General features: G+C 51.0%; 46 protein-coding genes and 16 pseudogenes (1 of these 62 running past the window's edge). 32 read left to right on the top strand and 30 right to left on the bottom strand.

The annotated features are described in order from the left end of the window. A pseudogene (locus ACMZI0_RS04515) lies at positions 1–651 on the top strand (lyase family protein); its annotated part reaches 107 nt to the left of the window's first position; the annotation flags it as partial. Between the two features lie 10 nt (positions 652–661). Here the strand turns inward: ACMZI0_RS04515 and tus are convergent. From tus to ACMZI0_RS04495, 4 genes and pseudogenes are all read right to left on the bottom strand, one after another. Next, on the bottom strand, positions 662–1,591 hold the full coding sequence (tus, locus tag ACMZI0_RS04510) for a DNA replication terminus site-binding protein (RefSeq protein WP_415672098.1): 930 nt from the start codon (positions 1,589–1,591) through the stop codon (positions 662–664). Positions 1,592–1,754: 163 nt separating this feature from the next. Further along, positions 1,755–2,508, bottom strand: a pseudogene (locus ACMZI0_RS04505) (MFS transporter); the annotation flags it as partial. 296 nt (positions 2,509–2,804) lie between these two features. Next, entirely contained in the window at positions 2,805–3,368 is a 564-nt protein-coding gene (locus ACMZI0_RS04500; protein WP_415672097.1) for a hypothetical protein, read from the bottom strand. Positions 3,369–3,402: 34 nt separating this feature from the next. Next, a complete protein-coding gene (locus ACMZI0_RS04495; RefSeq protein ID WP_415672096.1) occupies positions 3,403–3,825 on the bottom strand; it encodes a hypothetical protein in 423 nt (140 codons plus the stop codon). A 215-nt stretch (positions 3,826–4,040) separates the two neighbouring features. Here ACMZI0_RS04495 and ACMZI0_RS04490 point away from each other — a divergent pair, with 215 nt between their 5' ends. The 5 genes and pseudogenes from ACMZI0_RS04490 to ACMZI0_RS04470 form a co-directional block, all read left to right on the top strand. After that, complete coding sequence (locus ACMZI0_RS04490; RefSeq protein WP_415672095.1) at positions 4,041–4,316, top strand: DUF3811 domain-containing protein; 276 nt, start codon at positions 4,041–4,043, stop codon at positions 4,314–4,316. A 133-nt stretch (positions 4,317–4,449) separates the two neighbouring features. After that, positions 4,450–4,662: a hypothetical protein gene (locus ACMZI0_RS04485; RefSeq protein ID WP_415672094.1), complete on the top strand. Its 213-nt coding sequence runs from the start codon at positions 4,450–4,452 to the stop codon at positions 4,660–4,662. Positions 4,663–5,024: 362 nt separating this feature from the next. Continuing rightward, entirely contained in the window at positions 5,025–5,531 is a 507-nt protein-coding gene (locus tag ACMZI0_RS04480; protein WP_415672093.1) for an HAD hydrolase family protein, read from the top strand. Then, the gene (locus tag ACMZI0_RS04475) at positions 5,528–5,854 is read left to right on the top strand and encodes an HAD hydrolase family protein (protein WP_415672092.1); all 327 of its coding nucleotides are present in this window, start codon (positions 5,528–5,530) and stop codon (positions 5,852–5,854) included. The genes ACMZI0_RS04480 and ACMZI0_RS04475 overlap by 4 nt, the downstream gene beginning before the upstream one ends. Next, positions 5,847–6,437: pseudogene (locus tag ACMZI0_RS04470) on the top strand (glycosyl transferase); the annotation flags it as partial. The gene ACMZI0_RS04475 and the pseudogene ACMZI0_RS04470, both read left to right, overlap by 8 nt. Positions 6,438–6,457: 20 nt before the next feature. On the opposite strand, the pseudogene ACMZI0_RS04465 reads toward ACMZI0_RS04470, so the two are convergent. After that, positions 6,458–7,365, bottom strand: a pseudogene (locus ACMZI0_RS04465) (LysR family transcriptional regulator). A 253-nt stretch (positions 7,366–7,618) separates the two neighbouring features. Between ACMZI0_RS04465 and ACMZI0_RS04460 the strand changes: the two are divergent. From ACMZI0_RS04460 to ACMZI0_RS04450, 3 pseudogenes are all read left to right on the top strand, one after another. Then, positions 7,619–7,894, top strand: a pseudogene (locus tag ACMZI0_RS04460) (MFS transporter); the annotation flags it as partial. Positions 7,895–8,035: 141 nt separating this feature from the next. After that, positions 8,036–8,419 (top strand): annotated as a pseudogene (locus ACMZI0_RS04455) (oligogalacturonate-specific porin KdgM family protein). Positions 8,420–8,427: 8 nt separating this feature from the next. Next, positions 8,428–8,598, top strand: a pseudogene (locus tag ACMZI0_RS04450) (hypothetical protein); the annotation flags it as partial. Between the two features lie 93 nt (positions 8,599–8,691). On the opposite strand, the gene ACMZI0_RS04445 reads toward ACMZI0_RS04450, so the two are convergent. The 5 genes and pseudogenes from ACMZI0_RS04445 to ACMZI0_RS04425 form a co-directional block, all read right to left on the bottom strand. Next, positions 8,692–8,883 (bottom strand): hypothetical protein, encoded by a 192-nt coding sequence (locus tag ACMZI0_RS04445; RefSeq protein ID WP_415672371.1) that lies wholly within the window; start codon positions 8,881–8,883, stop codon positions 8,692–8,694. A gap of 101 nt (positions 8,884–8,984) precedes the next feature. After that, positions 8,985–9,254: a hypothetical protein gene (locus tag ACMZI0_RS04440; protein WP_415672091.1), complete on the bottom strand. Its 270-nt coding sequence runs from the start codon at positions 9,252–9,254 to the stop codon at positions 8,985–8,987. 136 nt (positions 9,255–9,390) lie between these two features. Next, a complete protein-coding gene (locus ACMZI0_RS04435; RefSeq protein WP_415672090.1) occupies positions 9,391–10,677 on the bottom strand; it encodes a glycoside hydrolase family 10 protein in 1,287 nt (428 codons plus the stop codon). 40 nt (positions 10,678–10,717) lie between these two features. Continuing rightward, positions 10,718–11,596, bottom strand: coding sequence for an N-acetylmuramoyl-L-alanine amidase (locus ACMZI0_RS04430; RefSeq protein ID WP_415672089.1), 879 nt, complete (start codon positions 11,594–11,596; stop codon positions 10,718–10,720). Positions 11,597–11,867: 271 nt separating this feature from the next. Continuing rightward, positions 11,868–13,007 (bottom strand): annotated as a pseudogene (locus ACMZI0_RS04425) (MFS transporter). Between the two features lie 357 nt (positions 13,008–13,364). On the opposite strand from ACMZI0_RS04425, the gene ACMZI0_RS04420 reads away from it, so the two are divergent. The 5 genes from ACMZI0_RS04420 to ACMZI0_RS04400 all read left to right on the top strand — a co-directional run bounded on the left by ACMZI0_RS04420 (position 13,365) and on the right by ACMZI0_RS04400 (position 21,270). Then, entirely contained in the window at positions 13,365–13,592 is a 228-nt protein-coding gene (locus tag ACMZI0_RS04420) for a hypothetical protein (RefSeq protein WP_415672088.1), read from the top strand. After that, on the top strand, positions 13,570–14,241 hold the full coding sequence (locus ACMZI0_RS04415) for an MBL fold metallo-hydrolase (RefSeq protein ID WP_415672087.1): 672 nt from the start codon (positions 13,570–13,572) through the stop codon (positions 14,239–14,241). Before ACMZI0_RS04420 ends, ACMZI0_RS04415 begins: the two co-directional genes overlap by 23 nt. A gap of 177 nt (positions 14,242–14,418) precedes the next feature. Next, positions 14,419–15,795, top strand: coding sequence for an SrfA family protein (locus ACMZI0_RS04410; RefSeq protein WP_415672086.1), 1,377 nt, complete (start codon positions 14,419–14,421; stop codon positions 15,793–15,795). Between the two features lie 4 nt (positions 15,796–15,799). Further along, positions 15,800–18,787: a virulence factor SrfB gene (locus ACMZI0_RS04405; protein ID WP_415672085.1), complete on the top strand. Its 2,988-nt coding sequence runs from the start codon at positions 15,800–15,802 to the stop codon at positions 18,785–18,787. Beyond that, the gene (locus ACMZI0_RS04400; RefSeq protein ID WP_415672084.1) at positions 18,784–21,270 is read left to right on the top strand and encodes a putative virulence factor; all 2,487 of its coding nucleotides are present in this window, start codon (positions 18,784–18,786) and stop codon (positions 21,268–21,270) included. The genes ACMZI0_RS04405 and ACMZI0_RS04400 overlap by 4 nt, the downstream gene beginning before the upstream one ends. A gap of 53 nt (positions 21,271–21,323) precedes the next feature. Here ACMZI0_RS04400 and ACMZI0_RS04395 read toward each other — a convergent pair whose 3' ends face one another. After that, positions 21,324–21,524: a hypothetical protein gene (locus tag ACMZI0_RS04395; protein ID WP_415672083.1), complete on the bottom strand. Its 201-nt coding sequence runs from the start codon at positions 21,522–21,524 to the stop codon at positions 21,324–21,326. 132 nt (positions 21,525–21,656) lie between these two features. Between ACMZI0_RS04395 and ACMZI0_RS04390 the strand changes: the two genes are divergently transcribed. The 7 genes and pseudogenes from ACMZI0_RS04390 (at position 21,657) to ACMZI0_RS04360 (ending at position 27,481) form a co-directional block, all read left to right on the top strand. Then, positions 21,657–22,736 carry a hypothetical protein gene (locus ACMZI0_RS04390; protein ID WP_415672082.1) on the top strand — a complete coding sequence of 360 codons (1,080 nt, stop codon included), beginning with the start codon at positions 21,657–21,659 and terminating at the stop codon, positions 22,734–22,736. A 376-nt stretch (positions 22,737–23,112) separates the two neighbouring features. Continuing rightward, positions 23,113–23,657, top strand: a pseudogene (gene ogt, locus ACMZI0_RS04385) (methylated-DNA--[protein]-cysteine S-methyltransferase). A gap of 170 nt (positions 23,658–23,827) precedes the next feature. Next, a pseudogene (locus ACMZI0_RS04380) lies at positions 23,828–24,450 on the top strand (helix-turn-helix domain-containing protein). Between the two features lie 120 nt (positions 24,451–24,570). Further along, positions 24,571–25,530, top strand: a complete 960-nt coding sequence (uspE, locus tag ACMZI0_RS04375; RefSeq protein WP_415672081.1) for a universal stress protein UspE — start codon at positions 24,571–24,573, stop codon at positions 25,528–25,530. A 196-nt stretch (positions 25,531–25,726) separates the two neighbouring features. Beyond that, positions 25,727–26,457 (top strand): annotated as a pseudogene (locus ACMZI0_RS04370) (glycoside hydrolase family 3 N-terminal domain-containing protein). Next, positions 26,450–27,004: a glycoside hydrolase family 3 N-terminal domain-containing protein gene (locus ACMZI0_RS04365; RefSeq protein ID WP_415672340.1), complete on the top strand. Its 555-nt coding sequence runs from the start codon at positions 26,450–26,452 to the stop codon at positions 27,002–27,004. The pseudogene ACMZI0_RS04370 and the gene ACMZI0_RS04365 overlap by 8 nt, the downstream one beginning before the upstream one ends. A gap of 156 nt (positions 27,005–27,160) precedes the next feature. Further along, positions 27,161–27,481, top strand: a complete 321-nt coding sequence (locus ACMZI0_RS04360; RefSeq protein WP_415672080.1) for a hypothetical protein — start codon at positions 27,161–27,163, stop codon at positions 27,479–27,481. Positions 27,482–27,563: 82 nt separating this feature from the next. Here ACMZI0_RS04360 and pntB read toward each other — a convergent pair whose 3' ends face one another. Then, positions 27,564–28,952: a Re/Si-specific NAD(P)(+) transhydrogenase subunit beta gene (pntB, locus tag ACMZI0_RS04355; RefSeq protein WP_415672079.1), complete on the bottom strand. Its 1,389-nt coding sequence runs from the start codon at positions 28,950–28,952 to the stop codon at positions 27,564–27,566. A gap of 10 nt (positions 28,953–28,962) precedes the next feature. Beyond that, positions 28,963–30,492 (bottom strand): Re/Si-specific NAD(P)(+) transhydrogenase subunit alpha, encoded by a 1,530-nt coding sequence (pntA, locus tag ACMZI0_RS04350; RefSeq protein ID WP_415672078.1) that lies wholly within the window; start codon positions 30,490–30,492, stop codon positions 28,963–28,965. A gap of 516 nt (positions 30,493–31,008) precedes the next feature. On the opposite strand from pntA, the pseudogene ydgH reads away from it, so the two are divergent. After that, a pseudogene (gene ydgH, locus ACMZI0_RS04345) lies at positions 31,009–31,948 on the top strand (DUF1471 family protein YdgH). A gap of 89 nt (positions 31,949–32,037) precedes the next feature. Here the strand turns inward: ydgH and kdsA are convergent. From kdsA to hemA, 6 genes are read right to left on the bottom strand one after another with little or no spacing between them, the layout of a single operon-like run. After that, on the bottom strand, positions 32,038–32,892 hold the full coding sequence (gene kdsA, locus ACMZI0_RS04340; RefSeq protein WP_415672077.1) for a 3-deoxy-8-phosphooctulonate synthase: 855 nt from the start codon (positions 32,890–32,892) through the stop codon (positions 32,038–32,040). Between the two features lie 40 nt (positions 32,893–32,932). Further along, complete coding sequence (sirB1, locus tag ACMZI0_RS04335; RefSeq protein WP_415672076.1) at positions 32,933–33,742, bottom strand: invasion regulator SirB1; 810 nt, start codon at positions 33,740–33,742, stop codon at positions 32,933–32,935. 2 nt (positions 33,743–33,744) lie between these two features. Further along, positions 33,745–34,131, bottom strand: a complete 387-nt coding sequence (locus ACMZI0_RS04330) for a SirB2 family protein (protein WP_415672075.1) — start codon at positions 34,129–34,131, stop codon at positions 33,745–33,747. After that, positions 34,131–34,982 (bottom strand): peptide chain release factor N(5)-glutamine methyltransferase, encoded by an 852-nt coding sequence (prmC, locus tag ACMZI0_RS04325; RefSeq protein WP_415672074.1) that lies wholly within the window; start codon positions 34,980–34,982, stop codon positions 34,131–34,133. Before prmC ends, ACMZI0_RS04330 begins: the two co-directional genes overlap by 1 nt. Continuing rightward, positions 34,982–36,064: a peptide chain release factor 1 gene (gene prfA / locus ACMZI0_RS04320; RefSeq protein ID WP_415672073.1), complete on the bottom strand. Its 1,083-nt coding sequence runs from the start codon at positions 36,062–36,064 to the stop codon at positions 34,982–34,984. Before prfA ends, prmC begins: the two co-directional genes overlap by 1 nt. Positions 36,065–36,103: 39 nt before the next feature. Then, the gene (gene hemA, locus ACMZI0_RS04315; RefSeq protein ID WP_415672072.1) at positions 36,104–37,366 is read right to left on the bottom strand and encodes a glutamyl-tRNA reductase; all 1,263 of its coding nucleotides are present in this window, start codon (positions 37,364–37,366) and stop codon (positions 36,104–36,106) included. Positions 37,367–37,625: 259 nt separating this feature from the next. Here hemA and lolB point away from each other — a divergent pair, with 259 nt between their 5' ends. From lolB to prs, 3 genes are all read left to right on the top strand, one after another. Beyond that, positions 37,626–38,249: a lipoprotein insertase outer membrane protein LolB gene (gene lolB, locus ACMZI0_RS04310; protein WP_415672071.1), complete on the top strand. Its 624-nt coding sequence runs from the start codon at positions 37,626–37,628 to the stop codon at positions 38,247–38,249. A 3-nt stretch (positions 38,250–38,252) separates the two neighbouring features. Beyond that, entirely contained in the window at positions 38,253–39,128 is an 876-nt protein-coding gene (gene ispE, locus ACMZI0_RS04305) for a 4-(cytidine 5'-diphospho)-2-C-methyl-D-erythritol kinase (protein ID WP_415672070.1), read from the top strand. 154 nt (positions 39,129–39,282) lie between these two features. Then, positions 39,283–40,230 (top strand): ribose-phosphate diphosphokinase, encoded by a 948-nt coding sequence (gene prs / locus ACMZI0_RS04300; protein ID WP_415672069.1) that lies wholly within the window; start codon positions 39,283–39,285, stop codon positions 40,228–40,230. A 300-nt stretch (positions 40,231–40,530) separates the two neighbouring features. On the opposite strand, the gene ACMZI0_RS04295 is transcribed toward prs, so the two are convergent. Next, complete coding sequence (locus tag ACMZI0_RS04295) at positions 40,531–40,770, bottom strand: DUF2583 family protein (RefSeq protein WP_415672068.1); 240 nt, start codon at positions 40,768–40,770, stop codon at positions 40,531–40,533. A 364-nt stretch (positions 40,771–41,134) separates the two neighbouring features. Here ACMZI0_RS04295 and pth point away from each other — a divergent pair, with 364 nt between their 5' ends. Both pth and ychF read left to right on the top strand, forming a co-directional pair. Further along, on the top strand, positions 41,135–41,722 hold the full coding sequence (pth, locus tag ACMZI0_RS04290) for an aminoacyl-tRNA hydrolase (RefSeq protein ID WP_415672067.1): 588 nt from the start codon (positions 41,135–41,137) through the stop codon (positions 41,720–41,722). A 128-nt stretch (positions 41,723–41,850) separates the two neighbouring features. Next, on the top strand, positions 41,851–42,942 hold the full coding sequence (gene ychF / locus ACMZI0_RS04285) for a redox-regulated ATPase YchF (RefSeq protein WP_415672066.1): 1,092 nt from the start codon (positions 41,851–41,853) through the stop codon (positions 42,940–42,942). Positions 42,943–43,318: 376 nt separating this feature from the next. Here the strand turns inward: ychF and ACMZI0_RS04280 are convergent, their stop codons facing one another. From ACMZI0_RS04280 to pgtC, 8 genes and pseudogenes are all read right to left on the bottom strand, one after another. After that, positions 43,319–43,489, bottom strand: a complete 171-nt coding sequence (locus ACMZI0_RS04280) for a hypothetical protein (protein ID WP_415672065.1) — start codon at positions 43,487–43,489, stop codon at positions 43,319–43,321. Between the two features lie 401 nt (positions 43,490–43,890). Continuing rightward, positions 43,891–44,496: pseudogene (locus ACMZI0_RS04275) on the bottom strand (glutathione S-transferase family protein). A gap of 43 nt (positions 44,497–44,539) precedes the next feature. Then, positions 44,540–44,767 carry a DUF2543 family protein gene (locus tag ACMZI0_RS04270; protein WP_415672064.1) on the bottom strand — a complete coding sequence of 76 codons (228 nt, stop codon included), beginning with the start codon at positions 44,765–44,767 and terminating at the stop codon, positions 44,540–44,542. 158 nt (positions 44,768–44,925) lie between these two features. Continuing rightward, a complete protein-coding gene (locus ACMZI0_RS04265) occupies positions 44,926–45,465 on the bottom strand; it encodes a DUF2058 domain-containing protein (protein WP_415672063.1) in 540 nt (179 codons plus the stop codon). Positions 45,466–45,530: 65 nt separating this feature from the next. Then, positions 45,531–46,013 (bottom strand): cold-shock protein, encoded by a 483-nt coding sequence (locus tag ACMZI0_RS04260; protein WP_415672062.1) that lies wholly within the window; start codon positions 46,011–46,013, stop codon positions 45,531–45,533. 176 nt (positions 46,014–46,189) lie between these two features. Beyond that, a pseudogene (gene pgtA / locus ACMZI0_RS04255) lies at positions 46,190–47,438 on the bottom strand (two-component system response regulator PgtA). Then, complete coding sequence (gene pgtB / locus ACMZI0_RS04250) at positions 47,428–49,422, bottom strand: two-component system sensor histidine kinase PgtB (protein ID WP_415672339.1); 1,995 nt, start codon at positions 49,420–49,422, stop codon at positions 47,428–47,430. Before pgtB ends, pgtA begins: the two are co-directional and overlap by 11 nt. Before the next feature lie 11 nt (positions 49,423–49,433). Next, positions 49,434–50,702: a phosphoglycerate transport regulator PgtC gene (gene pgtC / locus ACMZI0_RS04245; protein ID WP_415672061.1), complete on the bottom strand. Its 1,269-nt coding sequence runs from the start codon at positions 50,700–50,702 to the stop codon at positions 49,434–49,436. A gap of 354 nt (positions 50,703–51,056) precedes the next feature. Here pgtC and pgtP point away from each other — a divergent pair, with 354 nt between their 5' ends. From pgtP to ACMZI0_RS04225, 4 genes and pseudogenes are all read left to right on the top strand, one after another. Then, positions 51,057–52,409, top strand: coding sequence for a phosphoglycerate transporter PgtP (gene pgtP / locus ACMZI0_RS04240; RefSeq protein WP_415672060.1), 1,353 nt, complete (start codon positions 51,057–51,059; stop codon positions 52,407–52,409). A gap of 339 nt (positions 52,410–52,748) precedes the next feature. Continuing rightward, positions 52,749–52,970, top strand: a complete 222-nt coding sequence (locus ACMZI0_RS04235) for a hypothetical protein (protein ID WP_415672059.1) — start codon at positions 52,749–52,751, stop codon at positions 52,968–52,970. Positions 52,971–53,069: 99 nt separating this feature from the next. Further along, the gene (locus ACMZI0_RS04230; protein WP_415672058.1) at positions 53,070–54,008 is read left to right on the top strand and encodes a GlxA family transcriptional regulator; all 939 of its coding nucleotides are present in this window, start codon (positions 53,070–53,072) and stop codon (positions 54,006–54,008) included. A 29-nt stretch (positions 54,009–54,037) separates the two neighbouring features. Continuing rightward, a pseudogene (locus tag ACMZI0_RS04225) lies at positions 54,038–54,791 on the top strand (type I glyceraldehyde-3-phosphate dehydrogenase). A 60-nt stretch (positions 54,792–54,851) separates the two neighbouring features. On the opposite strand, the pseudogene ACMZI0_RS04220 reads toward ACMZI0_RS04225, so the two are convergent. Together ACMZI0_RS04220 and ACMZI0_RS04215 are read right to left on the bottom strand one after the other, a co-directional pair. Then, a pseudogene (locus ACMZI0_RS04220) lies at positions 54,852–54,956 on the bottom strand (hypothetical protein); the annotation flags it as partial. A gap of 25 nt (positions 54,957–54,981) precedes the next feature. Next, positions 54,982–56,619 carry a phosphoethanolamine transferase gene (locus ACMZI0_RS04215; protein WP_415672057.1) on the bottom strand — a complete coding sequence of 546 codons (1,638 nt, stop codon included), beginning with the start codon at positions 56,617–56,619 and terminating at the stop codon, positions 54,982–54,984. 228 nt (positions 56,620–56,847) lie between these two features. Here ACMZI0_RS04215 and ACMZI0_RS04210 point away from each other — a divergent pair, with 228 nt between their 5' ends. Next, positions 56,848–57,414, top strand: coding sequence for a response regulator transcription factor (locus ACMZI0_RS04210; protein WP_415672056.1), 567 nt, complete (start codon positions 56,848–56,850; stop codon positions 57,412–57,414). Positions 57,415–57,671: the final 257 nt, after the last annotated feature.

Below are 57,671 nucleotides of genomic sequence, written 5' to 3'. Positions count from 1 at the left end.
GCTGAACTGACCGGACAACCGTTTATTACCGCGCCCAATAAATTTGAAGCGCTGGCAACCTGTGATGCACTGGTGCACGGCCACGGTGCGTTAAAAGGGCTGGCGGCTTCGCTGATGAAAATCGCCAACGATGTGCGCTGGCTGGCATCCGGTCCGCGTTGCGGCATAGGCGAGCTGAGCATTCCGGAAAACGAACCGGGCAGTTCCATCATGCCGGGTAAGGTGAATCCTACCCAGTGTGAAGCGCTGACCATGCTGTGTTGCCAGGTGATGGGCAACGACGTGGCAGTGAACATGGGGGGCGCATCGGGTAACTTTGAGCTGAACGTTTATCGCCCGATGGTTATTCACAATTTCCTGCAATCGGTCCGTTTTCTGGCAGATGGTATGAAGAGCTTTGACGAACATTGTGCTATTGGCATTGAGCCTAACCGCGATCGTATCGAGCAACTGTTGAATGATTCACTGATGCTGGTTACCGCGTTGAATACCCATATCGGTTACGATAAAGCGGCTGAAATTGCCAAGAAGGCGCATAAAGAGGGATTAACACTCAAGGCGGCCGCGTTGAAACTCGGCTATTTGACTGAGGCACAATTTGACGAGTGGGTGCGCCCGAAGGATATGGTGGGTAGCCTGCATATCGGTTGATGTCTATGCCTTACGCGCTTTCATCAAGATAAAGGTTAAGGCGCGGAATTAACAGACGCAACGTTTTTGCTTTCGGGGTAAATTTGGGCTGTGTGCTGTCGACAAGGTAACTCCCTAGCTCACCAATAAGGGGGACGCGCGAGGGATCGCGGCACAGCACCAACAATGGGGACGGGCAGGGATGTTGTACCTGCTTCTGTGCCTCCCGATACCAAACGCGGGCGATCGGTTGCACTTTCACCGGCCGTTTTATTTTCAAGACGGCGTCTTGCGGCAATCTTTTTATATCAATCAGTTCCTGCGTGACTCGCGCTTGCCAGGTGGCTCGCTCCGTCGGTGATATGCCGCGCTCGGCCTGAAGGCTTTTCTCCAGTTTTTCTAATACCGCTTCCCGCGTCAGCGTATTCACCACGTGTTTGTTGGCCCAACCCAAACGCACTGTGTCCGGATCGATCAGCAGTGTGAGAGAACGATAGGCGCTTAGAGTAATCAATCCGGGCAGATGAGCGTGTACGAACTCAAACCGTTGCTCTGCGGGCAAACCGGATTCGCGCGTAATCAGCTGCTCAAGGTTTGCTTTGAGCGTATTAATGGTATCGATTAACTGTCGGGTATGTTCATAGTCAGCCTGAGTCACCTGAAAACAGAGCGCGCCTGGCAAACGGATGGCTGCTTTGCTGCTGACCGTTTCTGCATAATGATGGATAAATAAACGCTGAAAATGTGCCAGACCCGCATCACGGGCTGCTTCGCTCTGTAGCGCGGTGACGGCTATCTGGGTGATAGGGTCATGTTCTTTGCCCTTTTCCACGATAGGGAGGGGAAAAACACGCGCATTGAGCAGCGGCGTCTGCGTTAAACGCTGTCGTAATTCGGCGAGCCCCTGTTCCAGTAACGCAAAAGTATCGTGAAGGGCGGCAATCAACTGATAGTGGTCCATAGCACCTCATGAATTACGACTTATTTAGTTACAACATACTAATAATATAACAACAATATTCACGGTCAGCAACTGTGCCAAAAAACCCCGTTTTGCAGAAAATCGAAGAAACTAAACGGCGCCCAAGGAAGGCCGTTTAGTCTTTCTGTATATTTATCAGGAGTTACAGGCGTCGACGCAAATAGAGGCTGACATAGAGTGCAACCAGCAGCAACAGACCAATAAACAGCACCACACCGTGCCAACCATAGCGTGACCAGAATACGCCGCCTAGTGTGCCTGCCAGGCTAGTAGCAAAACAGGTACACTGACCGCGCACGACGTGCTCGCGCGCCAATCCAGCCGCTGGCAACCTCGTGTGCGGCAAAAAACCGGCGGTAAACAGCATCATGCCGATAAAAATAAGCCATAACGCGCCAAAGGCAGTCAGACCTAATCCAGCAAGCATCAGACCGACGGAGCCGGCCATCACAGCACCGCGACCATAACGCGCCGTCATCTCGCCGGCTCTTGGCGAACTTGATGCTGCCGGTGAGATAAACCACCGATAGCAGTCCAACAATGGCCTGATTCAATGTGTAGGGCGATTCGAGCAGGCGGTAGCCGATGTAATTGAACAGAGTAACAAAGGCTCCCATCAGCAGAAATCCCTGAAGGAACAACCACGGCAAACCAGCATCGTGCCCGTGTAGCCTGGTGTTAATGAGCAATGATTTGGGTCGCAGCGAGCCGGGTCTAAAATGGCATGACTCGGGCAGAATGCGCTAAAACATCAGGGCGATAAACAGCGCGAGAACACCCATGGCACCAATGGCAACGCGCCAGGGAAAATAGTCAGTAAGCACCCCGGTGACCAAACGGCCACTCATGCCACCTATAGAGTTCCCGCTGATGTATAGCCCCATGGAGAAGGCCAGCAGGATATATCTGGTTAGGTGACCTATGAGCTGTATACAGGTGCCTTAATACTTAATTTAACATAATATACATTATGCGAACTATTGAGGAAGACAGTGGAATCTGGCGTTGTGTATGGAAAAATCTTGTGCGTCACGATATTCCTGATTGCATTGGCTGCCTACGGGGTTCGACGAACAACACTTTAAAACTCATGTTCTCCGCCTTCCCTGTACAATGTGTATCATCCCGGCGCTGCTTTCCCGAAAAAATCAAGATGAGCATGTACGGCTACTAACACCAACTACAGATCCAACTACTGATATTGAATATATAACGGCTGAGGTTTCAAGCTAAGCACCTCATCTTTGGATAACAATCTATGCGGCGGCTTTTTGAGGTCATTTTTATAGAAAATCTTTATTCCTGGATATAACAACCCTGTTTCAGAAGAGATAACCTTTTCATACATTGTTATTTTAATTTCAGGCCCTCCCCAGCCATCCATGTTAAGGATCACCTGTACATTAGGATCTGATTTTACTTTATCAAATCCTGTCACCATTTTTTTAGTAAAGCGATGAACAACTAACACTTTAGGGGGTAAATTATTTTTAACCGTCAATTCTGAAAGATAATCGATTACTCTGTTTATGTCCTTGTAATTTATTGCCCCTACTCTTTTACCTGGCACGGATTTACCGGTTATCACAAATTCGGGATCAAGACCTAAATGAACATCAGGGAGCATCAAAAAGGGCTCAAGCCGGGATATTTCATGATGCAAATCACTTAGCCCGGGCTGAACGTCAAGTATAAGCACTGCGCCTTGCGTCATCCTTACCACCAACAGCGCCTTCTCAATCGGCTTATCACTCATCCTGTTACGATAAAGTCCATCGCGCCCAGGATGGTTACTTGCTACAGTGGCGATGTACTGTAACCCGGGAACTACCGGCTTGGAGGGATCTGTTTTTCCCCCACTCTCGAACTTCAGATTTTAATTTTTCCCAGAGCTCAGGTGCGGGATATTCCCCCAGTATACCCATTCTACGAGAATTAAAGTTACCGTAGAAAACCACAAGTCTATTTGCTGGAACAATTCCCAACGGATGGCGTGAAACAAGACTATTCTCAGCACTGTCTTTATCTGGCGGCATTGTTGGCAAATTACCATGAGCGATGGAAGATATACCCATATTCAGACTCAATATAACGATTAATGCTCCAAATTTCTTCATGCGATTCCTTTCATATTTTCCAGAGATAATTCTGGTTTTTAATTTGATGAAAAAATCGTCAGGGGTTATATATAAACTACGTAGCTTCAATAGCATTGAAACCAATCGATGATAGCAATAAAGTGATTTTTATCAGCAGTACAGAGGCAGGATCTGGCGTTTTAAAATACCTTCATCATTGTAAAACGGCTATTGATCAGGGATGTACCTTGACCAATACCAATAGCCGTTTTGGCATCGAATGATTTCTCTGAGCCGTTTGCATTTTTCCTCTACAATGGAAGTTCTCACCCACGAGGAGGTTCATTCCCATGCCTAGGCTGACGCAAAAAGACATGACAGAAAGTGAACAACGACAGCTTAAGACGTTGCTGCATCAGGAAAAGAAAAAACGAGGACGGCCGTTAACAAATTCTGAGAACAACCATATCAACCATATCAAAGATGACTTCATCGATAAGCTGATGAAAGAACGCGACACAGCAGCCTGGCAGGCTCGCACCGAGAAAAAGAAAAACAAATTCAAACCTGATGAAGCGGCTACGTATGAATGGTCTGCCAATACCCACATGCGAGGGCGTCGCTAGCGTTCCGCTCAGCATGCAGTTCGCAGTGTTGTTTCTAGCATATTATGACAGGAAGAGATAACAACGGATGAAGTGGTACGACTATTGGATTGTTGTCGTTGGCGTGTTATCTGCATGCAGTCTGGTTCACGATGTGGTTAAGGCGCTGAAAACGTGGGTATTTGAAGAGGCGCTTAAGGGCACATCGAAGCGTAACTATGTGCACAAAGCACGCTCACCCTTTTATTATTATTTTTTGATTATATTTCATGTGATTGCGGCATTTTTTGTCCTTGGCGTGATGGCCTATATCACGGGCCTGCATCGCTATGTTGTCGATTTGTCCTGGTTAACTGCGTTGTGGTAACGGTATCATCCGAACTAAAACCGATGATACCGTTCATTTTAGACTTCCGGCCGGTGGTTTAGCGCGCCCCGGGAAGTGCAAGCGTTGAGTACTCATTGTTTTTTTATTTATAGCGGGTATGGCCATTATGGCTCTCCTGGTGTTGATCCTACACATAATCAACATTCCATAAGGAATGGGGGTTATTCCGAAAAGGAAGGGCTTAAGACGGGTGAGGTTTGCATTATCCCGTATTTATACATACAGTTTATTGTGTGATTCACATCACATTATGTCCTCGGTAGGCTCAGCTTATGAGGTTGGCCCTGCTCCAACACATTGCCGGAGTGATGGACTCCTGTATTGATGAAAGGAGACGCGATATGCCTGAGCTGAGTGATGATATGCTCATATTTAGCGATCTGGACGGTTCACTGCTGGATCACGATACTTACGATTGGCAACCTGCAGAGCCTTGGCTGCGATGTCTGAAACAACACAATATCCCTGTCATCATAACCACCAGTAAAACTGTCAGCGAAACGACACTTATTCGCCATGAGTTGGGTCTTGAGCACTGCCCCTTTATTGCTGAAAACGGCACCAGCGTTGAACTCCCGAAAAGCGGGCGCAGGCATACTGATTACCCGAGTAAGCTATTTTCGGCTGATTATGTGGAGATCTGCACCCTGCTTGAACATCTTCGTGTTAAAAACCATTTTAATTTCAGTGGTTTCTCTACATTGACCGATTCAGATGTGGCCACGCTCACCGGCCTCTCATTGCCGCAAGCGGCACGTGCGCGCCAGCGTCAGGCTTGCTGTGGCACGATGATGGAGATGCACTACAACATTTCATTTTCCAGCGGGATCGCCACGGGCTGGCGTTGACACAAGGTGGGCGCTTCTACCATGTGATGGGCAAAGGCGTCAGTAAAGGAAATGCGGCTATCTGGCTATGGCAGCAATATCAGCATGTTACCCAGACTACGCCCATTACGTTGAGCCTGGGGGATGGCCCCAATGATATTTCATTATTGCGGGCCGCGGATTATGCCGTAGTGATCAAGAACAAGGGCCAGCAGCAGATCACTCCAGGGGATGTTTTCACGGGAAAAGTCTATTTTACGCGCGCTACCGGGCCTGCAGGATGGCGTGAAGGACTAAGCCATTTCATTTCCGGCAACCATAAACGTGAGGTATGCGATGAGTGAATTTTATCAGGATGGGATAATTACCAATTTTCATAACCTTACCAGAAGAAACCCCGATGAGCTGGAGTACGAATTACAGGTTTTCTCGGGCCAGAACAGTATGGGATTGATATTACCTTCACTCTTTTCTGAACTGGCAGGGCCTGCGTTAACCCATATCATCGATCAGCTCGCCCGGGTTAATTATCTGACAGAAATTGTTATTGGTCTGGATCGTGCTGATCGCGAACAATTTGAATATGCCCGCGCGTTTTTCTCTCGCTTGCCACAACGGCATCGCATTCTTTGGAATGATGGCCCGCGCTTAACCGCGCTGAGTCAGGAGTTGGCCGCAAAATCACTGGCACCAGAAGAACCGGGTAAAGGACGAAACGTGTGGTTTTGCATTGGTTACGCGCTCGCGTCACGCCGTACTTCCTGCATTGGGCTGCATGATTGTGACATTGTCACTTATAGCCGCGAAATGCTGGCCTGTCTGCTCTATCCCATTGCCAATCCACACTTCCACTACGATTTTTGCAAAGGCTATTATGCCCGCGTTGCCAATCGAAAACTCAATGGCCGTGTGGGGCGGCTTTTGGTGAATTGCGTCAACTCTTTGATTCATTTTGTGATTCGGTGCGCATATTTGTCCGTATCCTGTTCCAACATAAATGAAATCAACGTATTCGCGGCAGGATTAAGTGCTTCGCGGCGTGATGTGGCCAACCACACTTCAGTCGTGGCATCCGGCTCACTGAGCGGCACATATTTCACCCCACCCACCGAGATACGCAAAAATGATGCGGGAAGAATCGAAACGCCAAGTCCCGCCGAAACCAGCCCCACAATGGTCATCGCCTCCCCGACTTCTTGCGTGATGTAAGGCTCAATGGTGTAGCTTTTCAACAAACGAAGAATCTTGTCGTAGAGTGCCGTTCCCACTTCACGGGCAAAAAACACAAAAGGTTCATAGACCAATTGATGTACGCTGATATGCGATTGGTTCGCTAGCGGGTGCGCTTCATGCACCACCGCGACCAATGCCTCATGCAACAACAACTGATGCTGTAAATCCGCAGGTAGCGGGTTATTACGCATTACCCCGATATCCAGCTTTCCGCTGAGCAAGGGATCGATCTGCTGTTTGGTGTTCAGTTCCAACATTTGCAGATGAACATCTGGATAGTGCTGGCGAAAACGCAGCAAACTGCGCGAGACCGCACGAATAAACGGTGCTGAGGACGTGAAACCAATACGCAGTTCACCGATTTCACCACGCTGGATCCTTGCTGCCCGCGCTGATGCCTGCTCAACCTGATGTAAAATTCCCCAGCACTCTTTACGAAAGGCTTCGCCAGCAGGCGTCAACCATTGCGTTCAAACAGCGTCGCGCCAACCTCCGCCTCCAACGCCTGTATCTGCTGGCTCAGCGGCGGTTGAGAAATGTTGAGCTTCTCAGCAGCACGGCCAAAATGCAGCTCTTCTGCAACAGCCAGAAAATAGCGGAGATGCCGCAGTTCAATGTTCATTGCCGTCATCCTCAGGGATAGGTTCGGGAAGTGAAGAATAATATTTTAAAAATATCAATTGGTATTATTAATATATTATACAAAACATTTTTACCCTTCTATGATCCACTACGCGTCATTCACTGCATCACACGCTGATTGACGCATAAATTTTCTATTTTCCCCCTGTGACCAAGGAATAGTTTTGAGTACGTCACTTTCTTCAGCATCAGATTCGGTCATCGTGCCAGATGCCGATCGACTCGAAGAGCCGCTGAATCGCACAACAACCACATCACCGAAATCGCTCTATATCACCCGTGGTACGCCCGCATTTATACGCGTTACGCTTGCGCTCTTCTCCGCCGGGCTCGCTACCTTTGCCTTGCTGTATTGCGTACAACCGATTTTACCCGTGCTGTCGCAGGATTTTAGCATTTCTCCTGCAACCAGCAGCCTATCATTATCAATTGCTACGGTTATTCTTGCGGTTGGGTTGTTGTTTACCGGTCCGCTTTCCGACACGCTGGGCCGCAAGAATGTGATGGTGAAAATGTAACGATTTTTATAATTGTGAATTTATTACTCTATTTTTTAGCACCTCGCATTAATACGCCGTCATTTATTACGGCTGGATTGCTTTTGTCTGCGGAGTTGTTGACGTTAATGTTATTTTTCTCGGAGAGATATAATGAAATTAAAGTTAGTTACGTTGGCAATGGCTTCATTGGTCACACTCAACGCGCATGCTACCGCCATTGATTATCAGCATGAATTTAAAGACTCATCAAACGGGGAGCACAATGATAGCTTACGGTTTTCTACGCTTTTTGATCAGGGTTTTGGGTTGTCAGCAGAAGTTCGCTGGGCGCAGCATGCTAATGATAAATCACAAAAAAAACCGTTTAATGAAAGGGTCAGTAGTGGTACGGAAGTGATCGCCAGCTATCAACATGAAATTAACAAGATTTTCTCAATGTAGCCGGGATTTTCGTTAGAATCGACCGCTAACTATAACAGCTATCGTCCTTATCTACGCGGAAAGGCGAATATTACCAATGATCTTTTTCACTAACTTATTGTCCTTATTATAAACGGAACAGTAACAATATTGGCACGCCAAAACAAACATTGGAAAAAGGCTATAATCTGACGTCAACTATTGCTTATAATTTTCTTAAGGATTACACACTCGAAAATGGGATAAAAATTGGCGACCTTACCGGGCCTTCCGGTGCCATACCCTTGATCTGACCACACCGTTAAATATGCTGTCGGCTTTTATTTTCAAACAATTAAGCTTTTAGTAACTGCAACGCGCACTCTTTCACACTTGCCAGCAAGATTTTAACGTCTGCCAGGCAAACGGTAGGATTCAGCACGGAATAATCGTTGGGTCTTCTCAACTAATACCGGCACTTCAATCAGCATAAAAATCACGGTAAGAAACACCACTAATGCCGAAGAAAAAAAGCTGGATACATGGCTGAGCATGCGGGTAATCAACCCGAGAAATTGTCCCAGGTCAATCAGCGACATCGCAGCCTCGGGCGACAGCGTTAAACCCAGTTCCTACAACGGCGCCATGCCTACGGTAAGCTGGCGTGTCATCAAACTGCGCATTTGCAGGCTCATTTGGTTTAACTCAGCACCATCCTGAGCAGGACACAAACCAACAGCATTAACAATACAACAGCATTAACAATACGCCGCCCAGCAACACCACCACCAGAGAACGCGGTATCCGTGAGCGACACAGCAGCGCCACCATGGGCTCCAGCACGATAGCCAAAAACAAGGAAAGCAAAATGATGGAAAGGATTGAGGCAGCCGGATGGATCGATGGCCAATGCCGCTAAAAGCAACATGCGGCGAAGCGATGTATCATCGGAGCATACAGGTGTTTTCATGAGAGCCTGCTTATCGTTAAAACAACATTTACACCCTCCCGCACGCAATAAAATCCATTATCAAAAAAAGCGCGTCGGAAAGTCTGTTCTTCAACAGAAAATATAGCGGCTTTTCGCCGCCGCGTCGTTTTAACCGTTACTCGCGCCAGTGTGTTCTGAGGTAATCCACCGCCGGTGCGGTTTGAGGCTGATGAAGAAACCCCTCACGAAAAAGCACGCTTCCTTTTACTTCCGGCAGCGCATCGTTAAGTTCAAGTTGTCGCCGCAACTCAGGCACACCGCTATCTCGCGCCCAATCAGGTTCTTTTTGCGAAGGTACACCCACTTTGTATAACGCGATCCCCACGTACAGACGGGTTTTTATCGGCCTTACCACACTCGCCCACCATTTCACCAATGTGTCATAACGGACAATTTCTCGTGCAAAAGGCCAGTAGATTTGCGGGATGATATAGTCAATCAGGCCACGCTCCACCCATAAACGGGTATCCGCATAAGCGATATCATAGGTGCCGCCGCCGAGTGTATCCGAGCCACGTGGGTCTTTCTCCGCGTTACGCCACACGCCTGCCGGGCTGATGCCAAACTCAACCTGCGGTTTGACCGCTTTGATCGCCGTCGAGATCTGCTCAATCAATAGCAAGGTATTATTGCGCCGCCAGTCCCCTTTGGTAGCAAATCCCTGCCCATACTGGCGATAAGTGGCATCGTCTTGCAAACGCGAAGCCGGTGTTTCGTAGTAGAAATAATCATCAAAATGGATACCATCCACCTCATAGTTGTTGACCAGTTCCACCACCACATTGGTTATCCACTGGCGCACAGCAGGTATACCAGGATCCAGCACAAACCGATCGCTCGCCGTACGTATCCACTCAGGGTGTAACGCATACACGCTGGCAGGCGAAGCGCTGAGCGTGTGTCGCAGTGCTGTCACGGTTTTCGGCTGAGTATTACTGGTCACGCGGTATGGATTGAGCCAGGCGTGGATTTTTAATCCGCGCTTGTGCCCTTCAGCAAGCATGAAGGCCAGTGGATCGTAACAGGGATCTTTACCCACCCCCCCCGTCAGTACATCAGACCACGGCAGCAGCGCCGAACGATACAGCGCGGTGCCATCCGGTTTCACCTGAAAAAAGACCGTGTTAACGCCCAGACTCACGAGGTTGTCCAGCTTATCGATCAGCGCCTTTTTTTGCAGGACGATACGACGTTCGTCGGAAGGTTCATCACTCGATGCGGGAGACGGCCAGTCAAGGCCAGAAAGTGTCGTAAGCCAAACCCCCTTGACGTTCTCCGGCGTAGCCGGAGAGACGAGGACGGGAGCCTTAACCGCGGGGGAAGGCGTAACTTTCCCTTTACTGCACCCTATCAACCAACACGCCAAAAATATCAAGAAAAGACAACGTCGATAACTCAGCATGTTTGGGCTGTTCCTTGGCAGTAAAAAAGGTAATCACGGATTAGGTGCGGTATTTTTCCACCAGCGCTTTGGCGATAGCCTCCGTTTGCGCATCAGCGTTGCCTTCGATGTCAGACGGGCGGAAATGCATCTGGAATGCACTGATGGTCAAACGGGTTTCTTTATCTAACTCACCGTTTTGCGGGATTTTATCATAACCATACCGAAGCAATGTTTTCTGCAACGTCAGCACATCAGCTGGCGAATCCGGTTGCCGCCCAGCCAGATACTTGTTTACCGTTGCGTCATCAGGCCAGGCTCCTACTCCCATTTCAGCAAAGCGTTTCCAGGGAAACAGCTTTCCGGGATCTTGCTTGCGCAGCGGCGCAATATCGCTGTGAGCAAGGACATTATCTGGCGTGATGTTGTTACGCTTAATAATGTCTTTGGTCAGTGCGGCAAGCGCGGTGATTTGCGTTTCATTGTAAGGATACCAGGTGCGAACGCCAAGCATGTTATCTGTAAACCCGAGATTAACGATCTCGATGCCTACGGAAGAGTCGTTGAGATTTACCCGCCCATTCCAATTGCTGACACCCGCATGCCATGCCCGCTGGTCCTCCGGCACCAGTTGCAGCACCAAGGGTTTGCCATTTCGCAGCGGAGGATTTTTCGTCACCAGATAATGAGCGCTGACCTGCTCCTGGGTAAGCACCTTTAATGAGCGCGCATCATCCAGTGCGGTGTAATGCAAAATCAGAAATCGGACACGCTCGTTCTGACCTTTTGCCGGATGGGCTGTATCGACAATGTACTCACCGCGATCGACCAGCGTTGAACGCGGCGTGGAACACCCGGCCACAATCAATGCAAGTAAACCAACAGTAAGCAACTTAAGCCCGCCTGGGCGAGAGGTTGTTAAACAGGAATTGGACATCATAAAAAGAATCACCTCCTTGGCGATAGTTAACAGTAATAAAGGTTACAAATAAGAAAATAAACAGACGCTTTATTCTAATAATAATTACTCTGTTGCTATTAAATCATTGTTAAACCATCGCAAAATTTAAGCGTTTTATAACATTACCAATGGCCGGGGACGATTTTAAACCATAAAAAAGTGACGGCGTCACTCACGTGTAAAGTAGGTTGAGCATAAAATCGATAAAAAACGGGGGTAACCGGGCCCCCGTGTTTTCTTTCACTCGCTGCTATAACGCACGCTGTCGAGTTTCCTGACCTAACAGCATGATAGCAAAGACAGCAAGCAGGATCGCCAGGCTAAACAAGGCAAAAATACCGCTGATGGGCACCGCCCCCGCTACCAGTATCCCTACCAGCAAAGGCCCCAGAATCCCACCTATACGGCCAACCGCGACCGCCATTCCTGCGCCAGTAGCGCGAATGGATGTTGCATATTGCTCTGGCGTATAGGCATAAAGCGCACCCCAGGCTCCCAGATTGAAAAACGAGAGCAGAGAGCCGGATAGCAACAACTGCGGCGCACTGGTGGCAACGCCGAAGAAATAGGCACTGATCAGCGTACCCAGCAGATAGACCACCAGCACTACCTTTCTCCCAGCCCGTTCAATCAGCCAGGCAACGGTAAAATAGCCGGGCAACTGCGCCAACGTCATCACCAGCACATAACCAAAACTTTTCACCATATCAAAACCTTTAAGCATCATGACGCTCGGCAACCATAAAAACATGCCGTAATAGGAGAACACTACGCAAAACCAGACTATCCACAGCATCACGCTGGCGCGGCGCTGTTCCGGCGCCTACAGCGCAGCAATTTTGTGACGAAATGCGCTTTTTTTCTCTTTCTGGCTGAGTTGCAGATAGTGCGGCGAATCCGGTAAACGAAAACGCAGGTACAACGCATAGAATGCCGGCAACGCGCACAGGATCATGGCACCACGCCAGCCAACACTCGGCAACGGAATGAGAAAATAGGCGATCAATGCCGCCAATAACCAGCCTACTGCCCAAAAGCTTTCAAGCAGAACCACCACGCGACCCCGCACTTCCGGGACAACACTTTCACTGACCAGCGTTGATGCCACCGGCAGTTCACCGCCTAATCCCATACCGATAAAGAAACGCAGCACAAGAAGGCTTCCCAGCCCCCAGGCAAATGCGCTTAATCCGCTGGCGATGCTGAACATCAATAGCGTAACCATAAACGCGGATTTACGCCCTTTGCGATCGGCATAGAGCCCAAAAACAAAGGCACCAACCGCCATCCCGATGGAATTTACGCTACCAATCAGCCCCAACTGGGCGGTCGTCAACCCCCACGCCAGTTTCAGCGCCGCCAGAACAAAAGACAATAACCCCACGTCCATGGCATCAAACAACCAGCCGGTGCCACAGATTTAGCAACAACTTACTGGATAGCTCACCCTGTCTTACCTAAGATAAAATCATGATATTGTTATGTCATCGTTAATCACGGTTTGTTTAGCATACTAAACACGCGTAACGCTGTCATGCGGAGTTTTTACCCTGATAGCACAATTTCTCCTTATGGTGGAGTGACACCATGACCGAAAAGGCAATTTCAAACGCCGCACCTCTCCATTATTCTTCATTCTTCGGTAAATCAGCGCTTTCATAATATGCGACCCAGCGTCTATCTGCACATGGGGTGGCGCGAACGGCTCTCCGTACTTAGACGCTTGTTGTTTACTGCACGATCCCGTATGCCGGAACAATGTTTGCCGGAAGTGATGCCGAATTGGAGAGAGTTTCTTAAACCAGAACATAAAACCCGCTTTATCTGGTTTGGTCATTCCAGCCTGTTGCTGAATATGGATGGCGTCACATTGCTGATCGACCCGTTTTTTTTCAGCTTCAGCCGCGCCCTTTCCCTTTCGCATCAAACGGTTTCAACCGCCAGTGGTGCCCATGGAAGCGCTGCCAGCCATTGATGTGATCGTGCTTTCACATAACCACTATGACCACCTGGACCGCGCAACCATTGATTTTTTTCGCGACAAGAAAACCCATTTCCTTACCCCGCTCGGTATGGGCGAAACGTTGCGCAAATGGGGCATTGCGGCCGGACGCATTACCGAACGGGATTGGTATGAGGGATACACCTGGAAGACGCTGACATTGACCGCCACACCGGCACGCCATGCTTCGGGGCGCACGCCCTTCGACCATAACAAATCTCTCTGGTGCTCCTGGGTGTTGCAACGCCCTCATGAGACACTGTATTATAGCGGCGATTCTGCTTATAACGATCACTTTACGGCTATCAGAGAGCGATTTGGACCCGTTCAAACCGTGCTCGATCTGGCACCACGTACGTTTGTTCCTATCCACTGGGGAATGTTTACCTTGTCACTGCACCACTGGACGGAACCGGTGCAGCGTAGCCATGCGCTGGCCGCGCAGAAAGGAATCCGGGTGCTTTCTCCGCGACTGGGTGAAGTGGTGGATAGTCACTCATCCTCGCCTTTACCGTTATGGTGGATGCCCCTTGTCCCCATGCAACATACATTGTCGAAAAGCACGGTCCCGATACCGCCCTCATCATCTGACACGGCCTACTCGAAAAACGACACTCCATAGAGAAAAAAGTTGCCGCAATGTGATACTTAACCTGAGAAACGGCGTTGATAGGTCAAATATTTAGCGGTTTTGTCGTTTCTTTATGCGTTTGACATTGCCATTTCAGGTTTAAAGTACATTTTATAGTAAACTGATTCGATCCCAGATTTTAACCATCCATTTAATAAGGTCTTTTTCTTGGCAAAATCATTACTACGCAGCGGAAGTTTGGCCGATTTTTTTGCGCTGGGCGAAAATGGGCAGCCGGTGTATGCATCGGCACTTCAGTTGCGGGAAACCCTACGTTTACGGAGACAACAAGAGATCGCTGATTGCCTGGCCATTCCACAGCCTAACGAAACGGGCGATCGTCTTGACTGGTATGCCCCCGGCGAAGGAAAAGTAACCTCATGGATGGCCGCGGGCGAGGCGGAACGAGACGCAGCTCTGGAGCAATTACAAACCTGCCTGACCACCGTCGCCACCCTGAGTGAACGCGCGCTCGCCTCAGAAAGTGCGGCTCAGCAACGCTTTGGAGTCCTGCTCGCCAAGGCGTTCCAATTCCCGGCTGCAAATTACGTTTATCTGGTCAATGGGCACCCCGTGATTACCTTTTGGGGCTTTATTAATCTCGACCAAAAACCGCGAGCCGATGCATTAGAATGCCTGCGCGAAGCGTTACCGGCCATCACGGCACAGCCGCTGGTTGAGCCTGCTGCGCCGCCCATTTCCCAGCCCAATGCCGCAGCGGCCTATGCGGAAACGTCCTCATTGCCGGTTGAGCCGGAAAACGAGTCAGAGGAAGCTCCCAAGGTGGCAATCCCTCCAGTGCAGCCTGCTGTTCAAGGGAAATCGGCATTACGCCGCTGGTGGTGGATAGCACCGGGCATGGCGTTGGCCGGTGCGTTGGTTTGGCAATTCCGCGCAGGCGTACCCAGCAAACCGGTAACGTCAGAGCCGGTGGTCGCGCATACGCCGGAAAAACGCGTACTGCCCGCCACGGAAAAACCCAAAGAAGCCGAGTCCGTCACACAAAATGCCACGCCGATAGCACCACCGCCTGTTGCTGCTGAAACGTCCACTGAAGCAGAAAAAGTCCCGGTTGTTGCGCAGAAACCTGCCGCCCCGAGCGCACCGCCGGTTGAAAATGTGGTCGCTGAGACGAAACCGGAAGAGACCAAACCGGTAGACAAAAATGTGCTGGTGATGCCTGCGTTGGCCGTCAAGCTGGGCAAAACCGATTTCCTTAACGGTAACTGGCGCGTCACTGCCGATACCAAAACCCCTACCATTGGGAAACCGGCCAGCTTGCGTTATCAACTCAAGGATGGTCAGGGCACGGTACGTCTCACTCACGGTGATGGCGTCACCTGCCGCGCCAACGTCAGCGCCGGATTAATGCAATCGGGCAACCTGATTATCAACAGCCGGGTCAAAGCGCGCTGTAGTGACGGATCGCGCTATCAGATGCCTGAAATTGTTTGCACCCAGGGAGCCAGCGGCGCGGCTGAGTGCTCAGGCCGCTACGACGACGATAATCTGATCCCTTTGACTTTCAAGCGTGAGAGCGAATAACCCTATGCTGGCCACGATTACGGACTATAAACAAAAGATCACTCTCATCCAGGACAGCGGTCTGCAATTTTTGGATTTTGCGCTCAAACCGGCAATTGATGTGCAGGGCCCGGGCAAGTTTGTCCGCAAAACGGCTAACGGCCCACTGCTGCGCCTGATCCTTAACGAGGAAAACGGTAAATATCTTTTGCCAGCCCCGATGGGGACCGCACCAGAAGTGGTGCGCCCTGAATCCAGCTTCTCGCTGGGTCAATCGCTGCTGTTATTGAGTAATGTGTGGCTGCCGTTGCCCTTTATGCGTTTCAACCCGCCGCGTACATTTATTGGTGGCCCGGATAACTGGGCGCGCATCAAGGTCGTTACGCTGCCAAGGTCGGATCAGGACGGCAATACTCACCGTATCTGCATCGTTTTCGACACCAAGGTCTACCCGGACGGTGATGAAAATGAACTGCTCGCTCCGACGGAAAGCGATATTACAGCTGGCCTGAAATTCACACTGGCCTATCATAGCGAAGAGTTAGGTGAATTCCTCGATTTGACCTGGGTGGATGGCTGGTTACGCGAAGTCTTTACCCAACATGCGACAGAGCGTGAGCAGCGCAGTGAGGCAGACCAACGCACCGCACTACGCGGTTTTGAGTATCAGGCCCACTATCTGAATCTGCTTGATATGCTGGGCAAACAGCTGAGAATCCCGGAAATCACGCTGGTTGCGGGCACGCGACAAGAGCCTGATATTGCGGTCGACCTGATTCTGGATGTTGGCAACTCACATACCTGCGGCATTCTGGTCGAAGATCATCCAGAAGCACACAACGGCCTGAGTCAGAGCTATGAGCTGCAATTGCGCGATCTGGAGCAGCCCCATCAGATCTACAATGAGATGTTTGAAAGCCGAATCGAATTTGCACAAGCGCAGTTTGGCAAACCCAATTTCTCGCTGGAAAGTGGCAGAGAGGACGCATTTCTTTGGTCTTCTATCGTGCGTGTTGGCCGAGAGGCCAGTCGCATGGCGTTGGTCCGTCTTGGCACCGAGGGCGCCAGCGGTCTTTCCAGCCCGCGCCGTTATCTGTGGGATGAAGAGAGTTACGCGCCAGGCTGGCGGTTCAGTAAAACCGTCGGTAACGCCGCGCTGGAGCCTCACGCCATCGCGGCCCCGTTCACCCATCTGATGAATGATGAAGGTCAGCCGCTGTTTAATGTGCCGTTCGACGATCGTCTTCCTGTGTTTTCAGCACAATACAGCCGCAGCTCATTGATGATACTGATGCTGTGTGAACTGCTGGCACAAGCGTTAAGCCAAATGAACAGCGCGGCGCAGCGCGCAAAAATGATGAACGACAGCGCACCGCGACGCCTGCGTAACATCATTTTGACGCTGCCTTCCGCCATGCCAAAGCCAGAACGCGAAATTTTTCGTCGTCGCATGCAAGAAGCGATTGGCCTGGTCTGGAAAGCGATGGGCTGGCACCCGGCTGATGACGGGTTCAGCACCGAAAAGGAGAAAGCCGCAAGCCGCTTCCGCGTGCCTGAGGTGCAAATGGAGTGGGATGAAGCCACCTGCGGTCAGATGGTTTATCTCTACAACGAAAGCCAGGTGAATTTTGGTGGCAACACCAAAGCATTTTTCGCCAGTCAGGCCCGGCCTGATCGGGTACGCGATGCTGATGAGCGGCCAGGACAGACCTTACGCGTCGCCTCCATTGATATCGGCGGCGGCACCACCGATCTCGCCGTGACGCAATACACGTTGGATGACAGCATCGGCAGTAACGTCAAGATCAGCCCGTTGCTGATGTTCCGCGAAGGTTTCAAAGTGGCGGGTGACGACATTTTACTGGATATGATCCAGCTCTACGTGCTGCCCGCACTGCACGCATCGCTGAAAAAAGCCGGGATCGTCAATCCTGACAGCGTGATGGACAAGCTGTTTGGTAACGCAGGCAGAATGGATGGGCAATCCGCACTCCGTCAGCAATCTACGCTGCAAATTCTGATGCCGATTGGGCGCGCAATTCTGGAGTCTTATGAAGGGTTCGATCCGCTCGACATGAGCGCCGAACTGGAAGCCACCTTTGGTGAACTGCTGCCGCATCGCCCGACCAACAAGGTGTTGGATTATCTGAACGGCGAAATTCAGCGCGAACAACCGGCGGATGCCCCTGCATTTGATATTCTGCACACGCCGCTTATTGTTCGGCTCAGTAAATTGCACGGCGAGTTTTTGTCAAACCGCATCAGTATCACGCAAAACCTGCGCTCTTTGTGCGAAGTGGTAGCACTCTATGACTGTGATGTGCTGCTGCTCACCGGACGCCCGTCGCGCTTCCCCGGCGTACAGGCGCTGTTCCGTTATCTTCAACCGTTGCCCACCAGCCGCATCGTGTCGCTGGATGGCTACCACACCAGCGATTGGTATCCGTTCAATAAATTTGGTCGTATTGAGAACCCTAAATCTACGGCGGCTGTCGGTGCCATGCTCTGTCTGTTGGCACTGGATCTCCGCCTGCCGGGCTTTTATTTCAAAGCGGGCGATTTTGAACCCTACTCGACCATCCGCTATTTCGGCATGATCGATGACAATCAACAGTTAACCCAGGATAACCTTTACTACAGCGACATCGATCTGGACGCCGCCGACTTCGAGTTGGACAAACGCGGTTACTTCTCGGTGCGCGGCGGTATTGGACTGGGTTTCCGCCAGTTGGATAACGAACGCTGGCCCGCGACACCGCTTTACACGCTGACCATTACCGATCAGCCGCTGGCGCGTAAGCTTGCCGGTGACAGCGTATTGCATCTGCGCCTGGCAGTCGTGCGTGAAGCGGGACAAGCTGCACCAGAACGTTTTGAAATTGCCGACGCCACGCTGCAAGATGGCAGTCAGGTTCCTCTTAATTATCTGCGACTGCGGCTTAATACGCTGGCTGACAGAGCTTCCGGTGCCACACATTACTGGATTGACAGCGGGAGCGTATTTACCAAATGAGAGCACTGACGCCAAAACAACTTTCAACCCGGTTAACCACGCAACTGACTGCCGTATCAGACGGTATTGAGCAGGCCATTGCCTGGGTGGAAACAAACCGTCCCCGTTCGCCGCGTTTGGAGATGGAAGCCGATACGCTGGCGATAAAACTGCGTCGGCATCGCAACAAGGCACAACGTCTGGCCGACAGCGCTGGAAAAGAGATGGCCATTGGGCTGTTTGGTCAGGCGCAGGAAGGAAAAACCTACCTGATTTCCTCGCTGGCCGCTGGCGAAAATGGCCTGCTGGAAAGCGATCTCGGTGGCCATACGCTGGACTATCAGGCGCACATCAATCCTGAGAGTCAACCCGCCGGACTGGTGACCCGCTTTACTCGACAACCCGGCGTGAAAAATGCCACCTACCCGGTTCAACTGCTACTGTTGAGCGAAGCGGATATTGTCAATATTCTGGCGCAGGCCCATTTGGCCACTGCCGTTGCACCACAAACGCCGCGCGGACTGGCCGATGACGAACAGCAACTGGCCGATCAGATGGCGCTGCTGGCGATGCATCGTCAGCCTGAAGCGATTCCGGGGTTCAGCAGTGATGAAGTCATTGCCCTGTGGGACAGTCTGGCCCGTCATGATGGCAAACGGCAAAAGTGGCTCGAAACTCACTTCTGGCCCGCCGCGATAACCCTCACCCCTGCGTTGACCATTGACGATCGTGCGCGACTGTTCTCGGTGCTGTGGCAGGGCAAAGAGGAATATACCGCGGCGTATCGGCAGTTTGCGCATACGCTACAGCGTCTGAACTACAGCCACAAAGTGTTGGCGCCGTTAAGCGTGCTGGTGGATGACGTCTTGCTGCCTACCGATGGCATCATGAACCTGTCGACCGTTGCCTACCTCAATACGTCTTCCGACCCCAGTGTGCATGTATGTCCGGTCATCAACAACCGCGCCAGTAAACCGGTTGAGCTTTCACTGGCGGAACTGGCCTTTCTCTCCGTGGAACTGGTGGTGACATTGCAATCGCCGACGCGCGAGCCGCTGTTTGAGCAAGTCGACCTGCTTGATATCCCTGGTTTTAATCCCCTTAGCAGCGTACAGGTTACCGCCAGTGCCGGGAACGATCACGGTACTGCACAGCGCTATCCGGTGCTGGTAAAACACCTGCTTCATGCCAAGGCGAGCTATTTACTCGAGCGTTACACCGAGCAGCACGCCATCAATCTGTTAATGGTCTGTACTGCGGTGGACAGACGTGCCGATGTCAAAGCAGTAGGCAAAGCGCTGGATTACTGGGTGAAACAGACGCAAGGGGAAACCGCACAGCAGCGCAGCCAACACAAACCCGGTCTGATTTGGGCCGTCACCAAATTCGATCAGCTCGTACTGCACAACACCCACTACGATGAAGGCGTTCAGCGCTATGTGGGCAACCCGGGCGAATCCTGGGGAACCATGTTGGCAACGGATGAACGCGGTGTAAAACGCATGGCCAATTGGCTGGATACCGAAGTGAAACGGGAAACCAAGCTGGCACGGCTGTCCGAGCAGTTGCATGACATGCAAAATGAACTGTCCGAACACATTCTCGGCGGCTGGTATCAATCAGACAGTGAAATATCGGCAATGAGAAAACAGAAAGTCGCCGAATCAGTCCTGAAGTCACTACAGACGCGCCCCGGTGTACACGGAGAACTGCTGGAGCTCATGCTGCCAACGCGGGATGAGCTGCGACGTCTGTATCAACAGCAGCGCCAGACGTCCACTGGCAATGTCAGCCATCCGGTGCTGGAAAGCGCTACCGTCACAAACGCCGATCCGTTTGGCATCGGTATGGATATTGATCTATTCAGCGACGCTCCGCTGGATATCGCGCACGATGATGCAGCGCAAACGCGGAGCGATGTAGATATCAACACGGTATTTGCCCGTCAGGTGCTGCGCTTTTGGATAAACCATATGCGTAACCTGCCGGACAACGCGCCGCTGGTCGAGTTGCTCGGGTTGGGTAAACCGACGCTGGAAATGCTGATGGAAGAGATCATTACCGCCGGTCTGCGTCAGGGCATCAGTCAGGTGCTGCACGCTACGCTGAATCAAGACGATCACCCCAGCGCCTACTCGGATAATGAAATCGACAGCCAGGTGTCTCGCGCCCTAACGGTTCTCGGCGATTTTGTGGCCTGGCTGGGCTTCCAAAATCTCCCTGAGAATCAACGACCGGAAAGCCGCATCAACCGCGGTCGTAAAATTTTCGCAAAACCGGAAAAACAGGCAATCAGTTGGGGAGCGGCTAAACGGTTGACTAAACTGTCATTAACGCCCACCAATAACACCGCGTTTTACGTGTATGACTGGCTGGTTGGACTCAATACCCTGATATTACAAAATGCCGGGCACTCTGCCGGTGGTGAACTGTATGCCGAACAGCGCAAACAGCTGGGTGCTATCCTGCAAATTTTCAAACCCACTCCCGCTGGCGCCAAATAAGTGATTCGCCCTTTCGCGTTGTGGCGCAGGGGCGAACCTTCAGATTGCTGCTATCAGGGATAGTTTTCGATATGCGTGCCGTTCATTTCAAGTGTGGCGAGCAGTGATGAATGGTGGTTATCAATGATATGATCGCGCAACCGCGCCAGGCTGACGTCATAATCGGACATGCAACAGGCGGCGTAGTAGAGGGATTTTTCTGTCATTGTGGCAAAATAGCGCTCAACGGCATGCTTGATGTCCGATAATGTCATTTCGGATGCAGATGTTGAAGCCTGCGTGGTTTTGCCTGTTCCAGAAAAGGTTCACAGCCCTCTTTCATCATCAAACTTCTTTTCGACTACGTTGATAACACGTCGCAGCCCCCGAATTTATTGACATAACATTTGATGATACTGAGCCTGCAAACCCCGACCTTTCATCCTGAGCAGTGGAAACACAGCATGAAAGTGCTGCACCGCATTTTGCGTCTGCACGGAAAAAAACTGGTGTTGCGCGATTACCTTGACGACAGTTGGCCGCGTCGTCAGTTGCATAATACCCTGAGCAGTCTGCCCGATGATGTACGCGTCTCGATGAAGGCCACGGCGATGGATTACCGCCCCGGCTTTGCCAATAACCCAGAGCTGATGTCTTTCCTCGGCAATAAAAAATGGATCGAATTCGATTTGTGGGGCATCGACTACGACTGGACGCTGCTGCCCTGCATGCTGGTGAATGAAATTCAGGGGCGTTTGAGCTGGGCGCATGCCGTAGCTGGCGATGAGCTCGAAGCCATCAGCGCGCGCATCAGTTGGGAGTGGATCAACAACAGTTCGCTGTTGGATTCGGTCAACGAAATCAACCTGTACGGATTGGCGCAGTTGATCAACCACTCCGACAGCGGTGATCTTCATGCCGCCGCACTGTTTCAGCGCTGGTTGCATGACAACCATGGGGTTAACGGAGCTAATAGTCTTGATGCCGTTCAGTCGCTGTTTTTCAATAGCTATGACTGGATGTGTAAAACCCCGTATTTCCTTGGACGCTTGTTGCACCGCCATAGTCAATTACCTCACACCCTGGAACAGGCCATTCCGTTGTTACATGCAGAAACGCGAAGCGCCAACTGGGCGCAATCTTTCCAGCCGCTATTCCCGACTGACGATCGCTCACTTGGGAGTAATCAATATGAACTGGTGGCCCTTGAACGCCAGCAATCCCATTTCTATGCCCATCACCTGCGGCAGTCAGCACGAGAAATCCATCACGCCGGACTACTGCCCGAACCGCTCTCCGCGCGGCTGGCTGCCAGTTGGGATTGCGCCTGGTGGTACACAGCGCTGTGCGACCATGCAAAACAACCGGTTGCCGATTCACTCTTTACCATGAACTACGGTGCGACGGTTGCCACACGAGAGCAACACTGTAACGACGCCCAGGTCTTTGCTGAAAAATTACATCACTGGCTGACGCAACATCAGTAAGATTACCCGCACTTTCTGCGCATGCTAATGGCCCCAGAGCACTTGCATCAATTAGCGGAATCTTGCCGCTAGCCGTCCTCTGACTGACAGGCACCGCGGGTAAGTGGTTGTCAGCATAAGCGTTGCTTGGAACAGGTGAAACGCTGTTTTGAAAGGGAAATTCTTCGAAAACGGAATATGTAGCAAAGTTGTGAGAGTTATCGCAAATACCAGAGTTTCATGGTGACTAACATCACATTTTCGTGGCATTAAAGCGTGACGTTATTCACTTTTCCGGCTGTTTTACGTGATGGCGATCTCAATTTATTTTCATTCTTCCATTGTGTAGGCAATAATGCCCCAATAAATGGATATGTCGCATTAAGGGACCTGAATCATGCCACAACGCTTTTTGCTCGATACCTTATCCACTCCCCTTGGGGATTTATTAGTGATCGCTGATGAGCAGCACCGATTACGTGCCGTAGAGTGGAAAGAATATGAGGAGGAATTATACCGTCTGCTGGCACGGCGTTATAAAAATGATCCCTTTGAGTTAATGGAAGCGGTCAATCCGGGCGGCCTAACCCAGGCGTTAGCGCACTATTTTCCGGAGAACTGCATGTTATCGATACGCTACCGGTCGCAAGCCTCGGTACGCCATTTCAGCAACAGGTATGGCAGGAACTGCGCAAAATCCCTTGCGGCACCACCATCACCTACGGAGAGTTGGCCGCACGCCTCGGCTCGCCCACAGCATCGCGCGCGGTCGGCATGGCGAACGGCAGCAATCCTGTCAGTATTGTCGTCCCTTGCCACCGGGTTATTGGTGCCAATGGCGCACTAACCGGTTATGCGGGCGGCGTGCAACGTAAAGCCTGGTTACTGGCACATGAAGGGGCCATTGCGTGTCAAGGCGCATTACCGCTATATAACCAATGACATATTGATTAATTATTGGATAACGGAAAAAGGTGTGACCGATACCGTTTTTCTTTTAATAGCAATCTATGCACCCTATTTATTCGTTTGATATCCGAATGACGACACTTACCATGACCGATAAAAGCTGTTAAAATTGACCGATATCAATTATCGACTGAGCAAAGTCTATGATCCCGGAAAAGCGAATTATTCGGCGTATTCAGTCTGGTGGTTGTGCAATCCATTGTCAGGATTGCAGCATCAGCCAGCTGTGCATTTCTTTTATATTAAATGAGCACGAGCTCGATCAGCTCGATAATATCATTGATTGAAAGGAAGAAGCCGATCCAAAAGGGACAAGCGCTGTTCAAGGCCGGTGATGAACTGAAATTCCTTTACGCTATCCGTTCTGGGACCATTAAAAGTTACACCATCACCGAACAGGGTGACGAACAGATTACCGGTTTCCATTTGGCCGGCGATCTGGTCGGTTTCGATGAGCGGTGAAATTCGCAGCGATCAAGACATGATCCTGTTACTGTCGAAAAAGAACGCAGAAGAGCGTCTGGCCACCTTTATTTATAACCTGTCACGCCGTTTTGCCCAGCGCGGCTTCTCTCCGCGTGAATTCCGTCTGACCATGACGCGCGGCGATATTGGTAACTACTTAGGGCTTACGGTTGAAACCATCAGCTGTTTGCTCGGCCATTTCCAGAAAGGCGGCATTCTGGCGGTGAAGGGAAAATACATCACCATTGAGAATATTGATGCCCTGTCTGAACTGGCCGGAACGGCACGCGCCAAAGCCTAACCTATTGCCAGGACATCGTTTTTATTTTGTTGATCCGGCTCTCATCACCAGTTGTTAAAAACGATTCCCATGGGGTACTCTTAATTACCAGCTGTAAGTTGACAGCTGTTAGGAGGACCTATGGCAACGTATCAGAACTTACTGGTAGCTATTGACCCGAATCAGGATGACCAGCCCGCACTGCGGCGTGCCGTCTATCTGGTTCAGCGGTTAGGCGGTCGTATCAAGGCATTTCTGCCGATTTATGACTTCTCTTACGAAATGACCACCTTGCTATCGCCGGACGAACGCACGGAAATGCGCCAGGGTGTCATTGAGCAGCGTAAGGAGTGGATTGCAGAGCAATGCTCCTATTACATTGAAGCCGGTATCCCCATTGATATTAAAGTGATATGGCACAACAAACCCTATGTTGCCATTATCCAGGAAGTGATCGCCCATCAGCACGATTTGGTACTAAAAATGGCGCACCAGCACGACAGGCTGGAAGCGGTGATTTTTACCCCGCTGGATTGGCAACTGCTACGTAAATGCCCCTGCCCGATGTGGATGGTGAAAGACCAGCCCTGGCCCGATAATGGCCGTGCGCTAGTCGCAGTGAACCTTGCCAGTGAAGACCCCTACCACGACCCGCTTAACATCAAGCTGGTTTCCGAAACATTGGCATTAGCCAAACAGGTCGATCAAACGGAGGTACATCTTGTCGGCGCATATCCGGTTACCCCGATAAATATTGCCATCGAATTGCCCGATTTCGATCCCGGTGTCTATAACGATGCCATTCGTAGCCAGCATCTAATTGCTATGAAATCCTTACGCCAGAAATTTTCGCTGGATGAACGCCTGACTCATGTGGAAAAAGGGCTGCCGGAAGAGGTTATCCCCGATTTGGCAGAGCATTTGCAGGCCGGTGTTGTGGTGCTGGGCTCACTGGGACGCACCGGGTTGTCTGCGGCATTTATCGGTAATACCGTTGAGCACGTTATCGATCACCTGAAATGCGACCTGCTGGCCATCAAACCCGATGACTTTGTTTCTCCGGTAACCCTCGATGGCGAAAGTGAGGATACCAAAGCATAACCCTTCAAGGTTATAATCAACCTCTTTGGACGAAATCGACCGGATGGCCGATTTCGTTTTTTTATGCGCTCACCGTCATCCTCAAACACGTTATGCTGTAATCTCGCTTACGTTGCCAAACGGTTTAACACGTTTTCCCGTTTATCTTTGTCTTAGCTGAGACGAATTAAAACGCTATTTACACAGGAGACCTACCATGGACGTTCAGCAAACCCTCAATGCCATGACGCTGGAAGAAAAGATAGGGCAAAAACTCATGCTGGATTTTCGCCGCTGGCAGCGGCAGGATATGACCGAACCCAATGGCGTCATCGCCAATCTCTTGCGTATCAATCACATTGGTGGCGTCATCCTGTTTGCCAACAATTTAAAAAATAAAGTACAAATTAAAACGCTGACATCCTGGTACGCGTCACTGCAAACCGTCTCAGGGGTTCGGCTGTTTATCGGCACTGACAATGAAGGCGGGAACATATTTCGCTTACCGCGCGACGAGTATGCTTCGTTCTCGGGCAATATGGCCCTGGCCGCGGCGGTGACACGCAACTGGCTCACACGCAGGGGGCACATATGGGGCACGATCTGCGAGCATCAAACATTAATACCAACTTTGCCCCGGTGGTCGACGTTAACAGTAACCCGCTCAATCCGGTGATTAACGTGCGTAATTTTAGCGATGACGTGGCAACCGTCACCACGCTGGCAGAAAAAATCTCCGCAGGTATGCAGCAACAAGGCGTGATGACAGCTTATAAGCACTTCCCTGGGCACGGTGACACGTCAAGTGATTCTCACACGTCTTTGCCTCGTGTCGATCGCTCGCGCCAAGAGGCATTCGCCATCGACATCGCCCCTTTTGCTCAGGCTATCGAACATCATGCCGCCCCTGATATGATCATGACGGCCCACATATCCCGCGCTGGATAACAGCCACATCACTACCCGAAGCGGCGAAAGCATCATTGTCCCCGCAACCATGTCACGGGAAATACAGAGCAACCTGTTGCGCGAACAACTGAACTATCAGGGCGTAACCATCACCGATGCGCTGGATATGGGAGCCATTGCCGATCATTTTACGCAAGAAAGCGCGATGGACTCAGTGTTTCGCGCAGGCGTTGATATTGCGCTGATGCCTATCAGCGTTGAGACACCAGAACAGGGGGCAACGTTGTCAACATTGATTGCCGGAATTGTTGAAAAAGTAAAACAGGGTTACTACAGCGAGGCAGAAATCAACGAGTCCGTTGCGCGCATCCTTACGCTGAAACAGCGCTACCAGCTGTTAGGCTATGCCAGCAACACCCCAGTTGCATCGCCCTGCGACGACACCGAAGCCCTGATTGCCGATCGTTCGATAACCGTAGTGATTAATCAACACGCCACGCTACCGTTGCTCGATAAAATGTTGCGCTATTTTATTCTGACACCGTGGGAGGAGCAGGCCAGCGGCATCAAAATGACCATGGAATAATATGGCTACCCGAATGTGGAGATAGCCAAAGAATCCCAATTGACGGATCAGGAAATTCGACAGCGAATCGCACAATGTGATGTATTTCTACTGGGAACGCTCTCAACCAGCTTTACCCCGGTAGAAAAAGATGGAATAGCCACAACGCAAAACACAATGCAGAACGATACTGCCCGCTACCTTGGCTGGTTGCGCTATGCGGGGTCGATCGGTAAAAAGCGGATACATTTGTCACTGCGCGCCCCCTATGACATCGCTCTGTATGGCAATGACGTTGACGCCGCCCTCGCCAGTTATGCCTATTTTGGCTATGACAACGGCGTATGGCGCGGAAAATCCATGATATCGCTGGCGAAAGTATTGACAGAAAACGCTTCGCCACAAGGCAAGCTGCCAGTAACGGTCTGGGAAAACTATGATGCAACAACCAACACCGGCACGGTGGCATTTCCTCGCGGCTTTGGTTTGAGCTGGTAACCCAACCCACTGAGCAGATAAGAAATAAAAAAGGGCAGAATTTCCCCTGCTCTCAACAACATACGTTTTTGCACGAAACCAATTACAACTCTTTGAGAATCGCTTCCACGCTTTCTTTGGCATCGCCAAGCAGCATCTGGGTGTTCTCTTTGAAGAACAGCGGGTTCTGCACCCCGGCATAGCCGGTGTTCATAGAGCGTTTGAATACGATAACGTGCTGCGCCTTCCACACTTCCAATACCGGCATCCCCGCGATTGGGCTGCCTTGATCTTCCTGCGCCGCCGGGTTTACCGTATCGTTAGCACCAATTACCAGCACAGTATCGGTATTGGCGAAATCGTCGTTGATTTCGTCCATTTCCAGCACCACGTCGTAAGGCACTTTGGCTTCGGCCAGCAGTACGTTCATGTGGCCCGGCAAACGTCCAGCGACCGGGTGGATACCGAAACGCACTTTAATACCGCGTGCGCGCAGTTTAGCCGTGATGTCATGCACCGGATATTGCGCCTGCGCCACCGCCATCCCGTATCCCGGTGTAATGATCACCGAGCTGGAATTTTTCAGCAGGTCCGCTACCTCTTCCGCAGATGCTTCACGGTATTCGCCCACTTCTTCGCTGGCACCGGTCGAGGAACCATCCGTCCCGAACCCACCGGCGATCACGCTGATGAACGAACGGTTCATCGCCTTACACATGATGTAAGAGAGGATGGCGCCCGAAGAACCGACCAACGCCCCGGTCACGATCAACAAGTCATTGCTGAGCATAAAGCCCGCCGCCGCCGCTGCCCAACCAGAATAGGAGTTCAGCATCGATACCACCACCGGCATGTCGGCACCGCCGATGGATGCCACCAAATGCCAACCGAACACCAGTGCAAAGGCGGTCATGAACAACAACGCAACGCTCTGCGCCGCCACGCTGCCGCTATTCACAAACCACAACAGCAGCAGGAACGACACCACCAGCGCCGCCAGATTCATCTTATGACGATGCGGCAGCATCAGCAGTTTGGATGAAATAATGCCGCGCAGCTTGCCAAACGCCACGACGGAACCGGTAAAAGTGGCCGCACCGATAAAGATACCGAGGAAAACTTCGGTCAGATGGATATTCACCATCACCGGATCGGTAATTTCTCCGTGATCGAGGAAGCTGTTAAACCCGACCAATACAGCAGCCAACCCCACGAAGCTGTGCAGAATCGCTACCAGTTCCGGCATTTCAGTCATCTCGACTTTACGTGCCAGATAGATACCGACTGCACCACCGATCGCCATGGCGGCAATAATCCAGCCAACGTTTCCGGCATTCGGTCCCAGAATGGTGGCAATCAGCGCAATCGCCATCCCGGTGACGCCAAAGATATTGCCCTGACGCGATGTTTCATGCTTTGACAGCCCTGCCAGACTGAAAATAAACAAAATAGCGGCAACAATGTATGCAGCTGTAACTAATCCTCCAGACATGTGTTACCCCTTAGTTTTTACGGAACATTTTCAGCATACGCTGGGTGACGGTGAAACCACCGAAAATATTGATGCTGGCGATCAACACGGCAATGAAGGAGAAGAATGACACCCATCCGCCATGACCGATCTGCAACAGCGCCCCCACCACAATAATGCCCGAAATGGCGTTGGTAACGGACATCAGCGGCGTATGCAACGCATGGCTGACGTTCCACACCACGTAATAGCCCACCACGCACGACAACGCAAACACGGTGAAATGCGATAAAAACTCTTTTGGTGCCACATTTGCCAGCCAACCGAACAGCAGAATAGCCAGTGCCATGAACGCGTATTTTTTCCACGGTGAAGCCGGTGCCGCTTTTACCTTCGGCGCAGCGGCGGCCGGTTTGGCCTGTTGCGGCTGGGCAGAAACCTGAATCGGCGGTGCTGGCCAGGTGACATCGCCTTCTTTCACCACGGTCACGCCACGGATCACCACGTCGTCAAAATCGACAGTGATATTACCGTCTTTCTCTTTGCACAGCAGTTTCAGCAAATTGACCAGGTTTGTGGCATAAAGTTGCGACGATTGGGTCGGCAAGCGGCTGGGTAAATCGGTGTAACCGATAATCTTGACGCCATTTTCAGTAACGGTCACCTGATCGGCCACCGTCAACTCACAGTTACCGCCGGTTTGCGCCGCCAGATCGACCACCACGCTGCCCGGTTTCATGCTTAGCACCATCTCTTTGGTGATAAGACGCGGAGCGGGTTTGCCGGGGATTAACGCCGTGGTCACAATAATGTCGACATCTTTTGCCTGTGCGGCAAAGAGTTCCATTTCCGCCTTGATAAAGGCTTCGGACATCACTTTGGCGTAGCCGTCGCCGCTGCCCGCTTCTTCTTCAAAATCAAGCTCAAGGAATTCGGCACCCATGCTCTGTACCTGCTCCTTGACCTCCGGACGGGTGTCAAAGGCGCGCACAATAGCGCCCAGGCTGCCTGCCGCACCGATCGCGGCAAGCCCCGCCACACCCGCACCGATAACCATGACTTTGGCGGAGGGGACCTTACCGGCAGCGGTGATCTGACCGGTGAAGAAGCGGCCAAACTCATGAGCAGCTTCCACAATGGCGCGATAGCCAGCGATATTGGCCATAGAGCTCAAGGCATCCAACGATTGCGCACGGGAAATACGCGGCACAGAATCCATTGCCATCACGGTCACCTGGCGCAGCGCCAGTTGCTCCAGTAACGCCGGATTCTGGGCAGGCCAAATGAAGCTCACCAGGGTGCTGCCTGCACGCAATAACGCCGTTTCATCCTCCAACGGCGCATTGACTTTAAAAATAATATCGGATTGCCAGACATCTGCCTGTTCCGCAATCGATGCGCCCGCGGCGGCATAAGCGGCATCGTCAAAACTGGCCAACTTACCCGCGTCGCGTTCTACTGAGACCTCAAAGCCGAGTTTCAGCAACTGTTCCACCGTTTTCGGCGCTGCTGCTACACGCGCTTCATTGGCCAACCGTTCTTTTAGTATACCAATACGCATACTGATTTCCTTTCGCTTAATTTTATACGAAGTTTTTATTGTCACCCCACCTGATAACTCGATTGCCCGGCAATGCTTGCGCAACGTTCTGTTATCAACAATCACAAGGCAATGACATATAACCTACTGAAAATGTGATCGATGATCCATATATAAAATCACTTTCCTGCAAATGCTTAGCAAACTTCGGCGAATGGCCAAAAGCCGTCGCTATCTGCCTTATTTTTATCATTATCTTCCGAAACGTATTTAGCGGTGATTCACAAAACCCGCTTGTTACGGGGTTGTTATTACGGACAATCCTTATAAATCTCACTTATAGCGCGTAAATTATCATTAATGGATATTATTCCCTTTTTTGTGCTGCGAATGCCTTACCCCCTGATATTGCATTGTCCTCTAACAAAATGCAGAGGCGCGAGCGGTGATTACGTGCCATAATCGCCATCACGTTGTGTCATCAGGTGATGACGTTTTATGTCGCAACCTTCCATGCGTCAGGCGAAAGGATTTTTTATGAAGCTGAAGACCCGCGTTATCGCGTCCACCCTCCTCTCTCTCGCGGCATTTTCGGCCCATGCGGCTCAGGAATTGACGCCAGAACAAGCTGCCGTGGTAAAACCGTTCGATCGCATTTCTTTCAATGGCCGTTTTGATGCTATTTCTGATGCGGTAGCTGCAGCGTCTAAGCGCGCCGACAAAGCCGGTGCTGATGCGTTTTACATTCAGGCGATCAATGAGAAAAACAGAGGCAATAGCCAGACGGTATACGTTGACTTGTACCACAAAGAAGCACCGAAGGCAGATTCCGCGCCGGCACAGCGCACCTTTGATGGTATTCGCGAACTGCCACAATATGATGCTTACCATCTGGAGCCATTTGATACCGTGACGGTCAGCGGATATTTCTCGACCCAGCCCAACGTCAATGCTGCCATCGCCAAAGCAGCAAAAGAGAAAAATGCGGCCTCGTTCTTTATCGTGCGTCAGGTAGATATCAACAGCACCGGCACTAACCAGAAAATCACCGCTTACGTCTATAAAGCCGATGCACCCAAGCGCGTGGTGCAGAGCACTGACGTGATCCCCTCCGATTCAGAAGCGGGTCGCGCCGCGCTGGCTGCTGGTGGTGAAGCGGCTGCCAAGGTGGAAATCCCCGGTGTCGCTATGTCTGGCAGCCCGAGCCGCAATGTGGGTAAATTCTATGAAACCCAGGCATCAAAAGGCGGACGTTACACCGTCAATTTGCACGACGGCAAAAGTATTCAGGAATTGAACAAAGCCACAGCAGCTCAAATGACCCCGTTCGACTCCATCACCTTCCGTGGCAATTTCAACGGAACGACAGATGTGTCAGAAGCGGTGGCAAAACGTGCCGCCGACAAAGGGGCCAAGTATTACCACATCACCAAGCAGTGGCAGCAATATGACCATCAGCGCAGATCTGTATAAGTAACAGAATACAGGTGCTTTTGTTGAACTGAAATGACAGATTCCCGCCAAGGCGGGAATCTGCTTTTGGAAGGTATTGCTAAAAGCACGCTATCAGTTGCTGGTATCCAGTTCAGGGAACTGTTTTACCAGATCATCAATCGCTTTGATTTGCTGCAAGAACGGTTCCAGTTTATCCAGCGGCAATGCTGACGGGCCATCGCATTTGGCATTGGCCGGATCCGGATGCGCTTCAATAAACAGCCCCGCCAGCCCCACGGCCATGCCCGCACGCGCCAGTTCGGTGACCTGCGCGCGACGACCGCCAGAGGCTGCACCGAAAGGATCGCGGCACTGCAACGCGTGAGTCACGTCAAAAATAACCGGGCAGCCGCCAGAAACCTGTTTCATGACGTTGAAACCCAGCATATCCACCACCAAGTTGTCATAACCAAAGTTGCTACCGCGATCACACAGAATTACCTGATCGTTGCCGCCTTCCTTGAACTTGTCAACGATGTTTCCAATCTGTCCCGGGCTGATAAGCTGCGGTTTTTTCACATTGATAACCGCGCCGGTTTTGGCCATCGCTTCCACCAGATCGGTCTGGCGCGCCAGAAAGGCAGGCAACTGGATCACATCAACCACCTCAGCAACGGGCTGGGCCTGATGCGCTTCGTGCACATCGGTGATCACTTTTACACCGAAGGCTTGTTTCAGTTCCTGGAAGATTTTCATGCCCTCTTCCAGACCCGGCCCACGATAAGAATGAATAGAGGAGCGATTGGCCTTGTCGAAGGAGGCTTTGAACACGTACAGAATGCCCTGTTTTTGCGTTACAGTGACATAATGTTCGCAAATACGCATGGCGAGATCGCGCGATTCAAGCACGTTCATACCGCCAAACAGGACAAAAGGCGCGTCGTTGGCAACAGGGATATCACCGACCTTGACCACTTTGTTCTTCATGCTGTTACCTTATCGGAGTGATTAACATTAAAAAAATGAATTAGTGCAACACGATCTGCTTTTGTTCAATCGAATGAATCTGCACTTTAATCATCTCACTGACCGGATCTTCAGGGCACTGTTCCACAAAGTAACTTAAATCAGACAGTGCAATGTGGTCACAGTCCAGTTGTGCATAGATCAAGCCACGGTCGCGAATTTCGTAGGGGTCTTCAGGATCGAATTGCAGCACCGCTTCGCTGGCCCGCAGCGCAAGCTCCATCTGTTTCTCTTCCATCAGAGCCACTTTAAGCGTATCGAGCAGTTTACGTACTATCAGTACGTTTTCCGCTTCGTCCAGATCTTCATCCATCAGTTGCGTGGAAGAACCAATGTTGCCTTTCAGCCACACATCCAGCACGTGTTCGCTCAGCGTATCGCCGTTGAGCGGGTTGATTAGCCACATCTCATCATCCAGCCAATCAGCACGCAGGATCAACTGTGTCGGGAAAATCACCGGCATCATCGGTAAATCTAGCGCGTGAGCTATGTGGAGGAACACAATCCCCAGCGAAACCGGCATCCCTTGACGGGACTCGAGCACGTTATCCAACCATAGCGCATCCGATAAACGATAAACGCCACCGGCACCGCCAAATCCCCAGGTACCATAAAAAAGCGTCAACAGCATATCAAGCTGCTGATCCTGATCCAGATCGCGGGGAATGGCCTTACGCGCTTCATCGACCAACTGTTGCAGCTTCTTGCGTACATTCTGGGCGGAGAAGTCACTTCGCACTATCTGTGAAACTAAAATAACCCCTTCACTTAACGGCGACTGATTGAATTCAAAATCCGCAATAGAACTCATAGTTATTCCATCAGAAATGCGAGTTTAGTGATTGCTGCCTGTGCAATCAGAAAGAAACACACCAAGGCAAGGATAAATGCCATCCAGCGCAGGCTCAGGCTACGTTGACGACGTCCCAGCGCGATGTGTCCCAGTAAAATGTAAATGATAACGCCAAACAGCTTCGCCGTCAGCCAGCTTTCTTGCGCGATGAAAGGATAAAAGCGATTGATAACGATCAGTGCAATTCCGCTGACTAACAGTAGCGTATCATTAATGTGCGGCACCACCTTGACCCAACGCCGATGCAGAGCGGGTGATTGGCGGCATAACCAGTAAAACCGCGTCACAAACAGACTCAGCGTGACGGCAACGGCCAGCAAATGCACCGTGAGCGTGAGAACGACCATTATGCCTCTCTCCTTGCCGTAAGCCACTGCCCCAACGTCACGCGTTCGTTGCCGCCGTAATCGCGGCAGGTGGCAACCTGACGAAAACCGCGCTGATGAAGCAATTGCCTTACCGGTTCGCCTTGCTGCCAGCCATGCTCCAGCAGCAACCAGCCATCTTTATTCAAATACTGCGGGGCGCGTTCAATAATCCAGCACAAATCCGCTAATCCACCTTCGGCAGCCACCAGTGCGCTGAGCGGCTCAAAACGCACATCCCCTTCACGTAAATGCGTGTCTTGCGCGTCAATGTAGGGCGGGTTGCTGACAATCAGGGAAAAACGCGTTTGCACGACCGGAGCAAACCAGGTGCCATGAAGAAATTGCACATTAGGCAATTGCAATGCCGCGGCGTTACGTTGCGCTAGTGCCACCGCTTCCGGCTGGATATCCACGCCTGTCACTTGGCAATCAGGACGCTCGCTCGCCAATGCCAGCGCGATCGCGCCAGTACTAGTGCCCAGATCCAGCACCAACGGCGCACTGAGCGGAGCCATGCACTGCAACGCCTGTTCCACCAGACATTCTGTGTCAGGACGCGGAATCAAGGTTGCCGGGGAGACAGCCAACGGCAAAGACCAGAACTCTCGCGCCCTGGTCAAATAGGCAACAGGTTCACCGTGGATGCGGCGTGCCAGCAATGCCGACAGACGCTGAAGCTGCGCGTCATCGAGCAGCGTTTCTCCGAACGCCAGCAGAAACGTGCGCCCTTTTCCCGTGACATGTTCAAGCAGAATTTCTGCATCACGCTTCGGGCTTTCGCTGTGCGTCAGCTGCTGTACCGCCGTCGCCACCCAAGTGCGATAGTCCATTATTCCTGCTCGGACAATGCAGCCAACTGATCGGCCTGATACTCTTGCACCACGGGCTGAATCAGCATATCCATCTTCCCTTCCATCGCATCATCCAGGCGGTAAAGCGTCAGGTTGATGCGGTGATCGGTCACGCGCCCCTGAGGGAAGTTGTAAGTACGAATACGGTCAGAACGATCGCCACTGCCCAACAGATTACGTCGGGTTGACGCTTCTTCCTGCTGACGTTTTTGCACTTCTGCTGCACGAATGCGTGCCACCAACACGGACATGGCCTTCGCCTTGTTTTTATGCTGGGAACGTTCATCCTGACATTCCACCACAATTCCGGTCGGCAAGTGAGTAATACGAATGGCTGAATCGGTGGTGTTAACGTGCTGCCCACCAGCACCGGAAGAGCGGAAGGTATCAATACGTAAATCTGCCGGATTAATATCCGGGGTTTCCGCTTCAGGCACTTCTGGCATCACAGCCACAGTGCATGCGGAGGTATGAATACGCCCTTGCGATTCCGTAGCGGGTACACGTTGCACGCGATGGCCACCCGACTCAAATTTCAACTGGCCATAAACGCCATCGCCACTCACTTTGGCAATAATCTCTTTATAGCCGCCGTGTTCACTGTCGCTGGCGCTCATGATCTCAACCCGCCAACGGCGCGATTCGGCATACCGGCTGTACATGCGAAACAGATCGCCGGCAAACAGCGCAGCTTCATCACCGCCAGTACCTGCACGCACTTCCAGAAAGCAGCCGCGCTCATCGTCAGGATCTTTGGGTAACAGCAACACCTGGAGCTGCTGTTCCAGCGCCTCGCTGTCGATTTTCAGTTGCTTTAATTCTTCCTGCGCCATATAGCGCATTTCCGGATCATCCAGCATCAACTCAGCTGTTTGGCTGTCTTCTTGAGCCTGCTGCCAGCGTTGGAAACAGCGCGTAATGTCCATCAACTGCGCATATTCGCGAGATAATGCCCGAAAGCGCTCCATATCGGAGATAACGCTCGGCTCACCCAGCAGGGCTTGTACTTCCTCATGACGTTCTTGTAACGCTTCCAGTTTGGCAACAATAGAAGGCTTCATGCGTGCGGTTAATTCCTGTCAACTAAGAATAGAGGGGTGCTAGTCCAGCCCAAGGCTGTCGCGTAAAATGTGTAATCTGTTCAGGTCGCCGTCGCGGGCAGCCTGCTGCAGCAAGGTGGTGGGCGCGTGGATCAGGTGGTTGGTGAGACGCGAAGTGAGCGCATCCAGTACGGCTTCCACGTCATTACCCTGCTGAATGGCCGCCAGCGCTTTCGCCGTCATTTCCGCGCGAATAGCTTCTGCCTGTGAACGATATTCGCGAATGGTTTCTACCGCAGATTGCGCACGCAGCCAGGCCATAAAATCGGCGCTCTCTTGCTGCACGATAGATTCAGCCTGCACCGCTGCCGCCTGGCGCTGCGCCATATTATGCTGAATGATGGCATGCAGATCGTCAACGCTGTACAGATAGACGTTGGGTAACTTGCCCACTTCCGGCTCGATATCACGCGGCACGGCAATATCCACCATCAGCATTGGCTGATTACGTCTGGCTTTCAGCGTCCGTTCCATCATGCCTTTTCCGATAATAGGCAGTGTGCTTGCGGTAGAACTGATCACGATATCCGCATCCGCCTGTGCCAGATAATCGTCCAGTTCACCCAGTGTAATCACTTCTGCACCAACTTCTGTGGCAAGGGCCTGCGCCCGTTCGCGAGTTCGGTTGGCGATCACCATGCGTCTCACCTGGTGCTCACGCAGATGACGCGCCACCAGCTCGATAGTTTCCCCTGCCCCGACCAGCAAAACGGTAACATCGACCAGTGATTCAAAAATCTGTCGAGCCAGCGTACAGGCAGCAAACGCCACCGAGACCGCACTGGCACCGATGTCCGTTTCCGTGCGCACCCGTTTTGCCACCGAAAATGAGCGTTGAAACAAGCGCTCCAGTTCACTGGAGAGCGATTGGCCGCGTTGTGATTCGGCAAAGGCCTTTTTAACCTGCCCCAGGATCTGCGGCTCGCCTAACACCAACGAGTCCAATCCGCTGGCCACGCGCATCAGATGGTTAACCGCCGCATTATCCTGATGCCAGTAAAGGCTGTTTTTCAGTTCGTCTGGATGAAGATGATGGAACTGGCACAGCCAATCGACCACCTGCTCACGCTGGTTCTCCCGCTCATCAACACTGAGATAGAGCTCAGTACGATTACAGGTAGACAGCACCACACCGCCCTGCACCAGCGGCTGCGCAAGCAGGCTGTGCAAAGCGTAGCCCATCACATCAGGGGAAAACGCAATACGTTCCCTGAGTGATACCGGAGCGGTTTTGTGGTTGATGCCAAGCGCAAGCAGGGTCATTGAATCATTCTTGAATAAGCGCTGTCAGGAGTAATGCCGACGTTAGTATGGTCTTCGGGTAGGGGCATTCTACTTGATGCCGCGCAGCATGAAAAGCGACGCGGCGCTAAGTACCTCTAATGACGTAGTTGATATTGCGCAGCGCGTTCCTCTTTACACAGCAATACATTGCTGCTGGGCATCGCTTCCAACGCATGGCAAACTGTATCCATTCGACATGATGACAGGGTTTCTCGACCCTTAATAGGATGTATGCGACATGTTAAGTAACACTGCCCGCGCCTTGCGGCTCCTGCCTTTAGCCAGTTTACTCTTGACTGCTTGTACGCTGACCAAACCTTCCGGCCCCAGTGCAACGCCGGACTCTCCCGCATGGTTGCAACATAAGCAGCAGGTACAGCAATTGAGCCAGTATCAAACTCGCGGTGCATTTGCCTATCTCTCCGATAGCAAAAAGCTGTCTGCCAACTTTTTCTGGCAGGAGTCTTCCCCGCAACGCTACCGCTTGCTACTGACCAACCCGTTCGGCGGCACTGAACTTGAGCTGCGCGCGCAGCCGGATGGTATTCAGATCACCGATGGACAAGGTAAGCGTTATACCGGCAAAGACGCAGAGTACATGCTGTCGAAGTTGACCGGGATGCGTATCCCACTCACCAACCTGCGCCAATGGATGATCGGCCTGCCGGGCGATGCGCAGCAGTTTACCCTGGATGAGCATGCGCGGCTCAACACCGCCACGCTTGCGCAAAACGGCCTGACGTGGGAAGTGAAATACCTTGGGTACGATGGTAGTGTCACCCCTACCATGCCCAACGCACTGGAACTGACACAAGGTGAGCAGCGCATCAAGCTCAAAATGAATAACTGGACGGTGCAATAAGCCATGAGCGATGCCGCGCAGCTGACGCAGTGGCCATCCCCGGCCAAACTCAACCTGTTTCTCTATATTACCGGCCGACGCGCCGACGGTTATCACCTGCTACAAACGCTGTTTCAGTTTCTGGATTATGGTGACACGATTGATATCGCGCTTCGCAACGACAATATCATCAATCTGACCACTCCGCTGCCCGGAGTCCCTGATGACACCAACCTGGCCATGCGCGCAGCGCGCCTGTTACAGACCTATTGCCATGAGCAGGGCCTCAAACTGACATATAACGGTGCCGATATTGGTATCGATAAACGTCTGCCGATGGGCGGCGGTCTGGGAGGCGGCTCGTCCAACGCGGCTACGGTACTGGTCGCGTTAAATCAGCTGTGGCAATGCGGCCTTGATGATGACACCTTGGCACGGTTGGGATTACAGCTTGGTGCAGATGTCCCCGTGTTTGTGCGCGGTCATGCCGCCTTTGCGCAAGGGGTTGGCGAGATACTGACACCCGCCTCACCGCCGGAAAAATGGTACCTGGTGGTGCACCCCGGCGTCTCCGTTCCGACCCCGCTGGTGTTTGGCGATCCAGACTTACCACGCAACACGCCAGTGCGCTCATTGGAAGTGCTACAAAAACAGACCTTCGTCAATGATTGTGAATCTACCGTAAGAAAACGTTTTCGCGAGGTTGAACAGCGACTTTCATGGCTGCTAGAATACGCACCGGCGCGCCTGACGGGAACCGGAGCTTGTGTGTTTGCCGAATTCGACACTGAATCCGCCGCTCGTCAGGTGCTTGACCAGGCCCCGGAAATGCTAAACGGTTTTGTTGCACGTGGCGTGAACACTTCGCCTCTGCACCGTGCGCTTTCCGGGCAACGTTAAGCGTTGATAAGCTATTGACCCCGTATAACGGGCTTATGTATTCAGTATCAACGCTTAATTCATACACCCGTATGCATATTGTACCTGTTACCTCGCATCGCCCTCGAGACACCGGGTACAATATTTCCCTGGACGCAAGCCTGAGGTTCTTCTCGTGCCTGATATGAAGCTTTTTGCTGGTAACGCTATCCCCGAACTAGCGCAAAGTATTGCCAACCGTTTGTACACCAGCCTGGGAGACGCCGCTGTTGGTCGCTTTAGCGACGGTGAAGTCAGCGTGCAAGTCAATGAAAATGTTCGTGGTGGCGACATTTTCATCATCCAGTCCACCTGCGCACCAACCAATGACAACCTGATGGAGCTGGTTGTAATGGTCGATGCCCTACGCCGCGCGTCAGCGGGACGTATCACCGCCGTGATCCCCTACTTCGGTTATGCTCGCCAAGATCGCCGCGTGCGTTCTGCGCGTGTGCCGATCACCGCCAAAGTGGTGGCAGATTTCCTATCAAGCGTTGGGGTTGACCGTGTCCTGACCGTGGACCTGCACGCAGAACAGATTCAAGGCTTCTTTGACGTTCCGGTGGATAACGTTTTCGGCAGCCCGATTCTGCTGGAAGATATGTTGCAGCAGAATCTGGAAAATCCTATCGTGGTTTCCCCGGATATCGGTGGCGTGGTGCGTGCACGTGCCATTGCCAAGCTGCTGAACGATACGGACATGGCGATCATCGACAAACGTCGTCCGCGCGCCAACGTTTCGCAAGTGATGCACATCATCGGTGATGTCGCAGGGCGCGACTGTATTCTGGTCGACGACATGATCGATACCGGTGGCACGCTGTGTAAAGCGGCCGAAGCGTTAAAAGAACGCGGTGCCAAACGCGTCTTCGCTTATGCAACCCACCCGATCTTCTCCGGCAATGCGTATGACAACATCAAGAATTCGGTGATTGATGAAGTGATCGTCTGCGATACCGTTCCGTTGTCGGAAAATATCAAAGCGCTGCCAAACGTACGTACATTGACGCTTTCAGGCATGCTGGCGGAAGCCATTCGCCGTATCAGCAACGAAGAGTCAATTTCTGCCATGTTTGAGCATTGATCAACAGCGTTTATTTTTGGTTGTTGATATAACGCCACCTCCGGGTGACGTTTTTATTTTCCGACAGAAAGAGTTGCAAGCAACAAATAATATCGTTCAACACTGCAACAATACCGTGGGCGGATGATAGCGGGAATTATTGTTAAGCATGCAGAGGACGTACGAAAATATCTTTAACACACAAAAACGTATTTTCCGCATGCGGAAAATAACCTGGCGCCCGCCAGAAAAAGCAGGCGTCTGATATTATCAGGAATGAGGTTGCTGACGGCGGCAACGTTTGTCGAAATGCTTCACCCACTAGTAGCGATCGGCTACGGCTTCAAGCCCGCCAATTCGGGCCCCGACCAGCCAGGTCATCGCACCGGCGAAGATGGCCATCAGGTCAAAATAGGTGAAATAGGTGAAATAGGTGAAATATGCTGGCAAGTTCAGTTCCGGTAATTGGCTAATGATGGTAAAAGCAATCCCCCCGATCATTAACACCATACCGATGCCCATAAATACGTTGCCTAGCATGACAGCATTTTTGCGTTTCATCTGTCACCTCCTGTAATGGTCACTTTAAATAACGACCGTTCGGAAAAATGAAAATGCTACGTAACCGTCCTTGTTCTGATGTAATTATAGACGCTGTGTGCAGTAAGGTATTGCGTATGCGATCACAGATAAGCAAGTGTAGAAACTTTTTTTTACATTTCGTGCCAACGAGGCGTGAAAATAATTAATACCCGATTTGAATTATTACCAAAGTAAATCGTTTTTATATTGTAGCGTGCAGCCCTTCGCTTGATCACGTTACAAACAACCTGCCTTGAGACTTTGCCACTGCCCCACTCCTGTGTAAACTACGCGTTTGACATTCTCTTATCGGGCGTAATGGGACGCAAATCTGGGACTTAACGTGAGCAGTATCAAATTAATCGTCGGATTAGCGAATCCGGGAGCCGAATACGCCGCTATGCGCCACAACGCGGGTGCATGGTACGTGGACCAACTGGCCGAAGCATACCGGCAGTCGTTTAAGGAAGAGGCCAAGTTTTTTGGCTATACCGCACGCCTCAATCTTGCCGGGCACGATGTTCGCCTACTGGTGCCAACCACCTTTATGAACCTCAGCGGTAAAGCGGTGGCAGCAATGGCAACGTTTTACCATATCCAACCGGATGAGATTTTAGTGGCACACGATGAACTGGATCTTTTACCGGGTATTGCCAAACTGAGGTCGGGCGGCGGGCATGGTGGACATAACGGCCTGAAAGACATTATCAGCAAATTAGGTAATAACCCTAATTTTCACCGCTTGCGCATCGGCATCGGCCATCCCGGCGATAAAAGCAAGGTCACTGGTTTTGTGCTGGGTAAACCGCCGGCCAGTGAACAGACACTGATTGATGGTGCGATCGATGAAGCCATTCGCTGTACGGAAATCCTGCTTAAAGACGATATGGTCAAAGCCATGAACCGGTTACACGCCTATAAACCGGCGTGAAGTGATATTCCCGCGCAGGCGGTTCGAGTTAATGCGCCATTCCGTGTATAATTGGCGCCAACGTATTGATTTGTTCAGGTGTGAAATCATAACCACCTGATTGATAAGCTATTTAAGGTGATAAAAGTATGGGATTCAAATGCGGTATTGTTGGGCTGCCTAACGTGGGTAAATCTACGCTGTTCAATGCATTGACCAAAGCCGGTATCGAAGCGGCCAACTTTCCGTTTTGCACCATTGAGCCTAACACCGGTGTGATGCCAATGCCCGACCCGCGTTTGGACAAGCTGGCCGAGATCGTCAAACCGCAGCGTATTCTTCCCACCACGATGGAGTTTGTTGACATCGCCGGTCTGGTAAAAGGCGCATCCAAAGGTGAAGGCCTGGGTAACCAGTTCCTGACCAACATCCGCGAAACGGAAGCGATTGGCCACGTGGTCCGTTGTTTTGAGAACGACAACATCATCCACGTTTCAGGTAAAGTCAATCCGGCTGACGATATTGACACCATTAACACCGAACTGGCTTTGGCCGACCTTGATACCTGCGAACGTGCGTTGCACCGTGTACAGAAGAAAGCCAAAGGCGGCGATAAAGACGCCAAAATTGAACAAGCCGCGTTGGAAAAATGCTTGCCGCAGTTGGAAAAAGCGGGCATGTTGCGTGCATTGGATCTGAGAGCAGAAGAGAAAGCGGCTATTCGCTACCTGAGCTTCCTGACGCTCAAGCCCACCATGTACATTGCCAACGTCAATGAAGACGGTTTCGAGAATAATCCCTACCTGGATCAGGTACGCGACATTGCGGCCAAAGAAGGCTCTGTGGTTGTTCCCGTCTGCGCTGCTGTAGAATCTAACATTGCCGAACTCGATGATGAAGAGCGCGACGAATTTATGGCCGAGTTGGGGCTGGAAGAGCCGGGTTTGAACCGCGTGATCCGCGCCGGTTACGAACTGCTTAACCTGCAAACCTACTTCACCGCAGGCGTCAAAGAAGTATGCGCCTGGACCATCCCTGTCGGTGCCACTGCCCCGCAGGCAGCTGGGAAAATTCACACCGACTTTGAAAAAGGTTTTATCCGCGCGCAAACCATCGCCTACGAAGACTTTATCACCTATAAAGGTGAGCAAGGTGCGAAAGAAGCGGGCAAGATGCGTTCCGAAGGGAAAGAGTACATCGTAAAAGATGGCGATGTGATGAATTTCTTGTTTAACGTCTAATTTGATTTTGTTGTCTCAGAGAACTCAGTGCATCTCGTAATAACCAACAAACTCTATAAAATCCACGCAGTTGTGTGGATTTTTCTTTTAACTATGCGACTTATCTTCATGAGCGCAAAATAATGATGCAGAATTGGGCGGATAAGCTTGATAGGTGGATTCTGGCTACTATCTCTATTTAATTTCAGAAGCGCTATGTAGTGGTTACTGAATAACAACACCGGTGACGCAATGCGAGACGCAGTTTCCAGCTCTTTTCTTGGCGGCCTTTGTGCTCAAAACCGATTTCGCACAGTCTGGGCACTGAACCAACTGCCAGCCCTGATGAGATCTAGAGTAACCACGATGCCAGATCAGGTACAAATCAATATATTTGCTAAACGGCAAGGCGTAAATGAGCGAACTTCTTGCGCGTTGCCTCAAATGAAGCTTCAATTTTGGTCGAGGACTGCCCAGTCGCTACCGCCGTTGAGGTAGCGACAGAACGCGTAATATCAGCATGGGAGGGCTTCGCATAAGAAACACGCATTTTTTTGTCGTTGCTCATTATGGCTCCTGCAAGTCTGAATTTTAGGCTTGAAAGCACCCGTGAACACTATAGCCTTCCAAGCAACTTCATATAATCAAACGAGTAGATGTACCACTAAGACCTCGTTGTCCATGCTCTTTAAGCAATAGATTCGCAAATAGGAGACTGGATATCGCATGCCCTAGTTCCCCGATTCACAGAAGAACTTTTAGTGCTTATGCGTCAATTCAATATAAGGGCGCTTCTATTTTATCGGTTTACTACTCACCATCCCATCATGCTCAATCGACACCCGCGTTCGGCAAGATGATGCAGGAAATATGTCTTTTGTAGCACTTCCCTTTCGTTCTTTGGTTGATACGCGTACAGCTTCATCTGAACCATTGACGGCCTAACCGTTTTTCTGCAAACCGAGTTTCTCAGACCATCCCATTATTTCCATGACGCAAAAATGCCGGTCGCTGATTCAAGCGCGTAAACCACGCGTCAATAGCTGGTACTTCGGGGGGGGCGGTGTCATTTTCCAGCGATTCACCGACAGACCCAGCACCACATCTGCCAGCGTAAACGTTTCACCGGCCGCCCATGCGCCAGTGTGTATGAGTTGTTGTTCAAGAATACCAATACAATGGTTCCACTCTTTAATACCTGCGGCGATCGCGTTTTGATCGTTATAGTCGGGGGTTTTTGCGAACCAGCGCCAGGAAGACATACCGCCAGGCGTTGTTAAACTCGGTCGCCTGCCAATCCATCCAACGCTCGACGTTAGCACACGCCTGAGGTTCGTTGGGGAGAAGATAATCGCGCCTGGCTTTGCGTGCCAGATAGCGGCAAATTGAGTTGGATTCCCACAGCACGAATTCGGACACCATGGCGTTTGGGTTCATGGCGCGAAATACATCGGTTTCCGTCGAGGCAAATCCGCTACCATAATCTTCCTGAACATAATCCAGTCCCGCTTCTTCGCAGTTCCAAAGCACTTTACGCACATTTATTGACGTCTTTTTGCCAAGTATTTTGAGCATACGTCGACGATCCCCCCCTCCCTACGTTGGTATTCTTTTAACGCTACTCATTGCCCCATTGATTCAGAAACATAGCTATATACGTCGTTCGTCGACTGGCCATCTCTTGCTGCGCATTCTCGCTGATTTCTTCGTTATTCATTAAACGAGTGATCAGCAGTTGGAAATAGCGAGCCAGAGAATCACGCTCTGACTCGCTTACCGACGCTTCAGACTCCGTCGAATACTCATCAACAATATCATAATATTTAAGTGGTATATCATTGTTCATTAGTCGCTCCAAGGGTTAATGCCCCTGTCAACCGGGCGAAAAAAACGCGTGCCACCCTTATCAGAATAACACTGCATTTTCCATAAACCGGCTGAACACACCGTTTTAATGAAAAACCCTGAGGGATTTTTCATACATAAGTATCCGTAAAACGTTAATTACCACATCAAATCATCGGGCACTTTAAAATCAGCGTACGGATCTTCCTCATCCTGTTCTTCCTGGCTCAACGCACTATTTAATACAATACTGTTAGCATCTCGCTGCGCAATTTTATCGGTAACACTCGCGGGAATGATAGCGTATTCACACTCTCCCCGGTTATAAACAACCAAGCGAGCAATGGCGAGACGACCACTAATCAGTTGAGCTTGAGTCAGCTTGTCCACAACTATTTTCTTAATTAAATTATTATCTGTGAAGTTGAAGCCAATATCGCCTTTTGCAATTTTGATTCTGTTCATTTCAATAAGCTGTTTCACCTGAGCTTTATACTCTTTAGATAAGGCAGCCTGTTTTTGTTGTTCACTTAGCTGTTTATCACGCTCAAGTTGTGCTTTTTTATTTTCCTCCACAGCCTCTCTGGCTTCACGAGCCTGAACGCGTGATTTCTTAGCTGTCCTTTGAACTTTAGCCATTTTTTTGCTGGTCACTAATCCAGCTTTTAGCATCTGTTCTTGTAAGGTAAGTTTTGTCATCTTCGTTTCTAAATCCATTGAATAATTTGTGGGATTATACCTGTAATGGTTCAGCCTGAATGATTTCAGATCTTGAGCAGTTTCACCGTGGCATCCACATCTATCTCATCTGCCGAGAAGATTAACGTCGTTCCCTGGAAGGTGGTGATCGCCAGTTTTTTTAGCGAGCGCATTTCACCAGACTTAACGGCTGATTTCGGCCTGATGCTCCCCATCAACACCCCCACAGACAGAACCGCATTATCTTTATCAATACGGGTATCGACAGGCACCTCTTCGCTGTAAACCCGATGAGACTTGATCGAGGTGAGCTTTATACGCTCACCTGCGATATAGATATACTTTATTTCCGGTGCGACTTTCACTGCGTAAGCTGACAACCCTTTATTATTCGTGGTGGGTTCAAAAGTGACTGCCGCATCTTTCTTAATCAGCTCAGGGTTGGCAACCTTGATCACATGAAAATAACGGTTATCACCGTTTTCATCTTTGATAAATCCAAAACCTTTATCTTTAAACCAGGTTGTGATCGTTCCGTTCATTGCCATTATCGCCTACTTAATCATTTATCCACTCAGTTTTTGCAACGCGCAGTGTAAAGCACAACGCTTACGCAGACTACGATTTTGGTTAACGTCTGGCGGGTAAATTTCTGTTTCAACATTTTACCACACGTCGTCACAGGACCCCGGGTTGAGAAGCAAGCGCACCACGGTTTCCCACATTAAAACTTATAGTGTTCTTTACTCAGACCGTACTTCTTCATTCTGAGGTAGAGCTTTTTACGCGGAATTTGCAGATATTCGGCCACCTCATTGATACGCCCTTGATGGATATTGAGCGCTTCAGTGATTATCTGCCGCTCCGCCTCCTCCACCCGCCGATCGAGCGGAGTAGGAGCGCTAACATGCATCTGCGGATTCGCCGTTTCCGCAAGAGATAATACCCCAACAGCAAAAAGCTCTGCAGCATTCGCCAGTTCGCGGACGTTGTTTGGCCACACCCGGCGCATCATCCTTTTCAGCACGTCGTTCTCGACCTCCGGTACCGGATGATCCAGTCGCTGACAGGCCTTATGCAGATAGTGGTAAAACAACGGCTCGATATCATCAGGTCGCTGAGACAAGGGCTGACAGGCAATTTGGGTCATAGCAAAGCTGTAATAGAGCTCGGCCACAATCTGTTGGGTTGCCGCCAGCTCTACCAACGAGGCGTTGCCAATACCAATTAAGCGAAATGGACGCCGCTCCAGGCTTTGCAGCTCAACCAGATGGTGCTGCTGTTCGCGAGTCAAATACTCGAGATGGCTTAATACCAGCGTCCCGCCCTGAGCCTGAATGATGAGCTCATTCAGTTTTTGAGCGTTATCAGGCGTCAGCTCACGGTAAATGAAAGGGCCCTGCGCAATTGCGCCCGAGCTGGTGTAAATAACGCGCGCCCATCATGCGTCCGGTACCCGTTTCCCCATAAAACCAGACGGCAATATCCGTTTCGGCCAGTTGCTGTAGACGCTGACGATACTGATGAGTCCATTCGCTGCGCCCAACCAGCTCAATCTGCAATTTCTGCTGGCAGAAGTGGCGACGCGCAATCACCGATTGTCTCTGGCGCAGCGCCTCTTCAACCAGAGAGAGCAGTTTTTCTGGTTCCACCGGCTTTTGCAAAAAATCCCAGGCGCCTTTCTTCACAGCATCCACGGCCATAGGCACGTCGCCGTGTCCGGTGATAAGTAAAATGGGCAGTTGTTCGTCATTCTGGTGAAACAGCATCATCAGATCGATCCCGGAGCAGCCTGGCATGCAAACATCACTCAGCACAATGCCTGGCCAGTCTTTCTCTACCCACGCTCTGGCATCAAAAGGATTATTGCAAACGCAGACGCGGTACCCTGCTTGTTCAAGCAACTGTGTATAGGCATCAAGCACATCAGCATCGTCGTCAATCAGCAGAATCGAACATTGGTTACTCAACATCTTGTATATCCATCAAATTGAATTGCAGAACCACACAGGCATTTTTTGTCAACGTTGAGGCCAGACGCAACTCCCCTTCCATTTTTGTCATCAGCGAAACGCAAATCGAAAGGCCAATGCCAAGTCCCACATCTTTACTAGTAGTAAATGGCTTCAACAAGGATGGCAGCAAGGCCTCAGGCCAGCCGGGACCGTTATCGGAAATCAATACGCACAGCGCGTTGCCCTGAATTTGCCAGCTCACCACAATATTGGCTGCATTAGGGCAGGCGTCGAGTGCGTTCGCCAGCACATTGACCACCACTTGTTGGATCCGTACGTCATCCCCACTGACCCAAATGGTTTCTTGCGGTAGCAGCAGCCTCCCCTGCTGGGGCTTATGGCGCATCGCCAGTAACTCCCACGCCGACACAAACGTCTGACGCAGATTAACCGGATGCAGCAGCGTTTCCAGTTCGGCACGGCGGGTAAACTGGCGCAACGAGCGGATAATGGCGTCAATCCGGTTAATCAGCCCCTCCGCCTTGCTTAAGGTCGTTCTCGCCTGCTGCGTCTCATGCTGTTCGATCGCCCTTCTCGCGGTAAACAGATACATTGACAGCGCATTCAACGGCTGATTGATTTCATGGGCCAGCGTGGTCATCGTCTGCCCCACTACCGCCAGTTTTGCCGTCTGGATCAGCTCATCCTGCGTGGCGCGCAGCTCAGCTTCAATCATTTTACGATCGGCAATCTCCTGCTCAAGCTGTTGTTTTTGTGCGTTAATCTGTCCCAACGAGTGCCGGAGTAAACCAGCAATACGTCCAAGCTCATCCCGTCCATAAACCGGAATAGTGGCATCTGAGCGGCCTAAACCAATCTGCACGACAACCTGATTCAGCGCGGTGAAGCGCTTTACCAGCCGCGGACGAATGAAATAATGATTCAGCACCCACGCCAACAGCAGCGCCAGTAAGGTTGCCACCAGAATTAACCCACCGCTGACACGAACAATTTGCTCCATACGATGATTAAACATCTGCATTTGTTGATGACTGCTGCCCAACTGTGCCTCAAGCAACGTCCTGAATCGCCCCAGCGTTGCTTCTCTGGCGCGGCTGGCATCCACTAACGCTTTTTGCGCAGCAACATGATCACGCATGCTGTCCGGCATCTTGTTTTTTGCCATCCCGATTTCCAGCAGTTCATCGATGGTCTGACGCAACGTGATCGTACTAGGCCAGTCATCCAGCACACGGATGTTTTCATCGGCGGTTTTCTTCAGGTTCTCCAGGTAACGGATATGCGTTTCGACCAGCATGCCATCATCATTACCCGACTTAAGCTCATTAAGCCTATCACGCAGATCGTCAACGATTTGGTTCTCAATGCGGGCGAGCGTGTAGACTTGCTGCTGCTCGTTCTGTACTTCACGAGCACGTTTCAGATATTGCGCCACATCGCCTTGCCGGGATTCAATCTGATCCAACAGTGTGCCCTGCTGCCAGGTAAAATCCTGCACCAGAGAATTAAATTCGGTGGTGAAATCATCATGTAACCAGTCAATGCGCGCCGACAACTCACTCACATTTTCGCGCACCAGAAACATGTTATAGAGCACGCGATCCAATTCCGAGAGCAGCGTACGACTGTCCTGCAAAATCACCACCAACTGCTGGCGTTCTGATGGCGATAATCCCTGGCTGAGGCGTTCAATCTTATCCAGATGTTGGATGATTTGATTACGAAGCTGCAGCCGTACCGTGGTATTTGGGGCCAATAAAAACTCATTCAGTTGATCCGCGACCAGATTGAGATTCCCTTCAATCAAAAAAGCGGAGTGGATGCCGGGAAAATACTCATCCAGCGAATAGCGTATTTGCGAGCTTTGTTCGTGCCACGAGTAGAGACTCACGCTGCTTACAATCATCGTCAGCAGTGCCCCGGTTAAAAAAGCTCCCCGTAGACTGCTGCTAATGCTGATTTGCCGCAAACGTTGCAGCATCGACCCGCCCTTCATTTCAATTCTTCCAGTTTATTGATCGCCTGACGCTGGTTGTTGAGGAACCAGAGCTGCCACTCCATCACCTGTTGTTCCGCAAAACTTTTATTATCGAACTGCGCCAACCAGGCTTCATCTTCACTGCTTGACGGATTGATGGGCACACGGGTTAGCAGCGCACGAATCTCAGGCAAAGGACGTTTTAGACGAGCCTCTGTGCTATGCAGCGCCTGCCAGGCGTCCTTCAATTGAGCAAGGCGAAAACTGATCGCGGTATCGAACATGCGCTGAATCAGACGCTGCCGTTTCAGGATCAGATGATAATTTAGCGGTGGTTGATTCATCAAAACCGACTGTTGCACTGCGCGAGGATTATCGGCCGCCAACGGCGTAACCGGGTATTTCCCCGTATTTGCGTCAGCGAGGATCCGTTGTCCTTCAGGACTCAGCAAATAACGAATAAAACGACGCGCTTCATTGGCATGCTGGCTGTTTTTCAGTATCGCCACATAGGTCGGCGAAACGGCAGACTGAGGGAAATAGGTGAAGGCCAGATGCGGATCGTTCAATAGCAGATTGGCATAGTTATCTATCACCGGACCCGCTACACCCAGCCCGCTTTTAATCTTATCCGCCACACCAAAACTGCGTGATGAAATGGTCACCAGGTTTCCAGCAGCCGCCAGCAGCGTTTCCCATCCCTGCGTCCAACCTTTTTGCTGTAGTAAGGATTCCACCATCAAATGGTTGGTATCTGAGCGCGATGGGCTGCTCATCAATAGCGCTCCCTGATAGCCGGGCTGCGTCAGATCGTCCCAGTCCGTTGGGGAGGCAAGGTGTCTGGCTGCCAGCGCTGAGCGATTGATCAATAAACCAAAGCCTGATATTGCCACGGCGACGGACGTTGCGCGGATGGATTCCGGCACCTGGCGTTGGCTGGCTGGCGGTGCGCCGTCGAAAGGTGCCAGTTTCTGATGCTCTTGAAGATGCTGAAGTAACATGGGCGACGAGGTCAGTATAAGATCGACGTTTTCCGTATTTGCAGTGTCGAGCAACTTTTCCAGCGAGGCACTGGTACGGTTAAGCGTACCAATCATCACCGATCCCTGCTCTGTCTGCCAGCGCTGGATAATCCACGCGGTAGTGCTGGGGGAAAATGTCGTCGCCATCACCAGTTGATTACCTTGCGCCGCACGAAGACTGAACAGAGAAGCCAGCAGCAAAAAGCACGTTTTGCCAGAAATCCGGCCGCGACGAAAAAACATGTTTGTGATCCCGTTCATAAATATCGATATGACGTAAAAAAACATTGAGACAAAACTAACCCGTTTATCACGATAAACAGACAAAAGGAGACTGTTGCAGAAATATCCAATCAGGCCTCCGAAAATATCGATAAAGGTTACCATGTAATAAGCGTGTGATTTGTTAATATCCGCACAAGCCATGAATAAAGTCAGGAGAAGATTAATTAGCTCTGCGGCCATTCATTCTGCATGAGTCAAAAATAACCTTTGCATTCATTATTTTGTGTCAATAGTGACACATTTCGCTCATTTGAGTTTTACAGCGGCTTATTTTACTCTTCATGCCGAATACTCCTGATGTTCATACCAATATAAAATACAGGTGACGACATGTTATCAATTTTAAAAACCGGGCAATCGGCTAAAAAAGTTCCTGAGCAGAAAATTCAGGCAACTTATGACCGATATCGTATGCAAGCGCTACTTAGCGTTTTTCTGGGTTATCTGGCGTACTATATTGTGCGCAATAACTTCACATTATCCACCCCTTATCTTAAAGAGTACCTTGAGCTTAGTGCCACGCAGATCGGTTTGCTCAGCAGTTGTATGCTGATTGCCTATGGGATCAGTAAAGGCATCATGAGCAGCCTGGCCGATAAAGCCAGTCCCAAGGTGTTTATGGCCTGTGGCCTGGTGTTGTGTGCCATCGTAAACGTCGGGCTGGGATTCAGCACCGCCTTCTGGATCTTTACGACGCTAGTTATTCTCAATGGTCTGTTTCAGGGAATGGGCGTGGGGCCCTCTTTTATTACTATTGCCAACTGGTTCCCGCGCCGGGAACGCGGACGCGTTGGTGCATTCTGGAATATTTCACATAACGTCGGCGGCGGGATTGTCGCTCCAATTGTCGGGGCTGCTTTTGCTATTCTCGGCAGTGAACATTGGCAAAGCGCCAGTTACATTGTTCCGGCTTGCATAGCTGTGGTTTTTGCATTGATTGTGTTGGCGCTCGGCAAAGGCTCACCGCGAGAAGAGGGATTACCTTCACTTGAAGAGATGATGCCGGAAGAAAAAGTGGTTTTGAAAAACAGACACGCGGCAAAAGCACCGGAGAACATGGGTGCATTTACGATATTTTGCACTTACGTGCTGCGTAATAAAAATGCCTGGTATGTCTCTCTTGTCGACGTATTCGTTTATATGGTGCGGTTCGGTATGATTAGCTGGTTGCCTATCTACCTGTTAACGGTGAAACATTTTTCCAAAGAACAGATGAGCGTGGCTTTCCTGTTTTTTGAATGGGCTGCAATTCCCTCTACCCTGCTGGCGGGCTGGCTCTCCGATAAACTGTTCAAGGGGCGTCGGATGCCATTGGCTATGATCTGCATGGCGCTTATCTTTGTATGCCTGATAGGCTACTGGAAAAGCGAATCCCTGCTGGTGGTGACTATTTTTGCTGCAATCGTCGGCTGCCTGATTTATGTGCCGCAATTTCTCGCTTCCGTACAAACCATGGAAATTGTTCCCAGCTTCGCGGTGGGTTCAGCCGTTGGCTTGCGCGGCTTTATGAGCTATATATTTGGCGCATCGCTGGGTACCAGTCTGTTTGGTGTCATGGTCGATAAAATGGGCTGGCACGGTGGTTTCTATCTGCTGATAGGCGGGATCGTGTGCTGTATCCTGTTCTGCTATCTCTCTCATCGCGGCGCACTGGAGCTTGAGCAACAACGTAAAAACATCTAACAAGAAGAAGCCAATCTTAAACTGGCCGATGCTCAATAATCATTAAGCGCTAACGCGTCAGGGAAAGAAAGTGCCAGCATGCTGGCACTTTCAACAAGGAAAGCTGATGCAGGAGGATTCCCTTTCCTCTCTCAATACCGAGCCTCAAAGAAGGTGTGCGTCTTGTCTGGCGACGGGCGCAGGTTTCTGGTTATAGTATCTCTCAATCATCCCCTCCACATCTATCTCGGGCGTATCCAAGGCATCAGACTCATCATAGGTCAATGGCTACAAACAGCTCTGTAGGTTTAAGGTGTTATAACGTTCGCTTTTAGGCAATTAACTTTTGGAGAAATCTGCATGGCGGTTAATCAAGTGGACATTGTCATTAGAGAAGCAAAAACGGACGATATTCATAAAGTGAAAGCACTGCTGGAGCGCTATCACGCTAAAAATCTCGATACAGAGCAACGTACTAACGGTTTTGTAACAACGGATATGACGGTCCAGCAACTTGAGGCACTGCGTGAAACTGAAAACGGCGTCATCAAGTATTACATGATGGCGTTATATACTCGTTAGCCCTCTCGTTTTTACTGATTCATGCATCTAAGAAAATATCACACTAAGTGCACGTGGCTTCTGTCTTGACTTATTTTGTAAAAAGTATACTTTTCGGACATGAAGAAAATCCTGATTATCGTTCCCGACGGCGGCATGCTGTTCGAGTCAGCCGGCATTGCCGATATCCTGATGCAAGCGAACCAACTGCATACCGACGGGTTGGCGCGCCCTCGTTACCATATCAATATTGCAACCACGCAACCGCATCAAGTGATCCACACGGGTCGCGGGCAAAACGAGCAGGAAGGCACCGACGTCGTCGATTGGCTGCGCCTTGCGGCCCCGCATGCGCGCCGTATTGCATCGATTTGCGGCGGTGCGATGCTGCTTGCTCAGAGCGGGCTATTAAACGGAAGGCGGGCGACCACGCATTGGAAACTGCTGGAAACCATGCAGTCGACTTTCCCTGAGGTGAAGGTTGAAGAGGGTCCGCTGTATATACAGGATGGCCCTATCTGGACTTCAGGTGGAGTCAGCTCTGGTTTTGATCTGACGCTGGCGCTGGTAGAGGAGGATTACGGTTTTAGTCTTGCCCGCGATATTGCACAGGATTTGGTGATGTATCTGCACCGCCCGGGCGGTCAATTACAGTTTAGCCGTTACAATTTGCGCCAAACTTGCAGTTCAGGCCCGATAAGCGATTTACAGGCATGGATCCTTGAAAACATCACCGCCGACCTCTGCGTTGAAGCGCTGGCAGAAAAAGTCGCGATGAGTCCGCGTAATTTTACACGCATCTTTACCCGTGAAACCGGTGTTTCTCCGGCCCGCTATGTTTCGGAAGCGCGCCTTGCCGCCGCATGGCAACATCTGGAGAAAACCAGCGACACGCTGGATAGGATCGCCGCGAATACGGGGTTTGGCAGTAGCATTAATCTGCGTCGTATTTTTGAAAAACAGCTGCAATTAACCCCTGGGGAATATCGCCAACGCTTCCACTGCCGCAATGTGATCATTTTTTGTCATTTACGCCATAAGGCTCGCGACCTAAAGTAACTCCAGTGGCAACCTATAAGGAGTTCATCATGGCCAAAGTCGGTATCAATGGTTTCGGCAGAATCGGACATAATGTACTGCGTGCTGTGCTGGGCAACCCAAATATTCAAATTGTGGCAATTAACGATTTGACTGACAGCAAAACGCTGGCCCACCTGCTGAAATATGACTCTCTGCTGGGCACGCTTTCAGCCACCGTTGAGGCAACCGACCGGCAGCTTAGCGTAAACGGTCACCCCATCATCGTGTTTAGCGAACGCGATCCAGCGCGCATTCCCTGGCGTAATGCCGATGTGGATATCGTTATTGAAGCGACGGGTTTTTTCACCGAACGCGCAAAAGCGGCTGTGCATATTCATAGTGGCGGTACAAAACGCGTCATCATCTCTGCGCCAGGTAAAAATGACGATTTGACGGTCGTCATGGGCGTGAATCATGCGTGGTCGGTTGACAGGCTACTCCCTGCGCGTGCCGGTTCCTGTGGTGTCAGTCGTCGATCTCACCGTTACGCTTGAGCGTGATGTTAGCGTAGAGGAAGTCAATGATGCATTCCGTCAGGCAGCAGCTTCCGGTCCATTGCAAGGCATTTTGGGCTACAGCGACGAACCGTTGGTATCAAGCGATTACCAGGGCGATCCACGCTCATCCATTATCGATGGGCTGTCGACACTGGTTATCGGCGGCAATATGGTCAAAATCCTCGCCTGGTATGACAATGAATGGGGATTTTCAAACCGTCTTGTCGATTTAGCGCTAATGATAAGCCAACGCGAACCCGCATAAATACGGTGATCAAACACCCGGTAAAACCGGGTGTTCATCCGCCGCATGCAGGCAGCCTGATCACCAGGCTGTGTAGTACAGATCAATAACACCGTTCATACTGGCTTGCCGTGGATTTCCATGCATGCACACGTCATCAAAGGCGGCCTGAACTAATGTGGGAATAATGTCATTACAGCGTTCTAAACATTCAGCTTTTCCATGACTTTTCTTCAGGCATCACGGCTGGCGAAGAAACTCGCACTGGCTCACGACATGGGGCAAACACGTCTAGTGCGGGTTGGTACACACTGCTTTGGACATCAAACAGGCCCAGCATGGAGTGGTACAAATTGTCGTGACTATAGTCTTGGTTGTCGGCGTTTTTCCGCAAACAAAGAAGATTGAGACGGGCATTTTGCGCAAATGCCGGTGAGAACCATATCACCATGGGCACCTGTGTTTGCTCTTTGGGCGCAATGATATAAGGTGTGCCGTGCAGATACATTCCCCGCTCTCCCAGTGACTCACCGTGATCGGAAACGTAGATCATGGCCACATCACGCTGCCCTGAATAGCGTTGCAACAAGTCAATGGTTTTGCCAAGCATTCGGTCAGTGTAAACCAACGTATTGTCATACGTATTGGTCAGTTGTTCGTTACTGCACTTTTGGATCTGATTGCTGTCACAAGTGGGGGTGAAGGCTTTGTTCTCTGCCGGGTAACGTTCGAAGTAGGTTGGCCCATGACTGCCCAGTTGGTGCAGTAGCACATCGTCATAGCGGGTGCCGTCCTTATTGACACAATGCTCGATAATTTTCTGCGTCGGCATATCATCGGTGGGCACTCGTTCACATACACCTTTACAACCGCCGTTGTTGTTATTGCGCCAGAGTAGATGTATGCCGGTGCGTTGCAGAATGTCGAGCAGGTTCTCTTCCGTTGCTACACGCACCCCATCATATTGCGAACGTGTCATACGCGAGAACATACAAGGCAGTGAAATGGCCGTGGCCGTGCCGCAGGATGATACGTTTTTGAAACTGATGATGTCTTTACGTTGCGACAGGGATGGGTTGGTCGCGCGCGGATAACCATTGAGCTGGAAGTTCTGCGCTCGTGCAGTTTCGCCCACCACGACAATCACGAGTTTGTGTCGCGCGTCAGCTACAGTCGCAGGGCGCGTGGCATCTTCGGCCACTGCGCGCAACAACTGTGATTTCGTGCGTTTCAGGTAGCCGTTGGTGTTGCGCACAACGTTAAAGGGCAGCACTTGATCCTTGATTTGCAGATTGTTGCGTAGCAGCGAGGCGTAATCCTTGTAGAATGCCATGGTCACTACGACCAGTACGGCTGATGTCACCAGCACATTTCCAAGCCACCACAGCACGGTTTGCAAGGAGCGCCCAGCCTTTTTGGCGGGTAGGGAAACCATCGCGGCAGTAGGCAACACTCCAAGCACAATGATAGTGAGCAGCAAGGGGATAGAAAAGTACGAAGTGAGTTCCGCCTGATTGGTCTCGAAGACGTTCTGCACCATGCTGCGATCGATCAGCACGTTATAGTAGAGCATGAAGTAGCTGCAACTGGCGCTAATGACAACCAACAACGCCAGCAACGGTTTGCGCATATATGGCAATACTAAAATCGGCGTAAGCAGCAGATTGAAAAGGCAGAAAAAGAAAACCGGCAGGCTGATGAAGAACAGCAAGCTGTGCAGGCTATTGACCTCCACGTTGGCCCATAGCGTTTGCCACAGTGCAACGTTTCCAATGGAGGTGAAGAACAGTGCGGCCACCCAGGTCAGCTGCACCGGGTTGAACCGCATGGATATCAGACGTTTAAACACGCGCAATTCCCAATGAATGAAAGATCTGCGCAGTATCAAAAAGTCTATGTCAGGAAGTTGTTAAGATGCCGTTTATCTATTTATGATGCCGATTACCAATGACACGCCTGCTTATCATTGAAGACAACCCTGAGTTGGTGGCCAATCTGTACGGTTTTTTTGAGCCATTGGGTTATGTGCTAGACGATGCACGTGATGGCGCCACTGGCCTGCGTATGGCCACGCAGAATGATTACGACGCCATCTTTGTTGGATCTGATGTTGCCGCGACTGGACGGCATGACACTGTGCAGCAAGCTCCGCCTGGAATTTCAGAATCCCGTGCCAGTACTGATGCTGACCGCGCGCGATCCGATAGATGACCGGGTGCAAGGCTTTGCGCTGGGTGCGGACGATTATCTGGTCAACCCCTTTTCTCTCAAGGAGTTGGACGCACGCATCAAGGCGCTGGTGCGCCGGGCCCAAGGCCGACAGGTACAAGGCACACTGACCTGGGAAGACCTGCAGGTGGACACCCGCTCACCGCAGGCATGGCGGCAAGGCCAGACCATCAACCTGACACCCACTACGCATAAATTGCTGCTGTGCCTGATACGCACTGCACCTGCTGTCGTCAAAAAACAGGAGATGGAATACCTGCTTTGGGGCGATGAACCACCTGAAAGTGGCGCTTTGCGCACACACATTTATGATCTGCGCCAGCGAATTGACAAAAACTTCACATCTGCTCTGATAGAAACGGTGCATGGCGTAGGTTTGCGTCTGCATAAGCCCGGGGACTCGGCCCCGGAATAATCACCCTAAGAACAGAATGACCATCATAAAATCCCTTTACCAGCAGATGACGCTCAAGACGCGCATTACGATTTCGTTCGTACTACTGATGGTGGCAGTCATGGGATTTGTGGTCATTTATAGCGCGGCAAATCATTTGATACCGAAAGGCAAAATATTTAATACGCTCAAAAATCACACAAATGAAAATTATTTGATACCAATTGCTGTACTGATGTAACGCTTTTATTGTCCCTAAAACATCATGAACTTGGTTT

It is taken from the genome of Symbiopectobacterium sp., assembly GCF_047692315.1.
GTDB lineage: Bacteria > Pseudomonadota > Gammaproteobacteria > Enterobacterales > Enterobacteriaceae > Symbiopectobacterium.
The sequence above is the reverse complement of the archived record's forward strand: the minus strand, read 5'-3'. Positions and strand labels throughout refer to the sequence as shown.

Bases quoted from the DNA above. Each gene is read 5' to 3' on its own strand.
- ACMZI0_RS04260 (WP_415672062.1), bottom strand. From the start codon at position 46,013: ATGGCAATGAACGGAACGATCACAACCTGGTTTAAAGATAAAGGTTTT.
- ACMZI0_RS04235 (WP_415672059.1), top strand. From the start codon at position 52,749: ATGGCGGTTAATCAAGTGGACATTGTCATTAGAGAAGCAAAAACGGAC.
- pntA (WP_415672078.1), bottom strand. From the start codon at position 30,492: ATGCGTATTGGTATACTAAAAGAACGGTTGGCCAATGAAGCGCGTGTA.
- uspE (WP_415672081.1), top strand. From the start codon at position 24,571: ATGGCAACGTATCAGAACTTACTGGTAGCTATTGACCCGAATCAGGAT.
- ACMZI0_RS04360 (WP_415672080.1), top strand. From the start codon at position 27,161: ATGCAGAACGATACTGCCCGCTACCTTGGCTGGTTGCGCTATGCGGGG.
- ACMZI0_RS04395 (WP_415672083.1), bottom strand. From the start codon at position 21,524: ATGACATTATCGGACATCAAGCATGCCGTTGAGCGCTATTTTGCCACA.
- pntB (WP_415672079.1), bottom strand. From the start codon at position 28,952: ATGTCTGGAGGATTAGTTACAGCTGCATACATTGTTGCCGCTATTTTG.
- ychF (WP_415672066.1), top strand. From the start codon at position 41,851: ATGGGATTCAAATGCGGTATTGTTGGGCTGCCTAACGTGGGTAAATCT.
- ACMZI0_RS04490 (WP_415672095.1), top strand. From the start codon at position 4,041: ATGCCTAGGCTGACGCAAAAAGACATGACAGAAAGTGAACAACGACAG.
- ACMZI0_RS04495 (WP_415672096.1), bottom strand. From the start codon at position 3,825: ATGCTATTGAAGCTACGTAGTTTATATATAACCCCTGACGATTTTTTC.
- ACMZI0_RS04270 (WP_415672064.1), bottom strand. From the start codon at position 44,767: ATGAACAATGATATACCACTTAAATATTATGATATTGTTGATGAGTAT.
- ACMZI0_RS04415 (WP_415672087.1), top strand. From the start codon at position 13,570: ATGGAAGCGCTGCCAGCCATTGATGTGATCGTGCTTTCACATAACCAC.
- ACMZI0_RS04230 (WP_415672058.1), top strand. From the start codon at position 53,070: ATGAAGAAAATCCTGATTATCGTTCCCGACGGCGGCATGCTGTTCGAG.
- hemA (WP_415672072.1), bottom strand. From the start codon at position 37,366: ATGACCCTGCTTGCGCTTGGCATCAACCACAAAACCGCTCCGGTATCA.
- ACMZI0_RS04480 (WP_415672093.1), top strand. From the start codon at position 5,025: ATGCCTGAGCTGAGTGATGATATGCTCATATTTAGCGATCTGGACGGT.
- ispE (WP_415672070.1), top strand. From the start codon at position 38,253: ATGAGCGATGCCGCGCAGCTGACGCAGTGGCCATCCCCGGCCAAACTC.
- ACMZI0_RS04210 (WP_415672056.1), top strand. From the start codon at position 56,848: ATGATTACGACGCCATCTTTGTTGGATCTGATGTTGCCGCGACTGGAC.
- ACMZI0_RS04435 (WP_415672090.1), bottom strand. From the start codon at position 10,677: ATGCTGAGTTATCGACGTTGTCTTTTCTTGATATTTTTGGCGTGTTGG.
- sirB1 (WP_415672076.1), bottom strand. From the start codon at position 33,742: ATGAGTTCTATTGCGGATTTTGAATTCAATCAGTCGCCGTTAAGTGAA.
- ACMZI0_RS04440 (WP_415672091.1), bottom strand. From the start codon at position 9,254: ATGAAAACACCTGTATGCTCCGATGATACATCGCTTCGCCGCATGTTG.
- ACMZI0_RS04295 (WP_415672068.1), bottom strand. From the start codon at position 40,770: ATGAAACGCAAAAATGCTGTCATGCTAGGCAACGTATTTATGGGCATC.
- pgtP (WP_415672060.1), top strand. From the start codon at position 51,057: ATGTTATCAATTTTAAAAACCGGGCAATCGGCTAAAAAAGTTCCTGAG.
- pgtB (WP_415672339.1), bottom strand. From the start codon at position 49,422: ATGCTGCAACGTTTGCGGCAAATCAGCATTAGCAGCAGTCTACGGGGA.
- ACMZI0_RS04430 (WP_415672089.1), bottom strand. From the start codon at position 11,596: ATGATGTCCAATTCCTGTTTAACAACCTCTCGCCCAGGCGGGCTTAAG.
- ACMZI0_RS04280 (WP_415672065.1), bottom strand. From the start codon at position 43,489: ATGAGCAACGACAAAAAAATGCGTGTTTCTTATGCGAAGCCCTCCCAT.
- ACMZI0_RS04405 (WP_415672085.1), top strand. From the start codon at position 15,800: ATGCTGGCCACGATTACGGACTATAAACAAAAGATCACTCTCATCCAG.
- prmC (WP_415672074.1), bottom strand. From the start codon at position 34,982: ATGGACTATCGCACTTGGGTGGCGACGGCGGTACAGCAGCTGACGCAC.
- ACMZI0_RS04445 (WP_415672371.1), bottom strand. From the start codon at position 8,883: ATGTCGCTGATTGACCTGGGACAATTTCTCGGGTTGATTACCCGCATG.
- ACMZI0_RS04330 (WP_415672075.1), bottom strand. From the start codon at position 34,131: ATGGTCGTTCTCACGCTCACGGTGCATTTGCTGGCCGTTGCCGTCACG.
- ACMZI0_RS04265 (WP_415672063.1), bottom strand. From the start codon at position 45,465: ATGACAAAACTTACCTTACAAGAACAGATGCTAAAAGCTGGATTAGTG.
- kdsA (WP_415672077.1), bottom strand. From the start codon at position 32,892: ATGAAGAACAAAGTGGTCAAGGTCGGTGATATCCCTGTTGCCAACGAC.
- ACMZI0_RS04420 (WP_415672088.1), top strand. From the start codon at position 13,365: ATGCCGGAACAATGTTTGCCGGAAGTGATGCCGAATTGGAGAGAGTTT.
- lolB (WP_415672071.1), top strand. From the start codon at position 37,626: ATGTTAAGTAACACTGCCCGCGCCTTGCGGCTCCTGCCTTTAGCCAGT.
- ACMZI0_RS04400 (WP_415672084.1), top strand. From the start codon at position 18,784: ATGAGAGCACTGACGCCAAAACAACTTTCAACCCGGTTAACCACGCAA.
- prfA (WP_415672073.1), bottom strand. From the start codon at position 36,064: ATGAAGCCTTCTATTGTTGCCAAACTGGAAGCGTTACAAGAACGTCAT.
- ACMZI0_RS04500 (WP_415672097.1), bottom strand. From the start codon at position 3,368: ATGAGTGATAAGCCGATTGAGAAGGCGCTGTTGGTGGTAAGGATGACG.
- pgtC (WP_415672061.1), bottom strand. From the start codon at position 50,702: ATGAACGGGATCACAAACATGTTTTTTCGTCGCGGCCGGATTTCTGGC.
- tus (WP_415672098.1), bottom strand. From the start codon at position 1,591: ATGGACCACTATCAGTTGATTGCCGCCCTTCACGATACTTTTGCGTTA.